The organism is Paraburkholderia sp. SIMBA_030 (genome assembly GCF_046535245.1).
Lineage (GTDB): Bacteria > Pseudomonadota > Gammaproteobacteria > Burkholderiales > Burkholderiaceae > Paraburkholderia.
Genome location: NZ_JAWRXB010000006.1, coordinates 230687 through 287096 on the forward strand (window position 1 = coordinate 230687; position 56410 = coordinate 287096).

The 56410-nt window shown below is 61.7% G+C and carries 54 protein-coding genes and 5 pseudogenes (2 of these 59 cut by a window edge); 32 read left to right on the plus strand and 27 right to left on the minus strand.

Annotated features, from left to right (window positions below):
* The 3 genes in view from urtE to SB772_RS12535 are tightly spaced (at most 60 nt apart) and all read left to right on the plus strand, a layout consistent with a single transcriptional unit that may run on beyond the window.
* Positions 1–58: the 3' end of an urea ABC transporter ATP-binding subunit UrtE gene (urtE, locus tag SB772_RS12525; protein ID WP_410833563.1), read on the plus strand. The gene continues 647 nt to the left of window position 1, outside the view; only the last 58 of its 705 coding nucleotides appear in the window; its start codon lies beyond the left edge, outside the window; its stop codon occupies positions 56–58.
* A 60-nt stretch (positions 59–118) separates the two neighbouring features.
* Positions 119–1114, plus strand: coding sequence for an acetamidase/formamidase family protein (locus tag SB772_RS12530; protein ID WP_410833713.1), 996 nt, complete (start codon positions 119–121; stop codon positions 1112–1114).
* Positions 1115–1126: 12 nt separating this feature from the next.
* Positions 1127–1897 (plus strand): SDR family NAD(P)-dependent oxidoreductase, encoded by a 771-nt coding sequence (locus SB772_RS12535; protein ID WP_410833564.1) that lies wholly within the window; start codon positions 1127–1129, stop codon positions 1895–1897.
* Positions 1898–1979: 82 nt separating this feature from the next.
* Here SB772_RS12535 and SB772_RS12540 read toward each other — a convergent pair whose 3' ends face one another.
* From SB772_RS12540 to SB772_RS12590, 11 genes and pseudogenes are all read right to left on the minus strand, one after another.
* Entirely contained in the window at positions 1980–2741 is a 762-nt protein-coding gene (locus SB772_RS12540; protein WP_410833565.1) for an SDR family oxidoreductase, read from the minus strand.
* 145 nt (positions 2742–2886) lie between these two features.
* The gene (locus tag SB772_RS12545) at positions 2887–3150 is read right to left on the minus strand and encodes an FmdB family zinc ribbon protein (protein ID WP_410833566.1); all 264 of its coding nucleotides are present in this window, start codon (positions 3148–3150) and stop codon (positions 2887–2889) included.
* 147 nt (positions 3151–3297) lie between these two features.
* Positions 3298–4230, minus strand: coding sequence for an acetamidase/formamidase family protein (locus SB772_RS12550; RefSeq protein ID WP_410833567.1), 933 nt, complete (start codon positions 4228–4230; stop codon positions 3298–3300).
* 71 nt (positions 4231–4301) lie between these two features.
* Positions 4302–5132 carry an ABC transporter permease gene (locus SB772_RS12555; RefSeq protein ID WP_410833568.1) on the minus strand — a complete coding sequence of 277 codons (831 nt, stop codon included), beginning with the start codon at positions 5130–5132 and terminating at the stop codon, positions 4302–4304.
* A gap of 12 nt (positions 5133–5144) precedes the next feature.
* Positions 5145–5978, minus strand: coding sequence for an ABC transporter ATP-binding protein (locus SB772_RS12560; protein ID WP_410833569.1), 834 nt, complete (start codon positions 5976–5978; stop codon positions 5145–5147).
* Positions 5975–7045 (minus strand): ABC transporter substrate-binding protein, encoded by a 1071-nt coding sequence (locus tag SB772_RS12565; protein WP_410833570.1) that lies wholly within the window; start codon positions 7043–7045, stop codon positions 5975–5977. Before SB772_RS12565 ends, SB772_RS12560 begins: the two co-directional genes overlap by 4 nt.
* Positions 7046–7559: 514 nt before the next feature.
* Positions 7560–9056: an efflux transporter outer membrane subunit gene (locus SB772_RS12570; RefSeq protein ID WP_410833571.1), complete on the minus strand. Its 1497-nt coding sequence runs from the start codon at positions 9054–9056 to the stop codon at positions 7560–7562.
* A 17-nt stretch (positions 9057–9073) separates the two neighbouring features.
* Complete coding sequence (locus SB772_RS12575) at positions 9074–12178, minus strand: efflux RND transporter permease subunit (protein ID WP_410833572.1); 3105 nt, start codon at positions 12176–12178, stop codon at positions 9074–9076.
* Between the two features lie 16 nt (positions 12179–12194).
* Positions 12195–13469 (minus strand): efflux RND transporter periplasmic adaptor subunit, encoded by a 1275-nt coding sequence (locus SB772_RS12580; protein WP_410833573.1) that lies wholly within the window; start codon positions 13467–13469, stop codon positions 12195–12197.
* A 116-nt stretch (positions 13470–13585) separates the two neighbouring features.
* On the minus strand, positions 13586–14992 hold the full coding sequence (locus tag SB772_RS12585; protein ID WP_410833574.1) for a heavy metal sensor histidine kinase: 1407 nt from the start codon (positions 14990–14992) through the stop codon (positions 13586–13588).
* 32 nt (positions 14993–15024) lie between these two features.
* Positions 15025–15123, minus strand: a pseudogene (locus SB772_RS12590) (DNA-binding response regulator); the annotation flags it as partial.
* 383 nt (positions 15124–15506) lie between these two features.
* On the opposite strand from SB772_RS12590, the gene SB772_RS12595 reads away from it, so the two are divergent.
* Complete coding sequence (locus SB772_RS12595; protein ID WP_410833575.1) at positions 15507–15818, plus strand: DUF4148 domain-containing protein; 312 nt, start codon at positions 15507–15509, stop codon at positions 15816–15818.
* A gap of 117 nt (positions 15819–15935) precedes the next feature.
* On the opposite strand, the gene SB772_RS12600 is transcribed toward SB772_RS12595, so the two are convergent.
* Positions 15936–17006 (minus strand): LacI family DNA-binding transcriptional regulator, encoded by a 1071-nt coding sequence (locus tag SB772_RS12600; protein ID WP_410833576.1) that lies wholly within the window; start codon positions 17004–17006, stop codon positions 15936–15938.
* Between the two features lie 237 nt (positions 17007–17243).
* On the opposite strand from SB772_RS12600, the gene SB772_RS12605 reads away from it, so the two are divergent.
* The 10 genes from SB772_RS12605 to iolG all read left to right on the plus strand — a co-directional run bounded on the left by SB772_RS12605 (position 17244) and on the right by iolG (position 26872).
* The gene (locus tag SB772_RS12605; RefSeq protein WP_410833577.1) at positions 17244–18308 is read left to right on the plus strand and encodes a fatty acid desaturase; all 1065 of its coding nucleotides are present in this window, start codon (positions 17244–17246) and stop codon (positions 18306–18308) included.
* A 29-nt stretch (positions 18309–18337) separates the two neighbouring features.
* Positions 18338–18667 (plus strand): non-heme iron oxygenase ferredoxin subunit, encoded by a 330-nt coding sequence (locus SB772_RS12610; protein ID WP_410833578.1) that lies wholly within the window; start codon positions 18338–18340, stop codon positions 18665–18667.
* 2 nt (positions 18668–18669) lie between these two features.
* Complete coding sequence (locus SB772_RS12615; protein ID WP_410833579.1) at positions 18670–19908, plus strand: NAD(P)/FAD-dependent oxidoreductase; 1239 nt, start codon at positions 18670–18672, stop codon at positions 19906–19908.
* Positions 19909–19939: 31 nt separating this feature from the next.
* Positions 19940–20950 (plus strand): xylose isomerase, encoded by a 1011-nt coding sequence (locus SB772_RS12620; RefSeq protein ID WP_410833580.1) that lies wholly within the window; start codon positions 19940–19942, stop codon positions 20948–20950.
* Positions 20951–20993: 43 nt separating this feature from the next.
* Positions 20994–21851, plus strand: coding sequence for a TIM barrel protein (locus SB772_RS12625; protein ID WP_410833581.1), 858 nt, complete (start codon positions 20994–20996; stop codon positions 21849–21851).
* A gap of 127 nt (positions 21852–21978) precedes the next feature.
* The gene (locus SB772_RS12630) at positions 21979–22908 is read left to right on the plus strand and encodes a sugar ABC transporter substrate-binding protein (RefSeq protein ID WP_410833582.1); all 930 of its coding nucleotides are present in this window, start codon (positions 21979–21981) and stop codon (positions 22906–22908) included.
* 61 nt (positions 22909–22969) lie between these two features.
* The gene (locus tag SB772_RS12635) at positions 22970–24565 is read left to right on the plus strand and encodes a sugar ABC transporter ATP-binding protein (protein WP_410833583.1); all 1596 of its coding nucleotides are present in this window, start codon (positions 22970–22972) and stop codon (positions 24563–24565) included.
* 39 nt (positions 24566–24604) lie between these two features.
* On the plus strand, positions 24605–25624 hold the full coding sequence (locus SB772_RS12640) for an ABC transporter permease (RefSeq protein WP_410833584.1): 1020 nt from the start codon (positions 24605–24607) through the stop codon (positions 25622–25624).
* Positions 25625–25665: 41 nt separating this feature from the next.
* Entirely contained in the window at positions 25666–25872 is a 207-nt protein-coding gene (locus SB772_RS12645) for a hypothetical protein (RefSeq protein ID WP_410833725.1), read from the plus strand.
* Positions 25865–26872, plus strand: a complete 1008-nt coding sequence (iolG, locus tag SB772_RS12650; RefSeq protein ID WP_410833585.1) for an inositol 2-dehydrogenase — start codon at positions 25865–25867, stop codon at positions 26870–26872. The genes SB772_RS12645 and iolG overlap by 8 nt, the downstream gene beginning before the upstream one ends.
* 64 nt (positions 26873–26936) lie before the next feature.
* Here iolG and SB772_RS12655 read toward each other — a convergent pair.
* The 5 genes and pseudogenes from SB772_RS12655 to SB772_RS12675 all read right to left on the minus strand — a co-directional run bounded on the left by SB772_RS12655 (position 26937) and on the right by SB772_RS12675 (position 31555).
* A pseudogene (locus SB772_RS12655) lies at positions 26937–28852 on the minus strand (SMP-30/gluconolactonase/LRE family protein).
* A gap of 246 nt (positions 28853–29098) precedes the next feature.
* Positions 29099–29512 carry a DoxX family protein gene (locus tag SB772_RS12660; protein WP_410833714.1) on the minus strand — a complete coding sequence of 138 codons (414 nt, stop codon included), beginning with the start codon at positions 29510–29512 and terminating at the stop codon, positions 29099–29101.
* A 54-nt stretch (positions 29513–29566) separates the two neighbouring features.
* Complete coding sequence (locus SB772_RS12665) at positions 29567–30373, minus strand: putative DNA-binding domain-containing protein (protein WP_410833586.1); 807 nt, start codon at positions 30371–30373, stop codon at positions 29567–29569.
* The gene (locus SB772_RS12670) at positions 30345–31235 is read right to left on the minus strand and encodes a DUF692 domain-containing protein (RefSeq protein WP_410833587.1); all 891 of its coding nucleotides are present in this window, start codon (positions 31233–31235) and stop codon (positions 30345–30347) included. The genes SB772_RS12665 and SB772_RS12670 overlap by 29 nt, the downstream gene beginning before the upstream one ends.
* Before the next feature lie 14 nt (positions 31236–31249).
* Positions 31250–31555: a DUF2282 domain-containing protein gene (locus tag SB772_RS12675; protein WP_410833715.1), complete on the minus strand. Its 306-nt coding sequence runs from the start codon at positions 31553–31555 to the stop codon at positions 31250–31252.
* Between the two features lie 160 nt (positions 31556–31715).
* Here SB772_RS12675 and SB772_RS12680 point away from each other — a divergent pair, with 160 nt between their 5' ends.
* The 3 genes from SB772_RS12680 (at position 31716) to SB772_RS12690 (ending at position 35363) form a co-directional block, all read left to right on the plus strand.
* Positions 31716–32375: a sigma-70 family RNA polymerase sigma factor gene (locus SB772_RS12680; RefSeq protein WP_410833588.1), complete on the plus strand. Its 660-nt coding sequence runs from the start codon at positions 31716–31718 to the stop codon at positions 32373–32375.
* Positions 32372–33028: an NrsF family protein gene (locus SB772_RS12685; protein WP_410833589.1), complete on the plus strand. Its 657-nt coding sequence runs from the start codon at positions 32372–32374 to the stop codon at positions 33026–33028. The genes SB772_RS12680 and SB772_RS12685 overlap by 4 nt, the downstream gene beginning before the upstream one ends.
* A 229-nt stretch (positions 33029–33257) precedes the next feature.
* Positions 33258–35363, plus strand: a complete 2106-nt coding sequence (locus SB772_RS12690; protein ID WP_410833716.1) for a TonB-dependent siderophore receptor — start codon at positions 33258–33260, stop codon at positions 35361–35363.
* Between the two features lie 120 nt (positions 35364–35483).
* Here SB772_RS12690 and SB772_RS12695 read toward each other — a convergent pair whose 3' ends face one another.
* The gene (locus SB772_RS12695; RefSeq protein WP_410833590.1) at positions 35484–36524 is read right to left on the minus strand and encodes a LacI family DNA-binding transcriptional regulator; all 1041 of its coding nucleotides are present in this window, start codon (positions 36522–36524) and stop codon (positions 35484–35486) included.
* A gap of 193 nt (positions 36525–36717) precedes the next feature.
* On the opposite strand from SB772_RS12695, the gene SB772_RS12700 reads away from it, so the two are divergent.
* From SB772_RS12700 to SB772_RS12720, 5 genes are all read left to right on the plus strand, one after another.
* A complete protein-coding gene (locus tag SB772_RS12700) occupies positions 36718–37890 on the plus strand; it encodes an ABC transporter ATP-binding protein (protein WP_410833591.1) in 1173 nt (390 codons plus the stop codon).
* Positions 37891–37901: 11 nt separating this feature from the next.
* Complete coding sequence (locus tag SB772_RS12705) at positions 37902–39887, plus strand: beta-galactosidase (protein ID WP_410833592.1); 1986 nt, start codon at positions 37902–37904, stop codon at positions 39885–39887.
* Between the two features lie 74 nt (positions 39888–39961).
* Positions 39962–41209 carry an ABC transporter substrate-binding protein gene (locus SB772_RS12710; RefSeq protein WP_410833593.1) on the plus strand — a complete coding sequence of 416 codons (1248 nt, stop codon included), beginning with the start codon at positions 39962–39964 and terminating at the stop codon, positions 41207–41209.
* 65 nt (positions 41210–41274) lie between these two features.
* A complete protein-coding gene (locus tag SB772_RS12715; RefSeq protein ID WP_410833594.1) occupies positions 41275–42243 on the plus strand; it encodes a carbohydrate ABC transporter permease in 969 nt (322 codons plus the stop codon).
* A 10-nt stretch (positions 42244–42253) separates the two neighbouring features.
* Positions 42254–43105: a carbohydrate ABC transporter permease gene (locus tag SB772_RS12720; protein ID WP_410833595.1), complete on the plus strand. Its 852-nt coding sequence runs from the start codon at positions 42254–42256 to the stop codon at positions 43103–43105.
* A gap of 63 nt (positions 43106–43168) precedes the next feature.
* Here SB772_RS12720 and fusA read toward each other — a convergent pair whose 3' ends face one another.
* Positions 43169–45220 carry an elongation factor G gene (gene fusA, locus SB772_RS12725; protein WP_410833596.1) on the minus strand — a complete coding sequence of 684 codons (2052 nt, stop codon included), beginning with the start codon at positions 45218–45220 and terminating at the stop codon, positions 43169–43171.
* Between the two features lie 207 nt (positions 45221–45427).
* Between fusA and SB772_RS12730 the strand changes: the two genes are divergently transcribed.
* Together SB772_RS12730 and SB772_RS12735 are read left to right on the plus strand one after the other, a co-directional pair.
* Positions 45428–45913, plus strand: coding sequence for an aminoacyl-tRNA deacylase (locus tag SB772_RS12730; protein WP_410833597.1), 486 nt, complete (start codon positions 45428–45430; stop codon positions 45911–45913).
* A gap of 82 nt (positions 45914–45995) precedes the next feature.
* Positions 45996–46733 carry a BON domain-containing protein gene (locus tag SB772_RS12735; RefSeq protein ID WP_410833598.1) on the plus strand — a complete coding sequence of 246 codons (738 nt, stop codon included), beginning with the start codon at positions 45996–45998 and terminating at the stop codon, positions 46731–46733.
* A gap of 48 nt (positions 46734–46781) precedes the next feature.
* On the opposite strand, the gene SB772_RS12740 is transcribed toward SB772_RS12735, so the two are convergent.
* Positions 46782–47156 carry a DUF2784 domain-containing protein gene (locus SB772_RS12740; protein ID WP_410833599.1) on the minus strand — a complete coding sequence of 125 codons (375 nt, stop codon included), beginning with the start codon at positions 47154–47156 and terminating at the stop codon, positions 46782–46784.
* A 176-nt stretch (positions 47157–47332) separates the two neighbouring features.
* Here SB772_RS12740 and SB772_RS12745 point away from each other — a divergent pair, with 176 nt between their 5' ends.
* The 3 genes and pseudogenes from SB772_RS12745 to SB772_RS12755 all read left to right on the plus strand — a co-directional run.
* Complete coding sequence (locus SB772_RS12745) at positions 47333–47557, plus strand: CDGSH iron-sulfur domain-containing protein (RefSeq protein ID WP_410833600.1); 225 nt, start codon at positions 47333–47335, stop codon at positions 47555–47557.
* A 238-nt stretch (positions 47558–47795) separates the two neighbouring features.
* A complete protein-coding gene (locus tag SB772_RS12750) occupies positions 47796–48155 on the plus strand; it encodes a hypothetical protein (protein ID WP_410833601.1) in 360 nt (119 codons plus the stop codon).
* Between the two features lie 211 nt (positions 48156–48366).
* Positions 48367–48465, plus strand: a pseudogene (locus tag SB772_RS12755) (2-keto-3-deoxy-L-rhamnonate aldolase); the annotation flags it as partial.
* Positions 48466–48599: 134 nt separating this feature from the next.
* Here the strand turns inward: SB772_RS12755 and SB772_RS12760 are convergent.
* A complete protein-coding gene (locus SB772_RS12760; RefSeq protein ID WP_410833602.1) occupies positions 48600–49376 on the minus strand; it encodes an SDR family NAD(P)-dependent oxidoreductase in 777 nt (258 codons plus the stop codon).
* Positions 49377–49579: 203 nt separating this feature from the next.
* Here SB772_RS12760 and SB772_RS12765 point away from each other — a divergent pair, with 203 nt between their 5' ends.
* Complete coding sequence (locus SB772_RS12765) at positions 49580–50158, plus strand: TetR/AcrR family transcriptional regulator (protein WP_410833603.1); 579 nt, start codon at positions 49580–49582, stop codon at positions 50156–50158.
* 29 nt (positions 50159–50187) lie between these two features.
* On the opposite strand, the gene SB772_RS12770 is transcribed toward SB772_RS12765, so the two are convergent.
* From SB772_RS12770 to SB772_RS12780, 3 genes and pseudogenes are all read right to left on the minus strand, one after another.
* A complete protein-coding gene (locus SB772_RS12770) occupies positions 50188–50811 on the minus strand; it encodes an ATP-binding cassette domain-containing protein (protein WP_410833604.1) in 624 nt (207 codons plus the stop codon).
* Between the two features lie 95 nt (positions 50812–50906).
* Positions 50907–51023, minus strand: a pseudogene (locus SB772_RS12775) (metal-dependent hydrolase); the annotation flags it as partial.
* Positions 51004–51927 (minus strand): annotated as a pseudogene (locus SB772_RS12780) (alpha/beta fold hydrolase); the annotation flags it as partial. The pseudogenes SB772_RS12780 and SB772_RS12775, both read right to left, overlap by 20 nt.
* A gap of 312 nt (positions 51928–52239) precedes the next feature.
* On the opposite strand from SB772_RS12780, the gene SB772_RS12785 reads away from it, so the two are divergent.
* Positions 52240–52593: a DUF1428 domain-containing protein gene (locus tag SB772_RS12785; protein ID WP_410833605.1), complete on the plus strand. Its 354-nt coding sequence runs from the start codon at positions 52240–52242 to the stop codon at positions 52591–52593.
* A 104-nt stretch (positions 52594–52697) separates the two neighbouring features.
* Here SB772_RS12785 and SB772_RS12790 read toward each other — a convergent pair whose 3' ends face one another.
* Positions 52698–52865 carry a hypothetical protein gene (locus SB772_RS12790; protein ID WP_410833606.1) on the minus strand — a complete coding sequence of 56 codons (168 nt, stop codon included), beginning with the start codon at positions 52863–52865 and terminating at the stop codon, positions 52698–52700.
* Positions 52866–53036: 171 nt separating this feature from the next.
* Between SB772_RS12790 and SB772_RS12795 the strand changes: the two genes are divergently transcribed.
* The gene (locus SB772_RS12795; protein ID WP_410833607.1) at positions 53037–53354 is read left to right on the plus strand and encodes a hypothetical protein; all 318 of its coding nucleotides are present in this window, start codon (positions 53037–53039) and stop codon (positions 53352–53354) included.
* Positions 53355–53492: 138 nt separating this feature from the next.
* Here the strand turns inward: SB772_RS12795 and SB772_RS12800 are convergent, their stop codons facing one another.
* Both SB772_RS12800 and SB772_RS12805 read right to left on the minus strand, forming a co-directional pair.
* The gene (locus tag SB772_RS12800; RefSeq protein WP_410833608.1) at positions 53493–54413 is read right to left on the minus strand and encodes an ATP adenylyltransferase family protein; all 921 of its coding nucleotides are present in this window, start codon (positions 54411–54413) and stop codon (positions 53493–53495) included.
* 121 nt (positions 54414–54534) lie between these two features.
* Positions 54535–55020 carry an adenosine-specific kinase gene (locus SB772_RS12805; RefSeq protein WP_410833609.1) on the minus strand — a complete coding sequence of 162 codons (486 nt, stop codon included), beginning with the start codon at positions 55018–55020 and terminating at the stop codon, positions 54535–54537.
* Between the two features lie 352 nt (positions 55021–55372).
* Between SB772_RS12805 and SB772_RS12810 the strand changes: the two genes are divergently transcribed.
* Entirely contained in the window at positions 55373–55537 is a 165-nt protein-coding gene (locus SB772_RS12810) for an FmdB family zinc ribbon protein (RefSeq protein WP_410833610.1), read from the plus strand.
* Between the two features lie 283 nt (positions 55538–55820).
* Positions 55821–56410, plus strand: partial view of an alpha,alpha-trehalose-phosphate synthase (UDP-forming) gene (otsA, locus tag SB772_RS12815; RefSeq protein ID WP_410833611.1) — the start only. Its footprint extends 838 nt past the window's final position; 590 of the gene's 1428 nt are visible here — the first part of the coding sequence; it begins with the start codon at positions 55821–55823; the stop codon falls past the right edge of the window.

The window sequence follows — 56410 nt, forward strand, 5'->3', positions numbered from 1 at the left end:
GGCGGGGCCCGGGGACCAGATGGAAGCCAATAACGTCAGAGCGCTAATTTCAGTGTGACGCGGCGTCGGCATTGCACCCATTCACTTCGACAACCCACAATTGAGCAGGAACACCATGATGCACTGGCTCGAACAATCGATCATGCACACGCGCGGCGTCGCACGCGGCCAGGTCCGCGAAACGCATGAACTCAGCGAATCCCGGCAGGGTACATTTCACTACACTATCGGACCGTACTCGACGCCGGTGATGAACATCGACCCGGGCGACCGGGTTGTGGTTCAGACACGCGATGCATTTGACGGCAAGATCCTCACGGAACAGGATCTGCCGAGTCAGAAGCTGCGGGTGCCGTTCCTGAATCCGCAAAGCGGCCCGATCATGATCGAAGGCGCGGAGAAGGGCGACGTGGTAGCGGTGTACATCGAATCGATGTTGCCGCGCGGCGACAATCCGCGCGGCACCTGTTGCCTGATTCCGCGCTTCGGCGCGCTGACCGGCACGGAATACACCGCAACGCTCAATGAGCCGCTGCCCGAGATCACCCGCAAGATCGACGTGGACGAAGAAGGCGTCTACTGGAGCAAGCGCGTCACGCTGCCGTACAAGCCGCATATCGGCACATTGAGCCTGTCGCCGGAAATCGACTCGATCAATTCGCTCACGCCGGACAACCACGGCGGAAATATGGATGTGCCCGACATGGGCCCGGGCAGCATCACCTATTTGCCGGTACGCTCGGCCGGTGCGCGGCTCTTTATCGGCGACGCGCACGCCTGCCAGGGCGATGGCGAAGTGTGCGGCACCGCCGTCGAATTCTCCAGCACGACCACGATCCACGTCGATCTGATCAAGGGCTGGCACATCGAATGGCCGCGCCTCGAAACCGATGATCTGCTGATGGCGATCGGCAGCGCGCGCCCGCTTGAAGACGCGACGCGCATCGCGTACCGGGAACTGGTGCTGTGGATGGAAAAGGAATACGGCTTCGACCGTTGGGACGCCTACATGATGCTCAGCCAGTGCGGCAAGGTGCGGCTGGGCAATTTCGTCGACCCGAAGTATTCGGTCGGCGCGGCTATCAGCAAAAAATATCTCACACCGGCTGCCTGAGGAGACACCACCATGGATCTGAAACTCAAAGGTTTGAAGGCACTCGTAACCGGCGGAACCAAGGGTATCGGCCGCGCCATTGCGCAAACGCTGGCAGCCGAAGGCGCGGACGTCGCGCTCTGCGCGCGTGACGGCGCCGCGGTCGAACAGACGGTGGCCGGCATCGTGGAGGTCACCGGCGGTGCGGTCAAGGTATGCGGCGCCTCGGTCGACGTTTCGAACGGCCCCGCGTTGCAGGCCTGGACACGCGACGCCGCCGCGCAACTGGGCGGCATCGACATCGTGGTCGCCAATGTGAGCGCGCTGTCGATCGGCAACGATCTCGAATCATGGCGCAAGGAATTCGACACCGACCTGATGGGCACGGTCAACCTGGTCGACGCCGCGCTGCCGTTTCTGGAAGCGAGCAAGGCCGCCTCGATTATCGCGATATCGAGCGTATCCGGCCGTGAAATCGACTTTGCCGCCGGCCCTTACGGGACCTTCAAGGCAGCGCTGATCCACTATATGCAAGGCCTCGCGTACCATCTCGCGCCGAAGGGCATCCGCGCGAATGCCGTGTCGCCGGGCAACGTCTATTTCGAAGGCGGCGTGTGGGATCACATCGAACACAACGATCCGAAGCTGTTCGCGCAAGCACTGGCGTTGAATCCCAGCGGACGCATGGCGCGCCCGCAGGAGATCGCGAACGCGGTCGCGTTCGTAGCGAGTCCGGCGGCGAGCTTCGTGAGCGGGGCGAATCTTGTAGTGGATGGTGCGCTCACGCGCGGGGTGCAGCTCTAAGTGCCGCAAAGCCGCGTCACTTTCGATGCTGCAGAGGTTGTGACACAGACCGCGCCACACGCCCGCGGTCGTTGTCTCGTCGCTACCCGCGCCCGACAAACGGCATCTTGCTAGCCATAATGGTCATGAACTGCACGTTCGCATCGAGTGGCAAATCGGCCATATAAAGGACCGCACCGGCGACGTGCTCGACATCCATCAGCGGTTCGACGGCAATTTCACCGTTCGCCTGTGGCACGCCCTTTGCCATGCGTGCGGCCAGGTCGGTGAGAGCGTTGCCGATGTCGATCTGTCCGCAGGCGATATCGTACTTGCGTCCATCGAGTGATGTCGATTTGGTCAGGCCGGTGATCGCGTGCTTAGTGGCCGTATAGGCGATACTGTTCGGACGTGGCGCGTGCGCGGAGATCGAGCCGTTGTTGATGATACGTCCGCCGCGCGGCAGTTGCGTTTTCATCAACGCGACGGCAGCGCGCGTGCAGAGGAAGGCACCCGTCAGATTCGTGTCCACGACGGCGCGCCAGTCGTCCAGACTGAGTTCGTCGATATCGACGGCCGGTGCGCCACGGCCGGCATTGTTGAAGAGAAGATCGAGGCGGTTGTAGCGTTGTCGTATCGCGTCGAAGAGGGCGGCGACGCTAGCGGCGTCGGTGACGTCGGTGGGAACAGCAAGCGCCTCGCGGCCGAGTTGCTGCGCCTCGTCGGCCAGTGCCTCGAGGGGTGCTTTGCTTCGTCCAGCGAGCACCACACGGTAGCCGTGCTGAAACAGCTTGCGAGCGGTGGCGCGTCCGATACCGCTACCCGCACCAGTGATCAATGCGATCTTGCCGGGTTCTGAACTCATGAGACAAACCTCCATGTATCAATACGATGCCCATACGATCAACACGCGCAATACGGTAATCGCGAGTTCCATCGTAATAGTGAAAAGCTGGTTGAGAAAATCTATTTCATCTGGACTTCTTATGCAGCGCCGGCGGCGAATCCATTCAGCCCACCGGTGATTCGGCGCTTGACTGTACGCTCGACCCGCAGCCGCACCCCGCGCTATGCTGATGCGTGTAAACCGCACGTTCGTTGACCTGGCGTTCGGCACTCGCCGTCGACGACATGAATGCCAGCGCAGGCATGGCCAGCATGCGCTGCGCGATAGCGCTACACGTGGGGCAAGCACAGGCCGCGTCGCGTTCAGCGACAGGACGCATGACGGAGAACGTGCCACAGGTTTCACAACGATAGGGATAAATCGGCATCGCCTTTCTTTCCTCTTTCTTCGAAATCGATAGTTTTACAACAGACTGTCGCGTGCCGGTTCCTCGGGCCGTAACCGGTCAGGAAATCGGCGGTGCTCACAGCACAATCGCCTGTGCCGGGCCGCCCGTGCCCGGGCGGCCGTTTCCTCAATGCTTGGGCAAGTACTTTTTGTCGACCTTGCAGATATAGGTGTATTTCGGATTCACCATCTGGGTACAGCGCGCTTCCGCGATCTGGCCGAGCAGCATGTATGCTTCGGCACCTGGGATGCCGTAACCCTCTTCCAGCCAATAGACCATTTCCTCGAACGCGATGCGCAGCGCATCGTCGAGCGGCCGCGCGCAGCCGACGGTACAGATGTGCGTCGGCGTCTCGATGCGTGGCCAGGTCATGCGGCTCGGCGCGCGGACGAGGTCGACCTTGAGCTTCAGGTGGCCACGAATTTCGATCGCCCCCATGCCGTTGCACTCGGCGTCGCCCTGCAACGCGTGCACGTCGCCGAAATACAGGTACGCGCCTTCATGGAACACCGGAAACATGATGCGATTGCCGTTCGTGACTTCCTGGATGTCCAGGTTGCCGCCGTGGGTACCGTTGTCGACGGTGAGCGTGCCGCCCGCCACCGGGGCCACGCCGATCACGCCGATCATCGGCTTGGCTTCCAGCTTGAGCGAGTCGCTCCAGTGAACAATGCCATTTTTGACGACGACGTTGCGATTCTGGATGCCGAATTCCTTCTTACGGACCCAATCCGGAAAAATGCCGATGCCCGGCCATAGCGCGGTATAACCGAGGCCGTGCACGCCGACTTCGAGGACGTCGATCACGACCATGTCGCCAGGCTTCGCGCCGCGCAGGCGCACAGGCCCGGTGGCTGGATTGACGAACGGGAGCTTCACTTTCGACTCGTCCAGCTTTTCGTCGAGCTGCGTAATCAGGTGGCCGCCGATGTTCAATTCGGTCTCGACCTCGAAGGTCTCGCCAGGCGAGACTTCGGCGATGAAACCATCGGTAGCCGTCAGTGCGTACTTCAGGTCGTCCTTGCGGATGATCTGGTGTTGGGTGGATAGCGTGCTCATGGGATGCTGCCTGCTCCTTCGGGGGTTGCTAAGATGCCGCCCGCCGGCAACGTCGCGGCGGATGGCTTAGGTCAATCGAACTTGTGCCAGGGCATGAGGAAGCGCTCGAGCCGACCGACGAGAAACGACAGGAAGAGCGCGAGCGCGATGGTCACCACCACGCCGGCGAATACTTTGGGAATGATGTAAAGGCTGCCCGCCTTAAAGATCGCATGGCCGAGCCCGTCGTCCGACGACATGAATTCGCCCACGATGGCACCAATCAACGCAAAGCCGACCGTGAGCCTGAAGCCCGCGAAGATGTCGCGCAGTGAGGCGGGGATCACCAGCTTGTGGAAAGTCTGCCGCTTGCTCGCGCCTAGCGTGCGCATCTGATTGATCTGATCGTCATCGACGCTGGTCGCCCCCTTGTACGCGGTGACCAGCGCCACTACCACCACGGACAGCGTCGACATCGCGAGTTTCGATGCGAGCCCGGTACCGAACCAGATGATGACGATAGGTGCGAGTGCGACGATCGGAATCGAGCCCAGCGCAACGATGAACGGCTGCATGACCTTGGAGACGAAGCGCGAATACCATAGCGACAAGCCCAGCACGGTGCCGATGACATTGCCGAACAGAAAGCCGAGCAGCGTTTCCATGCCGGTCACGCCTGCGTCGTGCATGAGACTGCCATCCTGCTGCATTTTTACCAGGTAACCCCAGATCTGGCTGGGCGAACCGAACAGGAAGGCAAGCGCCTGACTCGACGTCGCAACTTGCCACAGTGCGAGCAGTGCCGCGAGTAGCGCGAATTGGCAGGCGGCCACGACGAGCTTGCCACGGCAGCGGCGCAGCAGCCTGCGCCATTTGAGGGATGCCGGGGCATACGGGGGTGCCGGGGAACGGGTTTCTTGCACGCGGATTCCTTTTCAACGTTCGCCCATGCGCACGTCGAGCTGAGACCAGATCTCGCGTACGTGGGCGGTGAAGCCCGCAGCGTCGCGGGCGGCCATCATGTCGTTGCGATCGCATTCCAGGCGGATCTCGTGGATCGCCTTGATGCTCGACGGACGGTGGGTGAGGACGATCACACGGTCCGACAATGAGACCGCCTCCTCGACGTCGTGTGTGATCAGCAGGACGGAGCGACCTTGGCCCCGGACCAGCCGGGCCATATCGCTTTCCAGCACCAGTTTCGTCTGGAAATCGAGCGCGGCGAACGGCTCGTCGAGCAGCATCACTTCGGGGTCGGTCACCAGCGTGCGCGCGAGCGCAACGCGCGCACGCATGCCGCCCGATAAAGCCGACGGGTAATAGTCGTAGTACGGTGCGAGTCCGACCTTGCCGAGCATCGCATGCGCCTTTTTCTCGCGATGCGCGCGCGACATCCCGGTCAGTTCGAGGCCAAGCGTGACGTTGGCCAACACGTTGCGCCATGGCATCAGCATGTCCTTCTGCAACATGTAGCCGATGCCCTTGGGAACGTCCTCCAGCGCCTCGCCGTGCCACAGCACCGCGCCGCGTGTCGGCTGCGTAAGACCACTCATCAGGTTCAGCAGCGTGGTCTTGCCACAACCAGATGGGCCCACCAGGCTGACAATTTCCCCGGCGCGCAGGCTGAAGGAAATGTCACCGATGACCTGATTCAACTCGCCGTCATCTTCGCCATACGATTTGCCGACCCCGCGCGCAGCCAGCGGGGCGAGCGGGTGGGCCGTCCCTCCCGCCTGCGCCGGAGGCGCTTTGGCGCCCGCTACCTTCATTTGGACCCCGCCACCGTTACGCCTGCGCCTGCCACGGCGGTCTTGACCGCCTTGTTGGAAAAGGTGTTGTCGATCACGTCGTTATAGGACAGCGTCCCTTGTACGTTGCCCAGGTACTTCTGCATCGATATCAGCTTGTCCCACTGCTGCCGATCGACCGGCAGCGTTTGCGCCGGGATCTTGTACTGCAACTCCATGTCGATTGCCTTGTTCACCACGTCGGGCGGCAGGTCCGGGAACTCCGCGCGGGCAACCTCCTTCGCGTAGTCGGGCTTGGCATACGTAAGACGTGCGGCTTCTTCCAATGCGTTCACGAGCGACTGCACGACCTCGGGATGCGCCTTGGCATACTCGGGCAGCACCATGATCCCCGTATTGCAGAACGGACCCATATAGCTCGAGAAGTCGAATACCACTTTCGCCCCTTGCGCCATCGCAGCGGCCACCATCGGCTGCTGCGCGAACGCGATGTCGGCGCGACCCGCGAGCATGGCGCCGATTTCCGTGCCTGGGGTGACTTCGACGATCTTCGCGTCCGTACCGACTTTCAGGCCATTGTCCTGCAGCAGTTTCTTCGTGACGCTGTACTCGGTATTCGGATCGGGCGACGTGACCAGGGTCAGGCCTTTGAAGGCCTTTGGATCGGTGATGCGCGCCACGGTCTTCGATACGCCAAAGTAATGTGCACGCTGCACCAGCGTTCCGACGACCATGCCCGGTCCGCCGCGCTCGCGAGACATCTCCACCATGGTCGGATCGCCGACGGCGAACTGCGCGGTCTTGCCGAGCACCGCGGCGAAAGCTTGCGTGTCCCCACCGGCCGCGCTCAGGTGCACCGTTAGCCCGTACTTCTCGAACAGCTTCGCGTGCTGTGCAACGTAAAGGTCGATGTAACCGAGGTTATGTACGGCCTCGGAAAATTCGATGGGTTGCAGCGGCGCCGCTGCAGCGGGATGAGCGAACCCGAACGCGCAGGCGCTGAGCGTGGCGAGCAAAACACGTCCAGGCCGAGGCACAGCACCGGTGGCAGAGCCCGAACCGACTTCTGAAAACGTACGTCTTTTCATTGCTTCAACTCCGACAATAATGAGATCGGAAAATAAAAAAAGGTCCGGCATCAGACGCACTGATGTCGGACCTTTTTGGCCGGTGTTGTCCAAGACGCCTTTGTCTCGGACAACGGGACTGCTGTTTGATGCTCGCCGCGCACGGCGAACCTCAGCGTGGCTTATTAAGCAACCGCTGTGCCAGTTTGCGCGACGCCGCACATGCGGAGTTCTTCGATCCTTGCGAACCCTCAATGGAAGTGGGATCGCTCACATTTCACGCAACGCAAAAAAGGCCACGTGAACGACCTGTGTAAGCGCCGGGCACGCACCACTTCGCATACTCCTTCGCGTGGCAGCACGCCAATGGTGCAACGTTGCACACGCAACTAGCATTCGATAATTTTGCGATCGCTCATCCGATAGATGCCCTCAACTTATCGAGTGCGCCGACCGAAGAGACGGCGCGTCAGGATGCCGAACTCGCGCAGCGATACGCAGGGCCGGCTCTACGGCAGGCATTTCACGATCTGTTTTATCGCGGTTGGTTTGGCGCGAATGTCGAGACGAGTGAATCGGACCGATTCCACCAGCCGCCGCCCACGGCCTGGAACAAGGCTGCCGTATCCGCCAGTCTGGCGGCCCTTGCCTGTATCGACGCAATGCGTGCCATTTGCCAGGTCTGCTCCGCGGTCAGCATCGACAGATAAGACGCTTCGCCTGAGCGCAGCTTTTCACGTTCGATCGCCACGCTGCGCGAGGCAGCCTGCTCCGCATTGACGGCGGCCTGCAACGTCTTCGCGTCCGCCTGCACGCTCTGCAATACGTCGGCGACGTTCTGAAATGCGTTGATCACCGTCGAGCGGTATTGGGCGCTGGCCTGATCGAATGCCGCCTGCGCCGCACGCTGGCGATGAAGCAGGGCTCCACCCTGGAAGATCGGCTGGGCGGCCTTCCCGACGATGGCGAAGAACTGGTTGTACGGCGTAAATGCGTTCGCGACGGCACTGGGCGACGTGCCCAAGGCCGCTGTCAACGATATTTGCGGCAAGCGATTGGCGATCGCGACACCCACCTGCGCGCTAGCCGCATGCAACGCCGCAGCCGCGGCAAGAATGTCGGGCCGGCGTTCCACGAGGGTCGATGGCAGACTGACGGGAAGATCCTCGGGCAGGTGCAAGGAGGACAGGTCGAAATCAGCCGCGACATCCTCGTTCGGAAAGCCGCCCATGAGCGCGATCAACGCGTCGCGCTGCAGCGCCAGTTGTTTCTCGAGCGGCGGTATCGCGGCCTGTACCTGCGCAAGCACCGCTTGCTGTTGCAGGACGTCCGCCTCGGCAATTTCACCGAGCGTGCTTTCGCGCCGGAGGATGTCGAGGAGTTCGACATGGGCTTTGATCACCTCCTGCTGCGCAGCGATCTGCCCGCGCAGCGAAGCAACGTTGAACGCTGCAAGCGCGAGATTGCTGCTCAAGGTCAGATAAGCCGCTTCGAGTTCGAAACGCTGATTGTCGGCTTGCGCGGCTGTCGATTCGATCATGCGGCGATTCAAGCCAAATGCGTCAAGCGAATACGAAACGGTCAGCTCGCCTGTGTAGAGCGAGTAAATGCGCTGGTTGTTCGCGGCGACAGGGGCAAGGCTCGCGGTGGCCGTTTCGTTTCTGCTGCCTGACGCGTCGACGCCGATGCTCGGAAAGAGCGTCCCCCTCTGGCTCAGCATGTTCTCACGGGCCACGGCAAGCGCGGACTGTGCGGCAGCGATGGTTGGGCTCGCCTTGAACGCGCGGTCGATCATCGCGTTAAGCGCCGGCGACTGGAACAGCGTCCACCATTGGCCCGGAATATCGCCGCCAACAGCGAATTGCTGCGCCCCTCCCACTGCGCCGGGGGCGGCTGCGGTCTTCGACGGCAGCGGAGCCTGCGTGTAACCCCCGCCGCTCGGGGCGGCCGGCTGCTTGAAGTCTGGACCTACCGCGCAGGCCGCAAGCAGCAGCGGCATCAACAGCGTGGATGAACGTTTGAGAGCGATCACGTTATAGCTTCCTTCCATCATTCTGCGAATTCCGTTTCGCGCTCGGGGACGTGCGCAAGACGCGCCGTGCTTTTGCGGCGATCGAACCAGGGATAAACGGCTGGCAAAACCAGCAGTGTCAGTAAGGTCGCCGACACGAGGCCGCCAATCACGACTGTCGCAAGTGGACGCTGAACTTCTGCCCCGGAGCTCATCGAGAAGGCCATGGGCAGGAAGCCGAGGCTGGCTACGGTGGCCGTCATGAGGACGGGCCGCAGTCGGGTCGCGGCAGCGTGTTTCGCAGCCTCGACGGCACTCAGACCGCGAGCTCGCATCTCAACGATGCTGCTGACGAGCACGACGCCGTTGAGCACGGCAATACCGAAGAGCGCGATAAAGCCGACCGCAGCGGAAATACTGAACGGCAGCCCTCGTATCCAGAGGGCGAAAATGCCGCCGATCGCTGCAAACGGCACGTTGCAGAAGATGAGCGCCGCAAGGCCGGCATTGCCGAACATCAGGTAGAGCAGCGCAAAGATCACGACAAGCGAGATGGGCACCACGACATAAAGGCGCGCCATCGCGTCCTGCAGGTTCTTGAAGCTGCCACCCCATGACACGGTGTACCCAGGCGGGAACTTGACTTGCGTCTCGACCGCATGTTGTGCAGCGCGGACGAAGCTGGCGAGGTCGCGTCCGCGCACGTTGGCCTGAACGAGGATGACGCGCCTGCCTTCCTCGCGCTCGATGGTCGACGGTCCCGGCTCCATGCGAACGTCTGCCACCTCCGACAGCGGCACGGCACGGCCATCGCCATTGCTGATGCGTAGCGCACCGATTCGCGCCACGTCGTCGCGATCCTGCGACTGCATGCGAACCCGGATGCTGAACTGGCCTTCACCGTCGACAATCGTCCCGACATTGCGGCCGCCCAGCGACTGGACGAGATCGAGCACCTGGCTCGCATTCAGCCCGTACCGGGCCACCGCGTCGCGCTTGACGATGACACGCAGATAAGGCTGGCCAATCGTCTGCTGCGCCTCGACGTCTGCCGCACCCGGCACCCGCGAGATCACGGCCGCGACCCGCTCGGCGGTATCGTGCAGCGTTTGCAGATCGTTGCCATGAATCTGCACGGCAACATCGGCCTGGACGCCCGCGATCATGTCGTCCATGCGCATCTGGATCGGTTGCGCCCAATCGAGCGTCAGGCCTGGGACGGCACGGTCCAGCGCCGCGGAGTACTCGGTGACGAGCCCGTCCTGGGTTTGCGCCGTCTTCCACTCGGACTGTGGCTTCAGCATGATGAAGGTGTCGCTTTGCTCCACGCCCATCGGGTCGGTCGGAATCTCCGAGCTGCCGCCGAGCGTGACCGCGGACTGCACTTCAGGAAATCGCATCAGGGTGCGTTCGATCATGGTTTGCGCCTGGACCGCGGACGGCACGGATATGCCGGGCAGCTTCGTCGTCGTGACGGTCAGCGCCCCTTCGTCCAGACGCGGCAAAAATTCAGCGCCCAGCCTCGTGGCGGCGAAGGCCGCGACCGCGAGCAACACGACGGCGAGCCCCATCGTCAGCGCAGGCTGTTGCGCGCCACGCGCGAGAATCGGCTCATAGTGCAGGCGTACCCAGTGAAGGATGCGGCTCTCACGCTCTGCGACCTTGCCGCGCAGCAACAGGCTAGCGAGCACTGGCATGACCGTCAGCGTGAGGACGAGCGACGCGAGTAGCGCGAAGATAACGGTCATCGCCATCGGCCGGAACATTTTGCCTTCGATACCCTGAAGGCTCAGTATCGGAAGGTAGACGGCCGTGATGATGAGGACCGCGAACGTCACCGGCCGGGACACTTCTTTCGCTGCCTCCAGCACGAGCGGGCGCAACGGCTGATTGGGCGCTTCGGAACGCCGCCGCACGACGTTTTCGATCATCACCACCGCGCCGTCGACAAGCAGGCCGAAATCGATCGCGCCGAGACTCATCAGATTGCCCGACATTCCCGAAGCGTACATGGCGATGACGGCGACGAGCATCGACAGCGGAATCGCCATTGCGACGATCAGCCCTGCACGCGCATTCCCGAGCAGCAAAAGCAGCACCGCGATGACGAGCACGGCACCTTCGACCATGTTGTGAGCGACCGTATGCAGCACCCGGTCCATCAGGTCCGCACGGTTGTAGTAGGGCGCAACCTCCACGCCGGGCGGCAGCGTCCGGTTGATCTCCTTGATTGCGTCCTGCACGCGCTGTGCGACGACCCGCGTGTTTTGCCCGATGCCCATCAGCACGACGCCGACGACGGCTTCGCCTTTGCCGTCACGCGTGACCGCGCCGAGTCGAGGCATGGGCGCTTCGCCGACATGCGCCACGTCGCGCACGTAAAGCGGTGTGCCGCCCGCAGTGGTGCGCAACACGATGTTGCCGATGTCGGTCGTGTTACGCAGCAACCCCTCGCCGCGGATGATCGATTCTCCGCCGTTGTGCTCGATTGTCGCGCCGCCGGTTGCGCCGTTGTTCATCTGCACGGCATTGAAGATGTCGCCGATCGACAGGCCGTAACGCGTGAGCGCATTGTCGTCGACCTGAACTTCGTACGTCTTCAGAAAACCGCCGTTCACATTCACGTCGACCACGCCTTCCACCTGGCGCAGCTTCGGTGCAATCTGCCAGTCGAGCAGTGTGCGCAACGTCATCAGCGACTGTCCGTGGCCACGCACCTGAAACTGATAGATCTCGCTAAGGCCATCCGATAGCGGCCCCATCTGCGGCGCGCTGGTGCCGGGTGGAAGCTGTATCGTCTGCAACCGCTCACCGATCAGATTTCGGTCGAGGTACAGGTTCGTATCGTCGGCGAATCGCACGTAAATCACGGAGAGACCGTAACGCGAGATCGAGCGCAGGCTCTGCATGCCCGGCAAGCCCTGCAGCGCGAGCTCGACAGGCGCGGTAATCGAGCGCTCGACATCGACTGGCGCGAGCCCGGGCGCCTGGGTCGTCACCAGCACCTGCTGCGGCGAGATGTCCGGCTCCGCGTCGAAAGGCAACCGTTGCATGCTGTATAGCCCGGCTACAATCAGGACGGCAACAAGAATTAACACGGCGGCGCGATTTCGCAGTGCCGCCTCGACAAGTTTGGTAATCATGGCATGCGCTCGCGGATTAGCCTTCGTCGGGAATGGTGCCCTTCATGAGCGCGGCCTTCAGCCAGTAGCTGCCGTCGGCGACGACGGACGTGCCGGCCGACAGGCCACTGAGAATCTGTGTCATGCCGTCGGCGGCATAGCCTGTGCGAACGGCGCGCCACGTAAAACGGCCGTTGCCGGAAGGGATGAATACGGCGGTCTGTCCATTCACATCCTGGAGCGCCGTGTCGGGCACGAGCATCGTGTCCCGACCGAGCGACGCCTGGATATCGACCGTGCCGAACATATTTGCGCGGAGTGCGCCATCGCCGTTAGGCACCTCGCAGCGCACTGCTACCGTGCCGGTGTTGGTATCGACCTGGTCGGCAACATCGATGACGCGGCCGGCGAACTGTCGATTGCTATACGCATCGATGTGGACAAGCACCGACTGACCGGGGCGGACTTCTATGGCGTCGCGCTCAGGGACGTTGACTTGCACCCACATTGTCGAAAGATCGGCCAGCGTCACAATCGGCGACGACGTGTCGACGATGTTGCCTGCGGCCGTGCCCACGCTGCTGATGACACCGTCGAACGGCGCGACAAGCGCACCCAGCGAATCGCCCGGGCTCTGTCGGGCTAGCGTGGCCGTTCCATTGCTTCGACTCGCCGAGGCACCGATCGGCATCAGGCGCTGTTGCATGCCCTGCCACTTCTGCAGGTCTGCTTGCCGCGACTTCAGCATGGCCTGTGCATTGACCGCACCGGCGCGGCGGCGGTCGAGCTCGCTCTGCGCGATACCCCCTCCGGTGACGAGCTCGGTGCCGCGCTGCAGTGCTGCATTGGCCGCATCGGCTGCAGCCTTCGCGTCCGCCACCGCGGCGGACGCACTTGCGACCTGACTACGCACGTCGCTCAAGTCGAACTCGTCCAGCGTGGCGAGCCGTTGCCCCGCGCGTACATGGTCGCCCGCGGCGACATCGACAGCAACGATCCTTGCCTTTGAAGGAGAGCCTAGCTGCGCGAGCCGCTTCGCGTTGAATGCGACAACGCCGGTAGCGGCAATCGTATGCACACCGGGCCGAAGCTCCGTTTTCGCGAACTGCAATTTGACGTTCGCGAGCGCCTCGGGCGACAGGTCCACGGTATTGGGCAGCGGTGGCGCCCGATCGACTGCCGTAGCTGGCAGCGCCGACTCGGTAGCCGCGGGGGAAGGTCGCGAGTGAAGGGAAAACAAGGCGCCACAAAGAACGAGAATGCCCGCTCCCCCGACAGACCACTGCAGACGCTTGCGATAGCGAATGTTCACGAAAGCTCTCGATGGTTGAACAAACGTTGGGACTCTGAGGTATGGCGACGGCTTCCCTCAGTGCTGGAGAGCGTATTGTCGTGTTGCGCGTCTGATTACGATGTGGCGGGGAGATGTCATTTCGGACATCTTGGGAAAACGGAAGGGAAGTAAAGCGTGAAGGTCGTCAAGCCGGTGCGGCTCACGACGTCGACTCGGCCACGATGCAACTCCATGATCGATCGTACGATGGCGAGGCCCAGCCCCATGTTCTTCGCCGACCCTTGCCGCGCAGAATTGATACGATAAAAACGGTCGAAGATCTTGCCAATATGCTCCGGCGGGATGGTTTGGCCGTTGTTCGTGACTTCAACGGCGACGTACTCGCCAGAGCGGTAGGCGCGCAGCGCAATCTCCGATGCGGCGTCGGCATGCGCAAGCGCGTTCGATACCAGGTTGCTGATGGCGCGTCGAAGCATCGACGGATCGGCGCGAACCTGGATTGGGCCGTCGATGGAGAAATGGACGCCCTTGTTTTCGGCCACGCCTTCAAAGTACGAGGTGAGCCTTGCGAACTCTTCATGGCAATCGAGTACGTCCAGCCGAAGCGGTTCCTTTGAGTGGTCCGCTCGCGAGAGGAACAGCATGGTCTCGATCATCCGTTGAAGGCGCTGGCATTCTTCGATGTTCGAGTCGATAAGCGCTTCGTATTCCTCGGTGGATCGCTGACGCGAAAGCGTGATTTCCGATGCGCTGATCATGTTGGCGAGCGGCGTGCGCATATCGTGCGCCAGATCGGACGAGAACTGCGAGAGTCGCGCAAATGCACGTTGAAGCCTGTCGAGCATCCGGTTCACCGGACCCGCGATGTCATGGAGTTCGACGGGACCAACCCGTATATCCAGGCGCTCGCCAAGATTGTGGGCTTCGATGCGCGAAATTCTTTGGCCGATGATTTTGACCGGCGACAATCCCCGCTTTGCGATGGCGTAGCCAAGTAGACCCATCAGCGCGGAACCGCCGAGGAGTACGAGCCATACATCGCCTTGATACTCGCGAAGGACGGCGTAGCGCGTCGCCGCCTCATGTGCGAGCAGCACGCGTATCGATTCACCTGAACGCAACGTTTCGTCGCCGAATACGCAGCGCGAAGGCCCGATGGACGGGGGAGAGCACGAATAGGGCTGTTGTTCTGCCGGATTGCCCGACCCAATCGACCGCAAGCGCTGGTCCCGCCGGCCCGAGTCGGCCAATACCCTTCCTTGACCATCCAGTATGGCGAACGAGATTGCGGGATGCGTGAGTAATTCCTCTCGAAACAGGTCGCTATTGCTGCCAATCGCCTCCGCCGAGCCGTATCTGCGAGCTGTTGCCAGAAACTCGTCGAGCTTGACCGAAATCTCGCTGTCGTCGCGCTGCCTGAGTTGGCCGGAGAGCGAATGATAGAGGAGGCCGCCGGCCATCGAGAGCACCACGATGGCGACGATTGTAAAAGCGAGACTCAGACGCCTGAGCAGCGAATACGCTCCGTCCGCGGCAGTCATGGTCGCTCTTCCATCACATAGCCCATGCCATTGCCATCGGTAGATACATCGACGATGATGCTTGCCTCCATTAGGCCTTTGCGAAGGTACGAGGCCATCTTCGGTTCGTCCTCGACGATCAGGATACGCATGATGAAAACCCTTTCGCGCAGCAAGTCGTGCATCCAATGCAGATAGCTGCGGCAAGGATTACCAGGTCAAATGCCAATACTGGCAACTCTCTCGGCATTGCCTCGGCAGTGCTCTTCGAAACGGCAGATAGATAATTATAGAAAGACATCCTTGCGTCAAAAATGGACGGGAAATGACAAAAAAGTCATGAATCGGGACACCTATCCGGTCACGTCTGGTACGCAAAGCCAAACATGACGTCGATGTAATGCGAGCGTCAGGACACGTCCACCTTCGTTATGCAAAATAACTGTTGCTTACTCCCGTTGCGGCGAGGAAGGAGATCAGCGGTTTCGATCACCGATCGAAGCCCACCAAATCCACATTTATGAGGTAATCCACGATGAAGTCGTATTTTTATGCTGCCCTGATTACTGGGCTGCTCGCACTCCCGGCCGTCTCCTTCGCTCAGGACGCGAGTGCGCCAGTCACGCGTACGGACGTACAGGCGGACCTGATCAGGTTGGAACAGGCCGGCTACCGGCCGAGCAAACTGAATTATCCGGCTGATATCCAGACGGCAGAGGCCCACCTCAACGCGCAGGGCGTCACGGCATCGGGCAACACTGATGTGGGTGGTGTGTCGAACGGCTCTTCGCAGGTGAGTGCGCCCACGACGAGCATGGGCGCCCACTCGATCTACTCCCATCACTGATACTGATCATCAGTGCGCGCGGTGACCATCGGCTGCTAACGCCTGTCTTTTTTGGGTGGCCTATGTCAATCGGTTTGATTAGATTCGCCACAAGTTCTGATCCTGCCGTCGACGTCGTCAATCCGGAAGCGAAGGAAGATATGCCGTGCGCCGCACATTAGCCGGGCAGAAAATCCGGAATTCCACCGGTCCCGGCGGGGGCGCATCCTCGACCACCCCGCACGCATGCAGCACATGCTGCAGTGCGGATATCACCTGTCCGTCCGGGTCCTGGTCAATCGCGATGTCCATCGTTTGTTCCTCGATGCATTTGCGATGCAAGTCCAGCATTTCATGGCTCACCCAAACGACCTGCCCGGTAGCACCGAACTTGCGTAACGCGGCCTCGATTCCGGGTGAGCCATACCCGCTGTTGTAGATGCCCACCAGATCGTTCCGCTTCAGTGCGCTGAGCACGGCGCGATAACACCTGTCCGGGTCATCCTGGGTTTCCACTTCCACGCTATCGCAGACGAGTTCAGGGAACGATTCCGCAAGCTGTGCCCTGCAACCGCCGATCCGCTCGATATGTGCGCGATAGTCCTTGCGGCTGCACAGCAGCAGCACCCGTCCAGACCGTCTGGCAAGCCGGCCGACGAAGTAGCCCGCAGTGCGTCCGGCACACAGGTTGTCGATGCCCGCGTAGTGCAGGCGCGCCACGTCGCGAACGTCGGTGACCATCGTGACGACCGGTTCGCCGCGTTCGATCACCGTGCGCAATGCATCGCGCACGCGCGGCGTGTCGTGAGTCGTCACGATCAAACCCGATCGCTTGTAGCGCGGATGAAGGATGGCGTCGGTAATCACGTCGTCATCGGCTTCGGGAAGGACCGATCGGTGCATGACGACCCGTTTGTCCAGCATTTGCATCGAGCGTTGCAGGGCGAGATTCAGACGGCCAAAGAAAGGCGTGCTGTTTTGCGGCAGGAGCACGTCCACATGCATCAGTCCGTGCCGCGTATCCGGCAGGATGCGCGGCACGGCGAGCTGCCGGGCCGCCGCGACGACGCGCGCGCGGGTCGCAGCCGACACGCTGCCGCGTTCATTGAGTACCCGGTCGACGGTGGCCGGACTCACGCCCGCCGCTTCCGCGATTTCGATAAAGCGCGCCGTGCGCTTGCGCCGTGACGGCGGGGTGGCGTCGGTCATGTCGTTGTCTCCGGTTCACTTGTCTGTTTTGTTCTGTATTGTTTGTGCCGCGCTCGCGTCGATGGCGCGGTGCAGCATTGTTCCGTGCTCTTTTAACGCTAGGGGATTGACGAAAAAACGTCAATCTTTTCGTTGAGAGGAGGTCGGCGGTCTCTTATCTTGCAGTCATCGCTTTGCCGCGCTCGTGACCTTCGGGACAGCCGGGAGAAGCCGATCTGAAAAAGAAAGGAGACGCAGGTGTCGAACTCACCTCTGAACATGCCATGCACGGGCAGCCTCGCAAACACCGGTGTCACCGGGCGTGACGCATCCGCCGCACCTATCGAAGAGAGCTGGTACCGCCCCGACATCCCACGCCAGACACTCAAGCAACTGATGACGCGCAGCGACGCTGAAGGCCTGAAGAATTTCGGCCTGTGGATCGCATTGCTGCTCGCCTCAGGGGTGGCGGCGTTTTATGCATGGGGCACGTGGTGGGCGATTCCGGCGTTTTTCGTCTACGGCACGATCTACTGTTCGAGCGACGCACGTTGGCATGAGCTTGCGCACGGCACGCCGTTCAAGACGCCTTGGATGAACCAGGCCTTCTACCAGCTTTGTTCGTTCATGACGATCCGCGAGGCGACGCTCTGGCGCTGGAGTCACGCGCGGCATCACACGCATACGATCATGGTGGGACGCGATCCCGAGATTCAGGTATGCCGCCCGCCGCAACTCGTCACCATCCTGCTGGATTTCTTCTACCTGATCGGCGGCACCAGCGAGATCGTTAAGACCGTGCGTCATGCATGCGGGTCGATCAGCCCGGAAGTCGCCGACTTTGTACCGGCGATGGAGCGCCGGAAGATGATCTGGATCAGCCGCTTCTACGTCGTCATCATGGCAGCGGTAATCGGCTGGTGCTTTGCGATCCAAAGCGTTCTGCCGTTGATGTTCGTCTGGACGCCGCGCTTTTACTGTGGCTGGTTCCACCAGACGCTCGGCCTCACGCAACACGCCGGCATGGCCATGAACGTTGCCGATCATCGGCTCAACACGCGCACGGTCCACATCAATCCGGTGTTCGCGTTCCTCTATATGAATATGCAGTACCACATTGAACATCACCTGCTGCCGATGGTGCCGTATCACGCGCTGCCGAAACTGCACGAAGCGATCAAGGCGGAGACGCCGCCTGCGTACCCGGGCCTCTGGTCGGTCTACAGGGAGATGATTCCGACCTTGATCCGCCAGAGACGCGATCGCTCTCACTTTATTCGTCGCCATGTCCCGCGTCGCGAGCCGATGCGCTCGGCAACCTGAAAAAACGTCGGGAACAGGGAGTATCTGACATGTTGGATCAACGTGAATGGGTCGTCGCCTGCCAGACCGGCGACATCGATGAAGAAGACGTCGTGCGTTTCGATCGTGGCGACGCAACTTTCGCCGTCTATCGCGTCGACGGCAAGTTCTACGCGTCCGACGGCTGGTGTACGCACGAGAAAGCCCATCTTGCGGACGGCTTCGTATTGGGTAACGCGATTGAATGTCCGCGGCATCAGGGGCGCTTCGATATTGCAAGTGGCAAGCCGCTTTGCGCGCCGGTCTGTCAACAGCTGAAAACGCATCCGGTACGTATCGAAGGCGATGCGGTCCTGATCGGCGTGCCGACGGCGGAGTGATCATGGCAAGCGACGCACACATGGTTATCGTCGGAGCTGGCCTGGCTGGCGCCCGCGCCAGCGCCGAACTGCGCGAGGCGGGCTTTAACGGCCCGATTACGCTCATCGCCGGTGAACCGCATGCACCCTACGACCGGCCGCCCCTCTCCAAGGCGGTGCTGCTCAAGGAAAAATCACCCGACGATTGTGCGTTATTCGGCGACACCTTCTTTGCCGATCATGCGATCGACCTGAAGCTTGCAGCCTGTGCGGTGGAAATCGATCGCGCGGCCCGCGCAGTTGTCCTCGATAACGGTGAGCGCATCGGCTATAGCCGGCTGCTGATCGCGACCGGCGCGTCGCCCAGAATGTTGAGCGTGCCCGGGTCGGAATTGCCTGGCGTGGTCACGCTGCGCACTGTCGACGATGCCCGCCATCTCGCCGCGCGGCTCCATCGCGGACAACACGTTGCGATCATCGGTGGCGGCTTTATCGGACTCGAAGTGGCAGCAGGTGCTATCGCTGCCGGATGCAGTGTCACGGTCATCGAAGCCGGCGAGCGTCTGCTGATGCGCGCTGTGCCGCGAGAAATCGCTGCACGTATCGAAGCGCGGCACCGGGACGCCGGTGTGCGGTTCCGCTTTGGTGCGCAATTGGCTGCCATCGCCGGGGCGAGTGCCGCTGAAGAGGTCCGTCTCGCCGACGGAGAAATCATCCGCTGCGACACGGTTGTGGTCGGCATCGGCGCTGCGCCCCGTACGGCGTTAGTGCAGGCAGCGGGACTCGACGTCGCGGACGGTATCGTGGTCGACGACCATCTGTGCACCAGCGATTCTGTCATCTTCGCCGCGGGCGATGCCTGCTTGTTCCCGCACCCGTTGTATGGCTGCCGCGTGCGCCTCGAATGCTGGAAGAACGCCGAGGATCAAGGCCGCATTGCCGCGCGCAACATGCTCGGCGAAGACCTTCGTTACCGCGAAGTGCCATGGTTCTGGTCCGATCAGTATGAGTTGTCGATTCAGATCGCGGGGCTTCCCGCATTCGGCCGTGAGACCGTCGTGCGTGAAACGGTCGATGCGTTGTTGCTGTTTCATCTGTCGGCGGACGGATCGCTGATCGCGGCAAGCGGCGTCGGCCGGGCGGTCGGCCGCGATATCCGGATTGCGCAGATGCTGATCGGCCGCCAGGCCCGAGTCTCCGCCGAGGAGCTCGCGGATCCGTCAGTGAAGCTCAAGTCGCTGCTTGTCGCCGAAGCGGCCTGAGCAGAACTCATCGCTCCAATACGAAGAAACCATGAATCCCACTCTTCACATCGGCGTCAATATCGACGGCGTGCGTCATCGCGATGACATGCCGCCCGTCGGCGCCGCAACGCAATTCCGGATGATCGCCGATGCCGGCGTGTTCGACTATGTCGAGATGAATCCGCCCGAAGGCGTTGCACTCGCGCGCTACGTCGAGTTGAGCGAGCGCTACGCGTTGCCGGTTCGCGTGATCGGTGGCATCTTTTGCGCGGGCCGCGATGAAGCGCATCTGCGGCACGTGATCGAGTGGGCGCGGCGCTTCGGCTCGAAGGTGCTGAATTGCCAGCTCTACGCGAATCATGCCGACGGACATCGTCTCACCGATGCCGAGGTCGCGCGGTTCTACGGGCAGGCATGCGAATGGGCCACCCCAGCTGGCTGCCTGCCGAGCCTCGAAGTGCACGTCGACATGTGGAACGAAGATTTCACCCGCGTCGAACGGGTGGGCGAACTGTTGGCGCGCGACGGCATTGCACTGCGCCTCACGCTCGATCATTCGCATCTGATCTTCAAGATCGGCAATGAGGAAGAACTCGATGCATCGCGGATTCGTGCGCGGGTCGAGACGGGCGAGATCGTGCTCGATCCCGAGTCACCCGATGCGATCTTCAAACAGTGGATCGCGCGCGGCTGGGTTCATCACGCCCACGCCCGCAGTGTCATACCGAACAACCCGCGCAATTCCCGCATGCGTCGCCCCGACGGCAGACCAGGCCGCGGCATTCAATACCCGTTCGTGCGTCCCGCGGCGGATCAATGGGACGGTAGTTGGGATGAGGCGGCGCTCCTGCCGTGGAAGAACGCGGTACGGCATCTGCTCGACGCACGCGTACAGGGCAGCGTTTCCACGCCGCAGCACATCAGTTGCGAGTTCATCCCGTTTGCCGACTACGGCGGCGGTGCCGGGTATTCGATCTTCGAGAACAACGTTGCCTGCGCCGCATGGCTGCGCGACACGTGGCTGGAGCAGAGCGCCGCACAAAACGCCATAACGGCATGAACCTGAAAGACATCCCATTCGTTCGCTATAACTGGAGACACAAATGACATTGACGAGTGATGACGCGCTGCAATTTTCCCTGAATCGCATGAGCGCACCGCGGCTGGCGTTCGCCGACTATGCCGCGCTTTGCCAGCGCCTCGCGGTCGATGCGATCGAGATCCGCGACGATCTCGAAGGTGTCGAGATCAACGACGGCACGCCCGCCGGCGACATCAAGACGCTTAGCGCGGCGGCGGGGCTGACGATCCTGTCGATCAATGCGCTGCAACGCTTTGAACGCTTCGATGCGACTCGCGCGAAGGACGCACTGGCATTGTCGCGCTATGCCGCTGACTGCGGAGCGCGCGCGATTGTCCTGTGCCCGACCAACAGCCGCCAGGATCAGCGCACGCCAGGCGAGCGTCACACCGATCTGGTCAATGCGCTAAGGCAACTGAAGCCGATCCTCGACGACCACGGACTGCTCGGTCTGATCGAACCGCTCGGCTTCGAGGAATGCGCGGTGCGCCGTAAATCCGATGCGGTCAAGGCAATTTACGACGCGGCAGGCGAGCGCCATTTCCGGCTGGTACACGACACGTTTCATCACCACCTGTCGGGCGAAGACATTTTCTTTCCGGACCTCACGGGCTTGATCCACGTTTCGGGCGTCGAGGATAGCGACCTGCCAGTCGGCCAGATGCGCGACGGGCATCGTGTGCTGGTCGGCGCGGACGATCAGCTCGGCAACATCCGTCAGCTGAACGCGCTGTTTGCGCGCGGCTATCGCGGCCATGTGTCGTTCGAGCCGTTCGCCGAGGAAATTGCTGGCGCTGACGACATCGAAAGCCGCTTGCGCGACAGCATCGCCTATATCCGCGCGAGCGTCGAGTCGGCGCAGGTGCGCAAGGCCGCGTAGCGAGCGTTCTCACGACACGCATAGAAAGAGATGGAAAACGTGAACGCCGCATGAAAGTTTGCCGCGCGGACCTTGGCATCAGACCGATAGGCCGCGCTGGTTCAATCAACTGATAGGAGACATGTCAATGAAATTTCTTACCCGATCCCTGTTCGCGCTGTCGTTCGCGGCAGTGCTGCCAATTTCCGCTATGGCAAGCACGACGATAGGCGTCTCGATGGCGCACTTCGACGATAACTTCCTGACCACGGTGCGCGACGCAATGGCGACCGAAGGTAAAGCGCACAAAGACATCAACCTTGACTTCGAGGATGCGCAAGGCGACGTGGGGCGGCAGGTCAGCCAGGTTGAGAGCTTCGTGTCGCAGCGGGTGGCGGCGATCATCGTCAATCCCGCCGACGCGGCGGCAACCAAACGGATGACCGACACCGCACGCAAGGCCGGTATCCCGATCGTCTACGTCAATCGCAAGCCGGATGAGCCGATGGGCAACGGCGCCTGGTTCGTCGGCTCGGACAGTCTCGTGGCCGGGCACCTGCAAATGGATTACCTCGCGAAGCAACTCAAGGGCAAAGGCAATATCGCCATCATGCTCGGTGAGCTGTCGACCGATGCAACGCGGGACCGTACGCGTGGCGTGAAGGATATCGTCGCGAAGAATCCGGGCATCAAGATCGCCGAGGAACAAACCGCGAACTTCGACCGCAGCCAGGGCATCAACCTGATGAGCCAGTGGCTGAGCTCCGGCAAAAAGTTCGATGCGATCGCGGCGAACAACGACGAGATGGCGCTCGGCGCGTTGATTGCGATGAAACAGGCTGGCGTCTCGCCGAAGAGCGTGCTGGTCGGCGGAGTGGATGCGACCAAGGAGGCCTTGAACGCGATGGCCAAGGGCGATCTCGCTGTCACGGTGTTCCAGGACGCGCGAGGGCAGGGCAAGACTGCGGTCGATACCGCCATCAAGCTGGCCGGCGGCGACAAGAGCGTGCCAAAAGAAGACTGGATTCCTTATCAACTCGTCACACCGGACAACTACAAGAGCTTTCTGAACAAATAGCCCGCATGACCTCGGGGCGCTGCCGCGCGCGCCCCGTTTCATCCACTGAGGGAGTGCCACTATGTCAGATCTCACCATGGCAGCGCAGGCCGCCTGGCCGGAACGCGTCGCCGCGTCGGCGGCGCACGAGCCGATCTTCGCCGCCCGCAAGATTCGCAAAGCCTTTCCCGGCGTGATCGCGCTCGACGACGTGTCGATCGACATCCACGCCGGCCGGGTGCATGCGCTGATGGGCGAAAACGGCGCCGGCAAGTCGACGATGATGAAAATCATCGCGGGCGTCTATTTCCCCGATGAGGGCTCGCTGCATTTCAAAGGCAAACCGATTGCGCCGAAGTCACCGCGTGACGCGCTCGACCGCGGCATCGCGATGATTCACCAGGAGCTGAATCTGCTGCCCTACATGACGGTGGCAGAGAACATCTGGATCGGACGCGAACCAAGCAATCTTCTGGGTCTGATCGACCATCGCGCGCTGAACCGGCAAACGGACGAACTGTTCGCGCAACTCGGCATCGAGATCGATCCGCAGGTGCAACTGGGCAGCCTGAGTATCGCGAACCGCCAGATGGTGGAAATCGCCAAGGCTGTGTCGTTCGATTCCGATCTGCTGATCATGGACGAACCGACCTCCGCGATCACCGACAAGGAAGTCGAACATCTGTTCCGGATCATTAGCGAGCTGAAGGTGCAAGGCAAGGCGATCATCTACATCACGCACAAGATGGATGAGGTGTTTCAGATCGCGGACGATATTTCGATCTTCCGGGACGGCCACCATATTGTGACGCGCACGGCGAAAGAGTTCGACAAGCAATCGCTGATTGCAGCGATGGTGGGCCGTGAACTCACGCAGGTCTTTCCCAAGATGGAGGTCGCGATCGGCGAAGTGGCGCTCGCCGTACGCAGCCTCGGCCGCCGCGGCGCGTTCTCGAATGTCAGCTTCGACCTGCGCTACGGCGAGATTCTCGGCGTGGCGGGGTTGATGGGTTCCGGGCGCACCGAGGTGATGGAGTCGGTCTTCGGTATGTGTCCGTCCGACGAAGGCGAGTTGTTTTTCGATGGCAAACGCCGGGCGATTCGTTCTCCGCAACAGGCGATCGCCGCGGGTGTCGCGTTTCTCACTGAGGACCGCAAGGGAACGGGGCTGTTCCTTCAGCTTTCCGTCGGCGAAAACATGGAGATTTCGGCGTTGCGCCGCAATTGCGCGCTGGGCTTCGTTCGGCAAAAGCGCGTGAACGTCTCGTGCGCCGATATGTGCCGTCAACTGAAGGTCAAGACGCCCGGCCTGCACGAAGTCATCGAGAATCTGAGCGGTGGCAATCAGCAGAAAGTGTTGCTCGCGCGCTGGCTCCTGAACAAACCCAGGATCCTGATCCTCGATGAGCCGACCCGCGGCGTCGACGTCGGCGCGAAGGCGGAGATTCACACGCTGATCACGCAGCTCGCAAGGGAGGGTGTCGCGATCATCATGATTTCGTCTGAACTGCCTGAAGTGATGGGTATGAGCGACCGGATCGTGGTGATGTACGAGGGCACCGTCGGCGGTGTTTTGCCTCGTGCGAACGCGACGCAGGAAAGCATCATGGCGCTCGCCTCCGGCGAGCAGCCTGAAATAGCGGCAACGGCAACAACCATCTTGCTTGGACCGGAGTAAGCGCTAAAGCGCTAACTCCAATCGACAGCGGAGACAACTATGCGTAACTCAGCGACCCTCACTCCGGATATCCAGCGTCCTGCTCCACGCAACTGGCGCGCGCCGCAGGAGACCAGCATCCTGCTCGTGCTGCTCGGCATCGCGCTAGTCTTCGAAGCGCTCGGCTGGATCGAGCGCGGGCAGTCGTTTCTCTATAACCCGCAGGGCCTGCTGATCATGGTGCTGCGCGTGTCCGAAATCGGGCTGATTGCTGTCGGCGTCACGATGATCATCATTGCGGGCGGCATCGACCTGTCTTCCGGATCCGTGGTTGCGTTGTCGGCGATGATTGCGGGCAGTCTCGCGCAGACGTCGGGTTTCGGGCGCACGGTGTTTCCGGGACTCGTCGATCTGCCGGTGCTCGTGCCGGTTGCGGCGGGCGTGCTGACGGGTGGCATTTGCGGCCTGATCAACGGCTCGTTGATCGTGCGCACGGGAGTGCCGCCTTTCATCGTCACGCTTGGCATGATGGTGTCGGCGCGTGGCCTCGCACGCTACTACACGCACGGCCAGCCCATCAGCATGTTCACCGACGCGTACTCGGCGATCGGCAGCGGCGCGAAACCGGTGGCGATCTTTCTGCTGGCCGCACTCGTCTTCCACGTCGTGCTGCGCTACACGCGGTTCGGTAAATGCCTGTACGCGATCGGCGGCAATGTGCAGGCTGCGCGCGTGTCGGGCATCGGCGTCGGGCGCAATCTGGTGGCCGTCTACACGATCGCGGGTCTGTTGACGGGGCTTGCCGGCGTGGTCGTCTCGGCGCGCGCACAGACGAGCCAGTCCGGCATGGGCATGTCATACGAACTCGACGCCATTGCGGCGGCGGTGATCGGCGGCACGAGCCTGGCCGGCGGTGTCGGCCGAATCACCGGAGCGGTGATCGGCGCATTGATCCTAGGCGTGATTTCGAGCGGTTTTACCTTTCTCGGGATCGATTCGTACATCCAGGAAATCGTCAAGGGACTGATCATCGTCGCTGCCGTGATCGCCGACCAATACCGCAAGCGGCGCGCCCGCTAAGCAAAGCTAACTATCCGCCATCTATCTCGGTGCAATCGCATATGACCCAATCCACCTCTTTCGCGGCGGACCGGCCGCTGGACATCGTCTGCCTGGGCCGCCTCGCTGTCGACCTCTATGCGCAGCAAATCGGTGCCCGGCTCGAAGACGTCACGAGCTTGTTGATGCCGCTGCTATTTACCGTTCCCGCCCACGGGCAAGAGCTTCATTTCGACGAAACCCATAAAACGGGAGAATACGATGATTGACATTGCTTTGTTCGGAGCCGGCCGCATCGGCAAGATTCATGCAGCAAACCTTGTACGTCAGACGGGCGTGCGGCTCAAGTATGTGATCGACATGCATGCGCCTTCGGCACAGGCGCTCGCGCAGATACACGGTGCGAAAGTGACGGACGTCGACGGTGCGCTGGGCGACCCTTCGATCGGCGCCGTTGTCATCGCGTCGAGCACTAATACCCATGCGGATCTGATTATCCAGGCGGCGAACGCAGGGAAAACGGTGTTTTGCGAAAAGCCGGTGGACCTGACGGTCGAACGTTCGCGTGAGAGTGCGGCAGCGTTTGCGCGCAATGGCGTGACCTGCATGATCGGGTTTCAACGCCGTTTCGATCCGACCTTCGCGGCGCTCAAGGCGCGTATCGAGCGCGGCGAGATCGGCGATCCGGAGATGCTGATTATCACGAGCCGCGATCCGGGTGCGCCACCCGTTGAATACATCAGGCGTTCGGGCGGCATTTTCAAGGACATGCTGATCCACGATCTGGATGTGTTCCGCTGGATTCTGGGCGACGAGGCGCAATCGCTTCACGCGACCGGCAGTTGCCTGACCGATCCGGCTGTTCAGGACGCGGGCGATATCGATTCGACCGCGTTGACGATCCGCACCAAACGTGGCCTTCTCTGCAAGATCAACACGTCGCGGCGAGCTGCCTATGGCTACGATCAGCGCTTCGAAGTGCTCGGCAGCAAGGGCATGCTGCAGGCCGGTAATGTGCGGCCGACCGAAGTGACCGGCTGGTCGGCGAGTGCTGTGTCGATCGACGTGCCGGAGCCGTTCTTTCTCGAGCGTTATCGGCAGGCCTACGCTGCGGAGATGGCGCATTTCGTCGAGGCGCTGACCACGGGCACACCGGTGCGTACGACGATCGATGATGGCGTGAAGGCGCTCGAGTTGGCTCAACTCGCTACGCTTTCGTGGCAAAAGAAAGGCGAGACACTTCAGGTCGAGTCTGGGAGAGGAGCGTAGCGCCCTTCTGACGCGGCAATTGTCGTCGCAGGCAATGCATCGGCCGTCTTTCAGGCATACGCAATCACGGCGTCCAGCGATAAACAACGATGCTGGAGCCGTTGTAGTTGTCTTTGGTGATCACGTATTCGCCGGTCGATCTGAGGTACGTTCTGAGGCCGTACATCGAATCCACGTCGCTACCCACGTCCATCGTGCCCGTACTCGTGTTGCTCAGCGTGGTGTCGAGGTTGCCCGTGGTGAGATTGAAGGCGTCGATGTTGGGCGTGGTGTGCACGTATCCGACGAAGAGATAGTTGCCGGCCGCCGTGATCGACTTGGGATTGGCGCTGGTGAGGTTGATCACCGGGGCGGGCCTGGTGGTGTTGCCCGCGCTCCAGCCGTGATACACCTCGATCCTCGATTGCATCGCCGTCCAGTCCCAGCTTCCGGCGATGCCCTGGGCGAGGATCATGGTGTCGCTATCCGCCAGGTAGATGATGCGCGTCAATGGCCGGATGCTCAGCGGAATGGAGATGGCGATGCCGGGTCCCCATGTCGGCTTGCCGTAGCCGTCGAAGCCGGTCAGCGGGTAGTGGTAGATGTGGTTGGTCCTGTCCAGACCGGCCCATACGTCTCCCCTGCTGTCAATGCAAAATCCGCCCGTGACCGGTCGGGTCGTATTGAACGCCGTACCCGGAATCGACGCGTCCGGTATGGCGATGTAGCCATTCGCCGCGTTGAAATGGAAGAAGTAGAAGATACCGGGGTTCTGGCCGGACGCCACGAGAATCCGGTTGCCGCCGACGGTGACGAGTTGGCCGAAGTGCTCGTCGCGCTGGGTATCGTTCATGTTGAGGCGTGGATCCGACGGGTAGTCGAACGGATTGACGGTGTTCGCGACGAAGGTGCCGCCGGCGGTGCCGGTATAGAGGTTGGTGCCGCTATAGAAGTAGGCGCCGTCGGTAGCCGGGTCGGGGGCGGCGACCGCCTCGAAGTTGAGAGACTGAAGCTTCCACTGCAGGTTGCCGGCACTGTCATACGCGTGAATGTCGGTGCCGCCGTCGCGGCCCAGATCCCAACCTCCGCCCCACGGGTTGTTGAGCACATAGAGGTTGCCTGCCGTGTCTTTGCCGATACCGACGACGCGGGTGAAGCGCTTGTCGCCAACCTGGCCTTTGGTTCCAGCGGCGGTGTCGAGATAGCCGCCCTGAATGCCGAAGGTGCCTGTCAGTGTCAGCGTGCCCGAGACGTTGTAGAACTTGATGTTCATGTCGGGCCCCTGGTCGCCGACCATGAGCAGCCCGGTCGATGCATCGAAATAAGCGCGGACGGTCGCGAGGCCGTGGACATCTGAATGGTGTTCAACGGAGTGCCGGCCGGACTGAATTCGACGATCGCGCCTGCGCTTTTCTGGGCTACCCAGATATTTCCCGCGCTATCAACGGCGAGGGCGCCGGGGCTCGAGACGTTGATGTCCTGCTGCCAGACGCCGTCGGTGGTGTAGACCCGGACGCGATTGCCAAAAAAATCGCTCGCGTAGAGGAGCGAGCCGGCCGTTGCGAGTCCGGTGATGACATCGGCCCGCTTGATCGCGGTCCACGTGCTAACAGGGATGAGGAGATCGCGCTTCTGAGTGGTCCGGTTATAGCGCCCCACCGAACCGCTGCCATAAACGGTGCTGTACTGCAACGCGGCAAAGATCGAAGTGGCATTGCCCGTAATGGCGCTACCCTGAAACTCGTTGTGAATTCCGATTGAACCGATGCTCTTGCCGTTCTGGTATGTCGCGACGCCGCCCTCGTATTCGTCCCACATGGAAGCCGTATAGATGACGCCTTCAGGCGCGATCCACATCGAGCGCGCGGTGTTACCCACGTGAGCGGCAAGCGTGCCGAATGTGTTCGCCAGCCAGTCAGTGGTGTATTGCGCCTGGCAGACTGGCGCAATCATTGCGATTACTGCGCCGAGGAATGCAGCAACGATTTGTTTTTTGAACATGAGTGATGCGCTCCTGACGATGGTTCCTCGAAACTGTACATCGCAGGGTGTGAAACATTGGTGATTGCGACAATCAAATCGTTGCTCGAATCTAAATATGATGCTGGGGTAATGCATGACGCATAGCCGATTTAGCCAATGCGCATTGCATCCCAAGATGTTTTCGCCGCCATCCGATTTTTAGATTTTCGCCCGTGCATATGGCGGCGGCTTTTGAGCGTGTAGAGGACGCACGTCATGCTCAACTTACGTTGCCCATCTTCGGCGGATCAGGTAGTCCACTGACCATGTCCCGCCTCCACGGCACAGCAACACCAGCAACATCGCCGCCCACTGGATATGCGTCGGCCACGCCTGAGGGTAGACAAATATTTCGATGACCGTCGTCATGCCGAGGAGTACGAGCGCGGCAGGCCGCGTCGCGAGTCCGAGTATCAGCAGCACCGGTGTGCTGAGCTCAATCGAAACGGCCATGTAGGCGGCCAGTTCGGGGGGAAGCAGCGGCAGATTGTATTCGTTGCGAAACAGATCAAGCGCTGCGTCCCAGTTTGCGAGCTTGACCATCGCGGAGTTCCAGAAGACCGTGGCAAGCGCGACGCGCAACGGGATGGCCAGCAGCGCATAGGGTACGCGTTCGAGCCATGCGCCAAGACGGCGCATGCGGCCTCGATCGGCCGATCCCGGCTCGGTGGACTGTTTTGCGGCTGTCATGATCTATTCCTGTGGAGATTGTGCGAAGCTGCTTGCGTTGCAAGCGAGATCCCTGAAGTAGCCGTGAGCCAGGTACGCAGCCAGCAATGCATAAGTTTGCTCACCACGCGCTTCTGTCAAGGCTGCATGCAACGGCTGCCCGGAAAACAGGGCATCCAGCATGCGCCATTCGTTCTCACTCAGCCTGACTACCTCCGGACCGCTCTCAGTCCGCCACACTCGCAGGCACACCGGAGCGTCAGCGAGATCGATCTTCGCCATCGCGCGGTCATCGCCACCGAGCACTGCGCGCCAGATTGCGTCGGCGGGACATTCACATCGCATAAGCCGGACTTCAGGGCGAGGTACAAGACGCGTTTGCGCCAATTGTGATTCGCTCAGCGCGGTAAGACGCGCGAGTTCGAGCGGTGGTGTCTCGGGAGCGTGCAGGACCAGGTTGACCTGCCACTCAAGGCGGGCGACGTCCGCGAGATAAGGCACGGAAACCGCATGCGGCAATTGTGCGAGAAACGCGGGAAAGTCCGAGCCATATTCATCGAGCCACGCGCTGCGGGGCGGAGCCTGGGCGGCGAAAAGCCTGCTGGCTCCTTCGAAGCATTCCTCTCCAACCAGTCGATGCACCGCCGGAAACACGAGGCGAAGCGCTGTTGTCATGACGCTGACGGATGTATTGCGGTAAATGCCTAGCCGCATGCCGCTGTTCAGGCGGTCGCCGGCCACCCACGACGTTGCGTCGCCATCCACGCCGTCGAGCATGCTGCGCTGTATTGAACGCTGCAGTTCAAGCAGCGTGGGACTGTGCTGATTCATGGCTTATCCGTTCGAGTACGGTCCGTGCCTTCATGGCCTCGTCCATCAGTATGTCGAGCGGCGGAATACCGGTGTCCCATTCGATCAGCGTGGGAACGGGTCCGAATCGCTCCAGCGCGAGGCGATACAGCGCCCACACTTCCGGGCAAACGCGCGAACCGTGGTCGTCGATGCGTATGGTTTGCCCGTCGCCGGCATCGCGAACACTATGTCCGGCAAGATGGATTTCGCCGATCGCGCCCGGCGGCAGCGCGTGCAGGTACCCGGTCGCATCCCATCCATGATTGCTCGCGCTGACGTAGATGTTGTTGACGTCGCATAGAATGCCGCAACCTGTACGCTGTGCGACCTGCGCGAGGAATTCCCACTCCGGAATCGTCGAATGGATGAAGCGGAGATAGGTCGATGGGTTCTCCACCAGAATGCGCCGTCCGAGATACGTCTGCACCTGGTCGACATGGCGGCAGACCACGCTTAACGCTTCTTCAGTCATGGGGAGCGGCAGCAGGTCGGCGAGGTAGTTGCCGCCGCTGACGCTCCACGCCAGATGTTCGGACACGAGGCCGGGTTCGACCCGGTCCACCACGTTTCTCACCCTGGCAAGGTGCGCCGCGTCGAGTCCTTCCGCGCTCCCGAGAGAGAGCCCGACGCCGTGCAACGAGACCGGATAGTCGCGGCGAATCGCATCCAGACAGTTCGGCGCGCGACCGCCTCCCATGTAGTTTTCGGTGTGAACCTCGAACCAGCGGACATCAGGCCGCGTATCGATCACCGCTTGATGATGAGCGAAGCGCAGCCCGATACCCGCACTCACGGGAATGGGGCGACATCCGTTGCGCGCCGTGGCGTCAGCGAATTTCATAGCTCACCGGCCGCTCAGCTCGCCTGGAGCTTCCCGCCCTGAATCTTCAGGCAGTCACCGGCAGGCAACAGGACAAACGACTTCGGATCGCGCGCCTGCGTTGCCTGGCCCGCGCAGGAATGCGCACCTTGTGCACAGTCGTTCTTCGCGACCGCGTTGACGCCATAGCATTTCTCCAGCTTTTCCTTTTCCATGCGCGCCATGTTGTCCTTGACCACCGGTGGCATGGCGCTCATGTCCTTCATCGTTTGTGCCTGCACCGGCGCGACCTGAATGGCGAGCGCGAGACCAACGGCGGCAGACAGGCTCGACACTCTCATCAACGGGCTGTTCAATTGCTTGCTCACTTTGCTTTCTCCTGGAGATTGCGGTTGCCCACTTGCAACCTGCACGAAGATTCGCCGGCGAAACGCAAAAAGTTACGCGGATCGAAAAATTTATTGTTGCGAAAACTTCCGCGTAAAAGTGCAGAATTCGTTTATGCGCTCCAGAACTCACCGACCCGGCCCACCGCTGACGCTTGTCGAAAACCGTCAGGGCGGCGACGCGTCCGATCCGCCGGGTGGCACGTCCGCAAGCCGCACAGATGGCAGCCTCGACTGGACCATGCTGATGATCCGGTCACAGGCCGGCGACCGGGAAGCCTACCGGTTGCTACTCGAAGCGATCACGCCGTACTTGAGGACCTTGGCCGCGAGAAAGATCGACAACAGGAATGATGTCGAAGACACGGTTCAGGACATTCTTCTCACCATCCACACCGTGCGGCATACGTATGACCCGGCGCGTCCGTTCGGCCCCTGGCTCGTGGCCATCGCGGCGCGCCGCATCGTCGACAGTTTGCGGCGTCAGGGCCGTCTTGGTGCGCACGAGACGCCGTTCGATCCCGACCATGAAACTTTCGCGATGCCTGAAGCGAATCTGGTAGAGCGCGCATCCGACGCTCGCGCACTGCATGAAGCCGTTGAAGCGTTGCCACCGGGACAACGCGATGCGATCCGTATGCTCAAGCTGGAGGAACTGTCCTTGAAGGAAGCATCGACCGCGACCGGGGCGTCGATCGCCTCGCTGAAGGTCGCCACGCATCGTGCGATGAAAAATTTGCGCAAGCTGATTGAAAAACGAGGGATCAAGTCATGAGGACAACTTCCAGTCTGATCGACTCCCTTGTCGCGGACGTGAAGCCGGTGCGCCGCCTTGGGCCGCCATCGGTCCGGGCCGTTTGCTGGCTGCTGTTCGCGATGTCGATGCTCGTCCTCGTTGCGCTCGGACATGGCGTTCGACCGGATCTGATGCTCAAGCTGCATCAGCCCGCATTTGTCATCGGCGTTGCCGCCGCGTTGATCACCGGTGCGCTTGCGGCGCTGGCCTCGTTTATTGTCAGTGTGCCCGGCCGGTCATCGCGCTGGCTGTTGCTGCCTGTGCCCGCGCTTGCCGTGTGGCTTTCCACGATCGGCTATGGGTGCCTGACAAACTGGGTCAGCATCGGGCCGGACGGCATGTCTCCCGGAGAGACTGCGCGATGTTTCGCGACACTGGCGCTGACCGGCATTCCGCTCTCTCTGACGATGCTCATCATGTTGCGCCACGTCGCACGCCTCGCTCCCACGCCGATTGCCATGATGGCCAGTCTCGCCGTTGCGGCGATGACAGCGGTCGCGCTATCGCTGTTTCATCCCATCGATGCCACGGTCATGATCCTGCTGTGGAATTTCGGCGTGGCGGTCCTGTTTCTAACGATTAGCGGTTTGGGCGGGCGGCGGCTGTTTGGCTGGGTGGCACTGAAGGGATAGCAGGGCGCGACCCACACGGCCGGTCTATCGCGGCGTTTCTTTCCCCTTGAAATCCGCAATCTTTTAAGTTACAAATGCGAATGATTCGTATTTGTTATTGAAAGATAAGACGGCAGGGTGTTTCGCCACGTGCGAAACGCCGATTAACGGGGAAGTCATGCAGCGTGGTGAATTGAACAGAATCAAACGTCGATTCCGGACATCGAAGGCGTTTCGGTCGTTGGCAACAGTGGGGTTCATCGGGGTTGGGTGTCCTGTCGCGACGTACGGGCAGGCTGGCGACACCAGCACAACGGAGGCGGTTCAGGCAGAAGCCGGGTCGGGCGCGCGACAACTGGCACCCGTTCGCGTCACCGCAAGCAAGGATCACAGCGGCTATGCGCCCGCCACGGTCGAGACCGGCCCGTATCGCGGCCTCGATGCGCTCGATGTGCCGGCCACCGTGAACGTCGTGACGCGCGAAGTGATGGATGAACAGGGCGATACAGGACTCTACGACGCGCTGCGCAACGTGGCGGGTGTGACCCGGCAACAACTCAACGGCCTGGCGTACGATCAACTGGCAATCCGGGGCATCGCGCTCGACAATCGTTCGAGCTATTACCTGAACGGTGTCCTGCCGATCGACAACAACATCTGGATGCCGATGGAGGACAAGGAGCGCGTCGAAGTGCTCAAGGGCGCATCCGCCCTGTACTACGGCTTCGCCGTGCCGGCCGGAATCGTCAACATGGTCATGAAGCGCGCCGGCAGCGAGCCGGTGACCCGTGTTTCGCTGCTAGGCGATACCAACGGCTCGATTGGCGCGCATGTCGATATCGCGCGCCGTTTTGGACCCGACAATCAGTTCGGCATCCGCGTCAACGCGACGGACGAGCACGTGGAAACACCGATCGACGGCGATCGTGGCTATCGCAAGTTCGCGAGCGTGGCGCTCGACTGGAAAGCGAGCCGCAAACTGTCGTTCAAATATGACCTGGAGCATATCGAGCAACGTGTGGTCGAGCAGGCGGGCATAGTGCCGCTCACCGCGAAAAACGGTGTCGTCAGCCTGCCTGGACTGCCTGATGCCACCCGCCTGCTTTCGCCGAACGACAAACCGACCAACGCCAGCGCGACGAGCCAGATCCTGCGCGCCGACTATCTGTTCTCCGATACCTGGAGCGCGAGCTTCACCGTCGGCCAGTCGATTACGCGCCGCGACCGCTGGCTGTGGATCTTCCAGAAGTACAACGTCGACACCGGTGCGGGCACGCTGCAGGGCAGCAAGCAAAACGGCCAGATGTACGAGAACAGGAACGTGCGCTTCGAAGTGAACGGGCTCTTCAGGACGGGTTCGATCGGCCATGACGTGACCTTTGGCGCGGTCGACAACTGGCTGTTTCAACCGGACTTCACGACCTACTACTACACGGCGCAGCAGAATCTCTACAACCCGGTCAGCATCACCTCACTGACTGCCGCGGGCTCGAAGGCTTTCTATGCGCAGCATGTCAACAATCGCGGCGTCTACGTGTTCGATCGAGTCGAACTGACGCCGAATTGGCAGTTCGTCGCAGGCTTGCGACGCTCGGAATATCGAAGCACGCAAGCGGGTACGGCGACCTATGACGTGAGCAAAACCACACCGTCGGCCAGTCTGGTCTTCAAGGTGACGCCGCTGACCAGTGTGTACGCGAGTTATATCGAAGGGCTCGAATCGAGTGGCGCTGCGCCCGCGACGGCAGCGAACGCTTATCAGGTGCTGCCGGCCGCTGTCAGCCGCCAGCAGGAAATCGGCATCCGGCATCGCTTCGGCAATCACACCCTGGCGTCGGTGGCGTTGTTCAACCTGCGTCAGCCGTCGGCCGGGACTAATGCTGACAACGTGTATGCGCTCAATGGCAATTCCCGCTATCGAGGGCTCGAGTTTTCGCTCCAGGGCGATCTGAGCGACAACGTGTCCGTGGTCGCGACCGGCATGCTGCTCGATGCGCGTATTGTCGATTCGTCGGATCCGTCGCTGGTCGGTAAAACGCCGGAAAACACGCCGCATGTCACGGGCAGCCTGTTCGCGACCTACCGTGTGCCGCAGCTTGCCGGATTGTCGTTCAACGGCGGGATTTACTACGTCGGGCCGCGTCCGGTGAACGACGCCAATCAGGCAACGATTGGCGGCTACGCGCTGTTGTCGGCTGGCGCGCGCTATTCGACGCGTCTGTTCGGCAAGCGGGCCACGTTTCAGGCCAACCTCGAGAACGCGGCCAACCGGCACTACTGGAGCGCGGCCGGTTCGAGCCAGCTTGCCGTCGGGCTGGAGCGCACGCTGGCGTTGACTTCGACGGTCGAGTTCTGATCGACTCCATCACGCCGGCGCGGCGGGTGGCCTTGTTTTTGGGTAACCGCAGCTTCGAAAAGCTGAGTGCCGACGGCTCTGCCTTGTTTGACGCAGAGATCGACTGGGCGGTGTCGGATTCTAGGTTGGGCGAGCGCGCCTCGGCGCCGCTGTCGACGCACGCACAATGAGTTTTGGACTAGACGCGATTCGCACCGACGGGCCAGTGGCGCGCATGCTCTCGCCGCGCGGTGCCGCTTCTATCAACTCGCGCAACAGCGATACCGCGAGTTCCGCGACTTCGACGGTCGGCACGGCGATCGTGGTCAACGCGGGCCGCGAATCGCGCGCCAGCTGAATGTCGGTGATGCCGATTACGGATAAATCGCCGGGCACGTCAAGGCCGAGATCGGCGGCGGCGTGCATCGCGCCGAGCGCCGGCAGGTCGTTGGTCGCGAAGATCGCGGTGAGCTTCGGATGGGTTTCCAGCAACGCGCGCGCCGCGGCGTAGCCGCCTTGTATCGTATCGGCTGCATGCTTGACCGGGGCTTTCGGCGCGCCGGCTGCACGCAGCGCATCGACAAAGCCGTCGTAGCGGGCCGCGTGAATGCCCGAGGCCTTGCTGCCGACGATCGCGCCGATCCGGCGATGGCCGAACTCGAGCAGGTGCGCGCCGGCCAGCTCGCCGGCCAGATGAAAATCGACCGCGACGCAGGGCAGCCCGGGCGGCTCGTTCGGCCGTTCCCACATGCATAACACCACGGGCGTGCCGCGTGACTCGGTGGCGTGGAGATCCGCAAAGTCGAGGTTCGCATTCGTCACGAGCACGCCCTCGGAAAGCGTCCCGGCGATCTGATCCAGATATGCCCGGCCGGTCAGCGGATCTTCGTTCGTATTGCAGATGATCACGAAGTGGCCGCTGCTGCGCGCCGCGCGTTCGACGGCGAGCGCGAACTCCGGATAGAACGGATTGGCGATGCTCGACACCATCAGCGCGAGCGTCGGCGCGCGACCTTCGGCGAGAGCGCGGGCGGCCAGATGCGGGCGATAGCCGAGTGCGTCGACAGCGTCGAGTACCCGCTGCCGGGTGGTCGCACCGACCCGGCCGCGATTGCGCAGCACGTTGGACACCGTGGCGGGGGTGACGCCGGCTTGAAGCGCGACTTCGCTGAGTGTGGGCATGGAATCTTCAATATATGGGACGACTGTTCGACATTTGCATCGCAGCCAAAGGCGCGGCACCATTTGCCGCATAGACAAAACGATATCGGAGATAGGCAAGGCTAGGCGATCGCGTGCGATCGACTTTTTTTCAGCCTGCTGATTAAGCGCTTAATCTCCGACTTCGAGCCGATTAAATCACGGAGTCGATGCGATGGCGAGTATTTCGTTGAGAGGCGTGCAGAAGGCATACGGCGACGGCGCGCCGGTGATCCGCGATGTCGATCTGGAGATCGGCGAGAACGAGTTCTGCGTGTTTCTCGGTCCGTCCGGTTGCGGCAAGTCGACCTTGCTGCGGATGATCGCCGGTCTTGAAGACGTGACCGACGGCGACCTGTCGATCGGCGGCCTGCTGGTCAACGACGTACCGGCGGCGCAGCGCGGCGTGGCGATGGTGTTCCAGAGCTACGCGCTGTTTCCGCATATGACCGTGTTCGAGAACATGGCATTCGGCCTGAAGCTCGCTAAAACCCCAAAGGACGAAATCGACCGCAAGGTGCGCGAAGCCGCGCGCATTCTGCAACTGGAGGCGCTGCTCGAGCGCCGGCCGAAAGCATTGTCCGGCGGTCAACGGCAGCGCGTCGCGATCGGCCGGGCTATCGTGCGCGAGCCGGGCGTGTTTCTATTCGACGAGCCGCTCTCGAATCTCGATGCGACGCTGCGCGGCCAGACCCGCATCGAGATCGCGCGGCTGCACAAGCAGTTCGCCAAAGCCAGCGTCGTCTACGTGACGCACGACCAGGTCGAGGCGATGACGCTCGCCGACAAGATCGTGCTGCTGCACGCGGGCAAGGACACCGAACGCTACGGCAGCATCGCGCAGGTCGGCGCGCCGCTCGAGTTGTACCACCGGCCGACGAGCCGCTTCGTGGCGGGTTTCATCGGCTCGCCGCGGATGAATTTTCTGCCGGGACGCGTAGCGTCGGTCGATCCGCATGGCGTGACCGTCACGCTCGAACACACGGCCGAAAACGTGCGCGTGCCGGTGAGCGGCGACGGACTGCAGCCGTCGCAACCCGTCACGCTCGGCGTGCGTCCCGAACACCTCGACGTCATTGAGTTGGCAGTGCCTCGGAACACCGCCCCGGCGATGCCCGACGACGCCATTCTGGCGCGTACCGTTTCCCTCGTCGAACATCTTGGCGAGCACAGCTACATCCACCTCGATCAGCCTGGCGGCGCCACGCTGATCGCCAAAGCGCCCGGCGACACGCGCCTGATGCCGGGTGACCGCGCCGGCTTGCGCGTTCCCAGCCACGCTTGCCATTTGTTTACCGAAGACGGCTTTGCTGCCGCTTCGCTCGAATTCGTCGAACACTACGCATAGAGGACATTCGGATGCGCCTAGGAGTCTGTTACTACCCGGAACACTGGCCGGAATCGATGTGGGAAGACGACGCGCGCCGGATGAAAGCGCTCGGCATCGAACAGGTGCGGATTGCCGAATTCGCGTGGAGCCGGATCGAGCCGGCGCCTGGCGAATACGATTGGGGCTGGCTCGATCGCACGATCGACGTGCTCGGCGCGGCCGGGCTGCAGGTGGTCATGTGCACGCCGACCGCGACGCCGCCCAAGTGGCTGATCGACCGTCATCCGGACATCCTGCCGATCGGGGCGGACGGACGTCCTCGCGCCTTCGGCTCACGCCGTCATTACGATTTTTCCTCGCCATCGTATTTCGCCGCGTCGCAGCGGATCTGCACGGCGGTTGCCGGGCGATATGGCCAGCATCCGGCGGTTGCGTACTGGCAGACCGATAACGAATTCGGTTGCCATCACACGGTAGTCAGCTATTCGCCGGCAGCAGTAGGGCGCTTTCGCGAATGGCTGAAGGCGCGGTATCGAACGGTCGATGCATTGAACAGCGCGTGGGGCACGGTGTTCTGGAGCATGGAGTACCGCAGCTTCGACGAGATCGATGCGCCGGTGGCGACCGTCACCGAAGCCCATCCGTCGCACCGGCTCGATTACCGGCGCTTTGCGTCCGACGAACTCGCGCGCTACAACCGGATGCAGGTCGAGATCATCCGCGCGCATTCGCCCGGACGGCCGGTCGCGCACAACTTCATGCAGCTCTTTACCGAGTTCGATCACTACAAGGTCGCTGCCGATCTCGATGTCGCGAGCTGGGACAGCTATCCGCTCGGCGCGCTCGAAGAACAATGGTTTGCGCCGGACGTCAAAGCGCGCTGGCTGCGCACCGGGCATCCCGACTTCGCTTCGTTCAATCACGACGTCTACCGCGGCATGTCGAAGCTGCCGTTCTGGGTGATGGAGCAGCAACCGGGTCCGGTGAACTGGGCGCAGTGGAATCCGGCGCCGCTGCCGGGCATGGTACGGCTGTGGAGTTGGGAGGCCTTCGCGCACGGCGCGGGCTGCGTGTCGTATTTCCGCTGGCGTCAGGCGCCGTTTGCGCAGGAGCAGATGCACGCCGGTTTGAACACGCCCGATAACCGGCTCGACGTCGGGGGCAACGAGGCCGCGCAGGTTGCCGACGAGATTCGCACGGTGCTCGCAGCGGACGCCGGCGCCAATGCTGCGATTCGCGCGAAAGTCGCGCTCGTCTACGACTACGAAGCGAAGTGGCTCTTCGGGATTCATCCGCAGGGCGCGGATTTTCACTATCCGCGTTTCGCGTTCGAGTATTACTCGGCGCTGCGCGCGCTCGGGCTGGATGTGGACGTGATTCCGGCCGATGCGCCGCTCGATGGCTACCGTGTCGTCGTGGTGCCGCCGCTGCCGGTCGTGCCGGCCGATTTTGCCGCGCGGCTGGCAAGCTCGGGCGCACAGGTGGTGCTCGGCCCGCGCACCGGCTCGAAGACGGAAGATCTGCAGATTCCGGCGAACCTGCCGCCAGGTGCGCTTGCTTCGGTGCTGCCGCTGCGCGTGTGGCGCGTCGAATCGATGCGGCCGAACGTGACCGAAGCGGTGCGTCTTGCAGACAGCAAGGACGCTACCGTGGACGACGGCTGCGCGCGCCACTGGCGCGATTTCGTCGACAGCGACTCAGCGGCTCCACTCGACGTGCGCGCCCGATTCGCGGATGGCCATCCAGCGTATGTGCGAAGCGGCGCGTTCCATTACTTCGCGAGTCTGTTCGACGATGCGCTCACGGTTCGTTTGTTCGCGCAGATCGCACGTGAGGCAGGTGTCGAGACGATGCCGCTCGGCGACAGCGTGCGGATCAGCCGGCGCGGTGCGCTGACCTACCTGTTCAATTACGGCGCGCAGGTTCACTCGATTGCCGGTGTGGCCGACGACGCTTTCGTGATCGGTTCACGCGATATTGGCCCGCAGGGCGTGGCGGTGTATCGATCGACCTGATGAGTTAGCTGGCCGAATGATTCCACGCAGTAACGACAACGATGCAAAATCAAGGCATAAAGGAGACACGCAGCATGACACTGAAACCACGCAAGCTTCTGCTCGCATTCGCGCTGGCCGCGGCCGCCGCGGGAACCTCCGTCGTCAGTACCGCGCAGGCCGGCACGCTCGCAGTCAACATCGCGTTCAAGGGCGCCAGCCAGCGCGCGGTCTGGCAGTCGACGATCGACGAGTTCAAGAAAGCGCATCCTGACGTGAAGGTGTCGTTCGTCGACGAGGAGGCCTACAAGGTTCAATTGCCTGGATGGCTGTCGACGGTCGCTCCCGATATCGTCAACTGGCACGACGGCGAGCGCATGGCGTATTACGCGCAACGCGGCCTGTTCGAGGATCTGAGCGGCGATTGGGCGAAGAACGGCTGGAACGATACGTACGCGTCGACCAAGGAAGCGTCGTCCTACAAAGGCAAGCAGTATGCCGCGCCGACCGTGTATTACTCGTGGGGCATGTTCTATCGCAAGGACCTGTTCCAGAAGACGGGTATTGCCGGCGAGCCGAAGACGTGGGACCAGTTTCTGGATGCCTGCAAGAAGTTGAAGGCGGCCGGCATTACGCCGATCGCCGTCGCGGGACGCGATGCGTGGACGCTGGCGGGCTGGTTCGATTATCTGGATCTGCGCCTGAACGGCAACGCATTCCATCAGAAGTTGATGGCAGGCGAAGTGCCGTACACCGATCCGCGGGTCAAGAAGGTGTATGCGACCTGGAAGCAGCTGCTCGACGCCGGCTATTTCATCGACAATTCGCTCTCCTACGATCTGGACGCGGTGCAGCCGTTCCTGTTCCAGGGCAAGGCCGCGATGATGCTGATGGGCACCTTCATTACCGGCGGCTTCCCGCCGAACGTGAAAGCGGAAATGAGCTACTTCCAGTTCCCGATCATCGACGCGAAGGTGCCGACCGCCGAAGACGGTCCGGTGGAATCGCTGCATATTCCGTCGAAGGCGAAGAACAAGGCGGATGCCCATACCTTCCTTGCGTTCGTCGAGACGCCTGAAATCGGCGCGAAACTGGCGGCAGGTCTCGGCTCGCTGTCGGCGAACAGCAAGTCGCCGGAACCCGAAGATCCGATTTCGAAAATCGGCTTCCAGATTCTCTCGAACACGAAGGGCGGTATTGCACAGTTCTACGATCGCGACATGACCAAGGAAATGGCCGATGAAGGGATGAAGGGGATGCAGCAATTCGTCGCCGATCCTTCCAAGCTCGACGACGTGCTCGCGCAACTCGAGCAAACGCGCAAGCGAATCTACAAGAAGTAAGCGGCGGCGGCCCTCGGGCTGCCTGCCTTGGCCACCCACCGCCACGTTCGATCGGGAGAGTCATCGTGTCGCACTCCGTTACCCGTCATTCGGTTCCCGGTTCTGCCGGTTCAGGCATACCGGCATCGGGCGATACATTGCGCGGCGGGTCGCGTTCGCCGGCGCGCCGGCGCCGTCCATCGCCGACTGCGCGCCGGCAGCGGCGTGCTGCGTTCCTGTTTCTCGCGCCGGCCTGCCTGATGGTGGCCATCTATGTGGTGTGGCCGATCCTGTCGACCATCCGCTTGAGCCTGTTCAACTGGGACGGGATGACCGAGCCGGCCTTTGTCGGCCTCGCGAACTACGTCGAGTTGTTCCATTCGCAGACGTTCTACACAGCGCTGAAAAACAACCTCATCTGGCTGCTGCTATTCCTGCTCGCTCCGCCGATGGGACTCGCCGTGGCGCTGTATCTGAACCAGGCCGTGACCGGCATCCGCATCGTCAAATCGCTGTTTTTCGCACCGTTCGTGCTCTCGGGCGTGGTGGTCGGCCTGATCTTCTCCTGGTTCTACGACCCGACCTTCGGCCTGCTCGCGCTGATTCTCGGTCACGGCGTGCCGGTACTGGGCGACGCCCGCTATGCGACCTTCGGGATCGTTTTCGCGGCGCTGTGGCCGCAAACCGCCTATTGCATGATTCTTTACCTGACCGGCCTGACGTCGCTGAACGCGGAACAGATCGAGGCCGCGCGGATGGAGGGCGCGCGCGGCTGGTCGCTGCTGTGGCACGTGATTCTGCCGCAATTGCGGCCGACCACGTTCATGGCGATCGTCGTCACCGTGATCGGCGCCTTGCGCAGCTTCGATCTGATCTCGGTGATGACCGGCGGCGGACCGTTCGAGAGTTCGACCGTGCTCGCGTATTACATGTACGACCAGGCGATCAAGTATTACCGCATCGGCTATTCCGCGGCGGTGGCGGTAGTGTTGTTCGGCATCATGCTGCTGTACATCGTTTATCACTTGCGGCGGATGCTGCGCGCCGAGCAATAAGGAGCCGACCATGTTTCCTATCGCCATCGACAAATGGAAGCCGGCCTCGCGCCGCGTGTACAAACTGACCTTGCCGCTCGCGCTGCTGATCTGGCTGCTGCCGATGATCGCGGTGCTCGTCACGTCGGTGCGCTCGACCGAAGAACTCAGCGAGGGGAATTACTGGGGCTGGCCGAAGCACTTCTCGATGTTCGAAAACTATCGGGAGGCGTTGACGACCTCGCCGATGTTGCATTACTTCTCGAACAGCGTGCTGATCACGGTGCCTGCGGTGGTGGTGTCGATCGCGCTGGCGGCGATGGCTGGATTCGCGCTGGCGACCTATCGGTTTCGCGGCAATTCGACATTGTTCGCGACGTTTGTCGCGGGCAATTTCGTGCCGGTGCAGGTGTTGATGATTCCGGTGCGGGATCTATCGTTGCAGCTTGGCCTGTTCAACACCGTGGGCGCGCTGATTCTGTTTCATCTCTCGTTTCAGACCGGCTTCTGCACGCTGTTCCTGCGTAATTTCATCAAGGCGTTGCCCTTCGAGCTTGTCGAAGCGGCCCGAGTGGAAGGCGCAACCGAATGGCAGGTCTTTTACCGGATCGTGCTTCCACTGATTCGGCCGGCGCTTGCCGCGCTGGGGATTCTTGTGTTCACGTTCGTCTGGAACGACTACTTCTGGGCGCTGTGTTTGACACAAGGCGACGATGCGGCGCCGATTACCGTCGGAGTCGCCGCGTTGAAAGGGCAGTGGACCACGGCGTGGAATCTTGTGTCGGCCGGGTCGATTCTTGCCGCACTGCCCTCTGTGGCGATGTTCTTCGCGATGCAGAAGCATTTTGTGACGGGGCTGACGTTCGGTGCGACCAAAGGCTGAGGAAGACAATGTTCAGTTGGCCTCGGCCTTTGCCCGTTCCTGACGACGCGACCGGCAAGCCGCTCATGGCGCCGCGCCGTCGCCCAGTTTTTTGTGCTGCGCCGCCATCCGCTCCTGCTGGGCGGGCGGCACCGGATCGTAGTGGCTGAGCCGGATGCTGTAGTTGCCGTGCCCGCCGGCGATGGCGTTCAGACGCGACTGATAGTCGTTGAGTTCGGACAACGGCACCTGGCCCGCGACGACCACGGCGTTGCCGGCGGCCGTGCGTGTGCCATGGACCTGCCCGCGCTTGGCGGACAGGTCGCCGATGATGTCGCCCATCGCGGCTTCCGGCGTCATCACCTCGATGTCCACGATGGGCTCGAGCAGGATGGGCTGGGCTTTCAGCACGGCGTCGATGAAGGCCTTGCGCCCGGCCGAAACGAATGCCACTTCCTTGGAGTCGACTGAATGGCTCTTGCCGTCGAACACGGTGACTCGCACGTCCTGCATCGGGAAGCCGGCAAGCGGTCCGCTGTCGATCACCTGCTGAATGCCTTTTTCCACGGCGGGCATGAACTGGCCGGGGATGGCGCCGCCCTTGACGGCGTCGACGAACTCGAAACCGGTGCCTCGCGGCAGCGGCTCCACACGCAGCATCACTTCGCCGAATTGCCCGGCGCCGCCGGTTTGCTTCTTGTGACGATGATGCCCCTCGGCTTTGGCGCCGATGGTTTCGCGATAGGCGATCTTCGGCGGCCGCGTTACGACCTCGAGCTTGTATTGCTCGGATAGTCGCTCCAGCATGAGGCGCAGGTGCAATTCGCCCAGACCTCGCACCACCGTCTCGTTGGTGCCGATCGGGTGCTCGATGAGCAGGCACGGGTCTTCCGCAGCCAGTTTTTGCAGAATCTCCCAGAGGCGCTGCTCGTTACCCCGGCGCGCAGGTTCGATCGCCAAACCGTAGATGGGCGTGGGGAACTCGAGCGCGGCCAGGTGGATGTCGCCGTCCTCGGGGGCGTCGTGCAGCACGGCATCGAAGCCGATCGCGTCGACCTTGGCCGTGGCGCAGATATCGCCTGGGCCGGCTTGCGGGACGTCCACGTGCTCTTTGCCCTGCAGCATCATCAGATGGGCGACCCTGAACGGCTGGCGCCCGTCACCGATGTAGAGCTGGCTGTCGCGCCTGATCGTGCCCTGATGGATGCGAAACACCGCCATCTTGCCGATGTAAGGGTCCATGACGATCTTGAAGGCGTGGGCCAATACATGCTTGTCGGCGTCCGGTTCGGCGCGCACGACCTGCTGGCGGCCGCCGGCATCGCGGTAGAAGAGCGGCGGGTTGCCTTCCATCGGATTGGGCAGGAGCCGGACGAACACGTCGAGCAATGCCGCGACGCCGGCGCCGTTGGCCGCCGACGTGAAGCAGATCGGCACCAGATGGCCTTCGCGCAGCGCCCGCTCGAAGGGTTCGTGCAACTGCTCCGGGCTGATGGCCTCGCCCTGCTCCAGGTAAAGCTCCATCAAGGCGGGATCGATCTCGACCACTTGATCGACCAGCGCATCGTGCGCGGCAGCAACGGACAGAAAATCGGCCTCGCCGGCGGGATTGAAAAAACAATCCACCACCTGGCGGCCGCCTTGCGCCGGCAGGTTGATGGGCAGGCATTCCTTGCCGAAGGCCTGCTGGATTTGCGTCAGAAGCCCGGGAAGATCGACCTTTTCGCCATCGATACCGTTCACGACGATCATTCGGCAGAGCTTGCGTTGCGCCGCCCACGCCATCATGCGCCGGGTCGTCATTTCGATGCCGGTCTGCGCATTGATGACGATGGCGGCAGTTTCCACCGCGGGCAGGGCGCTGATCGACAGTCCGGAAAAGTCCGGATAACCGGGCGTATCCAGCAGATAAATGCGTGTATCCCGATAGTGGAGATGGGCGACGGCGGAGTTCAGCGAGTGGTGATATTTGCGCTCGAGCGGCTCGAAATCGCAGACCGTGGTGCCGCGCTCCACGCTGCCGGGCGCGTGTAACGCGCCGCCCTCGTGCAGCAGGGCTTCGACAAGCGAAGTCTTGCCGCATCCGGCATGCCCGACCAGGGCGACGGTACGGATGGCGTCGGGGCTGTAGCGCATGGCCGCCCTCGTCCAGTAGTGGATGTGGGGCCATTATTGGCGAAAACGGACCCGTGTGCCATAAGGGGCATCGCCTCATGGGCCGTCACGCCCGCGCGGTCGCGGCGCGGCCGTCCGCATGTTTTTCACGTGTGAGCGAAAGCGAACTATCCTTAAGGAGTCTCGCGCAATAATTCCCCGTTTCTTTCCTTCAAGAGGAGGTGCGTCATGTCGATGTCTGCCACTCTCCAGGACTGCCTGCGCAGCAAGGGCTCGCAGTACGAAATCGTGCATCATCCGCACAGCCATTCCAGCATCGAAACCGCAGCGGCCGCGCATATTCCCGGCGACCGCCTCGCCAAGACCGTGCTTCTCGAAGACGAGCACGGCTACGTGGCGGCGGTGCTGCCATCGACCTACGCCGTGCGGCTGTCCGAGCTTTGGGCACAGACCGGACGCCACCTGCTGCTGGCGAAAGAGGCCGATTTGCGGGAATTGTTCAAGGATTGCGACGTGGGCGCGCTTCCGCCGGTGTGCACGGCCTACGGCATGTACACCTATCTCGACGAAAGCCTCACCCATCAGCCGGACGTCTATTTCGAGTCCGGCGATCATGAAGCGCTGATTCACATGGGCACGAAACAATTTCTGGATCTGATGGACCGGGCCGAGCGGACACGCTTCGCCCGTCGAATGCAGGGTATGCCGTCCTGACCGGCGCTCGCCCGGTTCGGCAAGGCTTGCGCAGTGCGGCATAAAGCGCGCTGCGCCACCCAACCTTTGCGCGAGGCAGATCATGCAACGCAGCGATACGGTCTTGAAGCAGGTGATGGCGGCCTTCGAACGCGAATCACACCTGAAGCTCCAGCATCATCCCATTCATATGACTTTCGACGACGGCGCCTTAACCGTGGCAGGCGAGGTGCCGGATATCGCATCCAAGAAACGACTTCTTCAGTTGACCCAGATACACAGCGAAGGGACGCCTCTGGTCGACCGGCTGCGTGTCGCCGCCAACCCGCCGGTCGGTGACGGTGAACTGCGCACACGTATCGGCGAACGGCTGGCGCACGCAGTGGAGTTCCGCAACTGCGTGATCTGCGCGCGCGTCAAAGGTCAGCTCGAAGTGCTGCGCGGCACCATGGACCCGGCGGGCAACGACGGCAGCGGTGTCGTCGAAGTGACGGTCGAGGACGGTGTGGTGACCTTGACGGGGCAAGTGGTCAGCCTGTCTCACAGGCGCCTCGCGAGTGTGACTGCCTGGTGGGTCGGCGGCTGCCGCGACGTGGTGAACCTGCTGGAGTTGGTGCCCGCCGAAGTGGACGGCGACGACGAGATTTCCGAGGCCTTGCACCTGGTGCTCGAAACCGATCAGTGTGTGCGCGCCGAGCAGATCACCATCAGCGTGGAAAACCACAGGATCACGCTGGGAGGCTGGGTGGCGACCGAAGCTGAAAGACGGCAGGCGGAACAGGACGCCTGGTGTCTGGATGCTGTCGATGGCGTCGTCAATCGCATTCAGGTGCGGGCGTGATCCCTTTGCTTGATGTGCTTGTGATGCGCGTGAGGTGCTTTCCGTGTATTACGTGCGTTGCCGGGGCGGGAGCCTGCGCCAGGTCAGCAGTACCAACAGAGCGAACACCACGTATGAGAGCGTGAACACCCAGACCGGCACATCGTAATAGAGCAGGCGGCTCACCCAGCGCTGGATGAAGCCTTGCGCCCCCACTGAGCCAGTGCGCAGCCAGTCTTCCAGCACCGTCAAGGGGCAGGCGATACCCAGCAGCGACAAGGCCGACACCAGGCCGATCGCGAACAGATGCGCGAGCCGGAACAGCCGGTTGCGTACCCATTCCCAATCGAGGCCCGAGCCGACCCAGATCGCCGCGAGTCCACCGACGATAAAAAGCGCGATCAGCGCGTGCATCACGAGTACTACGTCGGCGAGCCAGATCATGATGTCCTCACACCATCTGCGGCGAATGTCGACGGGCTTTGTGCGATGCCGCGACCCGCGTCGCACTTCGGCGCGGTATCGGAGATAGACTGAAATTCGACCTGTATTCAGGTTGCCGCATCAAGTGTCCCGAACATGTGCGGGACCATGCGTTTTCACGATGATCGGAGGTGCACATGACAACTGCAATTGTCACTCCCCGGAATGACGGCCCGTACTACATCAAAGGCGACTTCAAGATTACCACCCAGGGCGGCAAAAATATCGAGGTGGATAAGGATGAGGTCTGGCTATGTCGATGCGGCCATTCGCTCAACAAACCATTCTGCGACGGTTCACACAAGAGGGTCGAGTTCAGGAGCGATCTTGACGAACAGCCGCAGGAAGGAGAAACGCCCTGACGTATCAGTTGCTGTGGGCACGTTCGGCGCGGGCGTCCTTCGCTCGTACGAGCGTGCGTGGTTTCACGCTGCCAGAGCGTGCGCAGGCACATAGAAAAAGCGGACGAAGGGGGTACTCATGTCTCGGAGATCGATAACCGGAAGGCGCGTTCTTGTTGTGCTCGTGCTCTGCATAGGCGTTACGTTTCTGGCAATTGGCGCAACGCTGCTGTACGAGTTGTCGGTGATAAGCCGTGCCGTGAGTGATTTCCGCCTGGACGAGGCCACGGAAAACGCACGAATTTCCCGTGGCGAAAAGTCGGCGATCGAAGATCGTCTTAACCCGCCATACCTGAAGCGATACGGCCTGGACCTGAACGCGTACATGGACAAGCAGGGCTATTTTTCGCCGACAGGCTCTGACTGGCAACAATGGGGGCTTCGGACAAAGGCGGCGGCCACTGTGATGTGGCTGGGTCACGATCCGCCGGGAACATGGTGGACTTTCGATCAGATAAGGTGTGTCGACCGTTTTTACGAAGCGCACAGAGACAACGAGCCGATTGTCGATGTCGCTGACGCTTGCCTCGGCCAGCCTCATTGGTGTCCGTCGACGTGACGGACTTCACGTTGCTCAAGCCTGCTCCCGATGCGATCGGCATCATGCGATGCGCTCGTGCATGCGGCCGGCTTCATGCGCACGGCACCGCCGGCCACCCAGACCGCTATCAGGCGCTGTCGCGCTCGATCAGCGTGAAGCCGACTTCGACGATACGTTGCGCTTCGACGCCGCTTTCTATTTTTTCAACCAGCATGGACGTCGCCAGTTACTGGGCTGCACCTTCGTTGCCACGGGCGTCGACATCCTGATGTTCGCCAACTCGGCGCGCAAGCTGGCCCAGGAATTTGCCGGACCGCAGAGCGAATAGACGACTCGCATCAACACCTGGAAGTGGAGCCGTCGTTAGGCGAGCATTGTGGAGCCAACGTTATCCGGACTTTCGCAGGCATGCGGCTTATCTCCAGGGCTGGATCGCCGCATGCACACGTTCGCCCCGGTTTTTCACCCATTGCGGAACACAGGTGCTCCCCACGGCGCACCGATCGTGCCGCCGTCGACGACGATTTCCGCCGCAGTGGTTCCCGAAGCGTCATCGGACGCGAGGAAAAGTACGGCCCTGGCAACTTCTTCAGGTGTAGCGAGGCGAGCCAGTGGAATGCGCGGCGCGAACGCTTCTTCGGTCCCTTCGAGCGTTGCGCCGGCCCGTGCGCCGCGCGTCCAGATCGGCGTGCGCGTGCCGCCTGGGATCACGGTGTTGACGCGAATGCCACGCTGCACGAGTTCGGATGCAAACACCTTCGCCATACCGGTGACGCCCGCCTTCGTAGCGGAATAAGCGGCCGACCCCGGCGAGCCTAACTCGCGCATCACGGAGCCGTTCAATACGATCGCGCCGCCGGCGCTCATCAACGGAAGGGCCGATTGAACCGTGAGAAAAACAGCGGTGAGATTGGTGCGAAGAATTGCCTCGAACGCAGCGGCGGTCGTGCTGCCGAGCGGCGTCGGACCGGAGATTCCGGCGTTGGCGAAAACGATATCGAGCGACCCGAATGCTTGCTGGATCTGTTTGAACATCGACTCGATCGCGGTTTCATCGTCGAGATCAGCCACGATGCCTAGCGTGTTTTCGCCGAGTTCCGATACCGCCGCATCCAGTTTTGCGCGATCGCGGCCGGTGATCGCAACACGGGCGCCTTCGGCGATCAAAAGCTTCGCTGCAGTAAACCCAATGCCGCTGTTGCCGCCAGTTACGAGAGCCGTCTTTCCAGTAAAACGCATGTCCTTCTCCTGTGTGTTACGGCGCGAGATCGCGTCGAAAGCCGCGCCTGCTGACGGCGCTGAAGCCCGTTACGCAGCGCAAGGTAGGCGCCGCATCCGAACCAGCATGAGCATCGTCAACACCTCATTCTGTATGTTGATCGTCATGCAGAAATTCAGTATTATGGCCGTCATGCAGATTGTCAAGCGTGGTGAGGCAAGGAATGGGTTATTCGCAGGCACAAAAGGCTGAGAGCAGGCAAAGGGTTCTGGAGAGCGCGTCACGGCAGATTCGTGAACACGGCATCGAGGCGCTTGGCGTCGCCGACTGCATGCGCAGCGCGGGGCTCACGCACGGCGCGTTCTACGGTCATTTTTCGTCGCGTGATGCGTTGATTCTGGAAGCGCTCGAGCACGCGGTCAGTCAGAGCGAGAAGCGCATTGTGTCTGTCTCAGCCGGTTCGGGAAAGCATGGGAAAACGCCTCTGCAGTCCATCGCCGAGGCTTTCATCAATGAGCGTCACGTGAAGAATCCCGGCAAAGGATGTGCGTTGTGCGCACTCGCCGGAGAGGCGCGCCATGCGAATCCGGATGTCAGGGAACAGCTCACGAAGTACGTGCGCAAACTGGCATCGCAGATAGCGCAAGCCACATCCACTGATGGCGAACAGCCGGCGTTGGGCATCGTCGCGACCATCGTGGGGGCCATTACGCTTGCGCGCGCAGTGGACGATGACAAGCTGGCGAAATCGATTCTTTCCGCATCGCTCGCGCTGGTCATGACCCAGGACGGCGGCGCGTAGTAGGCTCGCGGGAGCCTCGCAGCAGCTTGTTAGACGCCCATGCCAAGATCGGCGAAACCGATCATGGCCGCATTGCAGGCTTGCGTCAGCGCCGTGTCGTAGCTCGTGAAAAAGACCGTGCGGTCTTCGGCCAACCTGTTGAACCAATTGATCAGTACCGTGCGCGCAGCGGCATCGAGCCCGCCGGCCGGTTCATCCGCGATGACGACGGTGGGTTTGCCCAGTGCGATCGCCGTCAGGAACATCTTCTTGCGGGTGCCGAACGACATCTGCTCGAAGCGTTTCTCGAGATGCGGCGTGAGCCCGAAGCGGTGCGCGAGATCGAGCGTGCGACTGTCGACCACCGTCTTTCTGGCCGATGCCACATGGGCGAGAAACGCGCGACCGGTTTGAAGCGGATACGCCATGCAGTCGTCGGGGATATACGCGAGCGTCGATTTTGCCTCGAGCGGTGCGGTACGCAGCGAATGCCCATCGAGCCATACCTCGCCTTCATCGGCCTCGATCGTACCGGCGAGGATGCCGAGCAAGGTGGACTTGCCGCTGCCGGTTTCATCGTCGAGCGCCACGCATCCTGCGCCGGTGCTGTAACGCAGTCCCTGAAAAATGATGCGCTCGCCGTAGCGTTTGCAAAGATTCTCGAATCGAAGCATGAAGTGCAGTGTGTGTCAGACGAAGATCGGCCGCGAAGGCGCCTTGAATCATGCCAGACAGTTCCGGTTTCGGCGAGCGTCTCGCCGTAGTCGTATCAATTCGCATCGCGCACCCAGTTGCCGCCATGCGCTGCGGCCTGCGCGGCGGGCGAGGTTGCAAGGTAGGCGAGCGCCTGCTCGGTGGAGCCTTCATGATGCGGCGTGCATACGGGCGCGTTGCAGGGCGTCCGGTTCGACGCCGCCTTCGGTGTGGTTGACGAGTTCACGCACCATCTGGGCCATCTGTTCCGGATGGGTGACCGGCACCCAGTGACGCGCGACAAGTTCACGGCGCCAGCAGGTCGGCACCCATCGCGATAGGTCTTCGGACAGTGCCGGGCTGACGTATTTGTCCAGCGTCGGCACGATCACCTGGACCGGCGCATGCGCGTAGCGCTTGCGCGGCGTGAACAGGCAGCGGATGAAGTTGGCGCGGTACAGCGCTACGCCGCGTATGCCGTCCTGCGTTTGCGTCGGGCGAGGCGCGATCCGTGTCTTCTCCACACGACGCAACACTTGCGGCCATGCGCGGCCGAGCCACAAGCGCCAGATCAAGCTGGGGAGCACCGGCAAGTGGAACAGCAGCACATACCATGAGCGCGCCAGCTGACCGAGCACCTTGCCGATCGACCGCGGCGTGGGACGTAGCAGCCGCGCCCGCATCCAGTAAGCGACATGATCGAGGCAAGGGCCGGAGCACGACGTGTACGACGCAATGCGTCCGCGCAAGCGTTCTTCGGTGACGAATTCCCAGCCCTGGATCGAGCCCCAGTCGTGCGCGACCAGATGGACGGCGCGATCCGGACTCACGGCGTCGATGACAGCAATAAAGTCGTCAGTGAGTTTTTCCAGGCGATAAGCCCTCGTGCCCGTTGGCGCAGTGGATTGCCCCGCGCCGCGAACGTCGTAGGCAACCAGATGGAAATCGTCGGCCAGTAAACCGGCCAGCGGGTCCCAGACTTCGCTGTTGTCGGGGTAGCCGTGCACCAGTACCACAGTGGGCTGGGTGGGGGCGCCCCATGCCTTGACGGCAAGGGTCACGTCGCCCGAGCGCACCGTGAAGCCAGTGTGCTGCATGGCTAGTGGCGTTGCGGCTAGCGCGGGCGCTACGGGTTCGGTCGAAAGCTGCATGCGCGCCTCCGTCATCATGACATTTTTTATTGTTACATTGAATGATGTAGCGATAGGATGCTACATCATGCGGTTGGCCCGTCCACTGGGTTCTTTTCCTGGTGACCGGGTGGTGACCGGGTGGAAGGACAACAAGACCTTTGTCGATTTCGTGGCGCGTCGTTCGTCGTACTCATAGGGGCGCGGTACGGCGGCGTGGGTTCGAATATCGTCGCTTTCCGTCCCCCATTCGATTTTCAATCCGAAAGGAGCGCGCTCATGACTTACGTTGATGGATTTGTCGTGCCGGTAGCCAGGATCGATCGCGAAAAATATATAAAACAGGCCGAAATGGCCGCGGGCGTTTTCAAGGAGAACGGCGCGTTGCAGGTGGTCGAGTGCTGGGGCGACGACGTCCCGGAGGGCAAGCTGACGTCGTTTCCGATGGCCGTCAAACGCAAGGAGGACGAAACGGTGGTGTTCTCCTGGGTTGTCTGGCCGTCGCGTCAGGTGCGGGATAAAGGCATGAAAGCGGTAATGGCCGATCCGCGGCTGCAGCCTGACGTCAATCCGATGCCTTTCGACGGCAAGCGGCTGATCTACGGCGGCTTCGAAGTTATCGTGAACGTATGACGGCCAAAGGGGCGGCGCCGGCCGGAAATGGACACAATCCATTTCCGTGTGGTGCTTCCGCGCCGGCGCGCACGCCGGCGCTTGCGCAAATCGCTTCGCGCCAGTCAGTGTTTATGACGCAGCCAGTCCTTGATCGGATGCGTGTCCAGCCAACGGGCAGTCGGCTGGTCCGGCTGGTTCTTGTGTTCCCGCCTGTAGCGCGCCGCCGTAAATATCACGACGCATAGCAGCACCACGATTCCCACTACAAAACTGATCATTGACTCAGTCATGGCAACCTCCTTTGAGGTCAGAACCATGCTTACATTTTAGGTGAACGGAGAAATAGCGACGGCATTCCCATTCACCGGAATCTGCCTGGCGCCGCTGCGCGGAACAATAGTTGAGGCCCTTTGAGCGCAGCGGAGGTACACTCGAAATGAGTCTAACCTTGGAGCGATACCATGGCTGACGCTACCCCCCAAAGCACCTTTCGCGGTCTGCCCTTGACACCGGAGCAAGACGCAGAAGTCAGGCACTACATAAAGAAAAGAAAGCAGCATGGCGAGCCGTGGGATACACCGGAGCTGGAGGCCATGCTTCGGGACATGCTGGAACCCCCGAGCGACGACGATGGAGAACTCGACCCTAGCGTCGATGAAGCGACGGCGGCCACAGAACGTGCGACTGCTTTCATCGAAGAGACCATGGACCCCATCGAGGCAGGCGAGGAACGGCAAGCCGCCATCGAAGCGGAGGCTATGAGAGGACCCAGGCGTTGAAGCGCGGGCAGCGGACACTGCTGCCGCGACTGATCCGGCGCACAGTGGGCCTGCCTGGCACTATCGATGCAGGGATCGCGAGCGTCCTAGCCGATCTGCACTTTGCTTTCAGCTGGCACTTGTCGTTGCATATAAGCGCTATTGCGCCATGACCGCAGGGACCGCGGCTCGTTCCAGCACGGTCATCGGGCCGAGGCGCTTGATGACTTGCATCTGTGCTGCGTCGCGTACGAAGAACGATCCCGCAAATCCCAGCGCATTCACCGAAATTCCCTCGACACATTCAACAGACCTTGGCACGAGCAGCATCCATCGAGGGGCGACCAGCAGGTTGTACGGCGCCGACTGCTGCAGCTCGCCATTCACTTCGATCTCTCGCAGACCGGCCGCTTCGAGCAACGCGCGGTAGCAATCGAAAGCGGCGTGTGCTGCGTGCCGCGAGGCGGCAGGAGCCAGTTCCAGATGAGCGAACGCGTGCCGGAAAGCCAGGCCGGGTACGGTGCCGATTTGACCTTCCATGCACGCGGACGCAAGCGCGGATTCAATGGGGGTCGGCGGACCTGATGCGCCGAGCGGCAGCGGCACGATCTGCAGATGCTTGTGGGGCTGACTCGCGCCGGCGTCTGCGCCGCCATTGTAGAAACCCAGTCCGTCGAACTCGGCCATGCAGGCGATCAATGCAGCAAAGTCCGCGAGATCGAGCAGCGTGTCCTGCGATTTGAAGCAACGGGTGACGATCAGGAGATGATGGTCGATGACGTTGAATTTGTTGAGCAAGGCGACGTGAGTGTCCGAGAGATCGGCCACAAAGAGGTCGGGGTCGTAAGGAAGGAACGGATTGACTGCGCTGGATGCCCCGGTCTTGACTCTGGATGCGTGCCGGGCTTCCTCCTTGCGCGTGAGACTTGAGACCTGGCGGACAAGGAAGCGTATGCCACGATCTTCGATCAGCGCCTGGGTTGTCTCGATCGGTCGCAGTGCACCGCGACGCAGCGCATGCCCGGTCTGGCGCAGAATGGCCGGCCACAGGGTGCCGGGTTGGAGGCATAGGTGATTCATGGATCAACCGGATCGGCGCGCATGTCGGCTATGCGCATTTCGCAAACGGCATGTCGCAAACGCGCACCCCGCAAACGCGCACGTCGCCAACGCGCACCTCGCCAAATGAGCGCAACTGCGCCTACGCTTTGTAACCGATGGCACGCAACAGATTCTTGCGCCACTGAACATCCTCTTCGTTCTCCACGCCGAGCGGCGTGAACCCGTCGACCACGCCGAGGATAGCGCGCCCCTGGTCTGTCTCGGCAACCAGAATCTGTGCGGGATTCGCCGTCGCGCAGAAGATCCGGCATACCTCCGGCACCGTTTTTACCGCGTTCAGAACGTTGACCGGGTAGAAGCCTTCGCCGAGAAAGATCACGAAGCAGTGGCCTGCCGCGATCGCCATGGCGTTCTGGCACGCCAGCTCGATCAGGTCGGCGTCCGTACCGGACTGACGCACGAGGCGTTTGCCCGATGCTTCGCAAAAGGCCAAACCGAACTTGATACCTGGAACGGTGCCGACCAAGGCCTCGTGCAGATCCTCGACCGACTTGATGAAATGGCTTTGCCCCAGGATGAAGTTCGCCGCTTCGGGCTTGACGATTGTTACCGTAAGCAGTTGCATATCTGACCTCGCTCTGTGGCACCGGAAGTACTGGGGAGAGGCTGCTTTCGTCAGCGGATGCCGGTTCCCCGGGTTCGCCGGGTTCGCGCCGGACGGCGACGGCCTTGGTTCGTTAATCAAGCCTAGTACAAACGGTCATTAGCGGAAGCGCGGATGCGCGCGACAGCGCGGCGATATGAAATCGCGCCACCCGCAGGTGGCGCACGTGCTGCTTGCGCGCCGTCGTCGTATCCAGTGCGCAAGCGCTGAGATGAGGCGCATGGCTGCGTATTTCCTGCACTAGAATGGATTGTCACACTGCTGGCGAGTGGTATTCGGCCGGCACGGGTGGGATTCGTATTGGAGGAACACAATGCCGACGTACCAATATCGTTGCGAGAAATGTGGCGAGTTGTTCGAGCATGCCGAACACCTTGCTGAACACGCGGATGCCCATCCGCGTTGCCCGAAGTGCGGAAGCGAGACGTGTCAGCATGTACCGACACCGTTTGTCGCCATGACCACGAAAAAGAGCTGAGACCCTGTCTCGTTACCGTGACGGCGCTTCATTTCCGCAGATGAAGCGTGCAGGCGAAGCGCAGCCGCGAGCATGTGTTAACGACATAGTAAACTGGCTCATTCAGAATGTGACCCTTGTCCGGCATGGCCGGTCGCTCCGCAAGCGCCAGGCTTCAAGAACGAGCGCCCACCGCGCCGGCCTCGGCAAAAGCCGCGCACGTTCGTCGCGCGCCGGCGGGGACGTGATGTCCCCCTTTGCCGTGCCGGATATCGCAACGTGAACGCAACAGCACAAGGTCCTCATGAGTCGTCTCGTCGTCGTTTCAAATCGCACTGCCGATCCTCGCAAGCCTGCAGCGGGCGGACTCGCCGTAGCGGTACGGGAGAGTCTCCGACAAACCGGCGGGCTCTGGTTCGGCTGGAGCGGCAAGATCCAGGAAGCAGCGGATGCCGCGGGAGCCGGTCATGGTGGCGTTCATGTCCAAACGGCCGGCAACGTCACGCTTGCGACACTCGATCTGAGCCGGGAAGACTACGACACGTACTACCTGGGCTATGCCAACGATGTCTTGTGGCCGGTATTCCACTACCGGCTGGACCTGGCCAATTTCGACACGCGATTTGCAGCGGGCTATCGCAGGGTCAACCAGTTATTCGCGCGCAAGTTGCTGCCGCTGCTGAAGCCGGACGATCTCATCTGGGTTCACGATTACCAGCTGATCCCGCTCGCCGCGGAATTGCGCGCCATGGGATGTACCAACCGCATCGGCTTCTTTCTGCATATTCCGATGCCGCCGCCACTGATCATGGCAGCGATTCCGGAACACGAATGGCTGATGCGTTCGCTTTTTGCGTACGATCTGGTGGGCTTCCAGAGCGAAGCGGATCTGAC

Excerpts from the sequence above, each read along its gene's own strand:
- SB772_RS12565 (WP_410833570.1), bottom strand. The coding sequence starts at position 7,045 with ATGAAAAGACGTACGTTTTCAGAAGTCGGTTCGGGCTCTGCCACCGGT.
- SB772_RS12730 (WP_410833597.1), top strand. The coding sequence starts at position 45,428 with ATGTCGATGTCTGCCACTCTCCAGGACTGCCTGCGCAGCAAGGGCTCG.
- SB772_RS12540 (WP_410833565.1), bottom strand. The coding sequence starts at position 2,741 with ATGAGTTCAGAACCCGGCAAGATCGCATTGATCACTGGTGCGGGTAGC.
- SB772_RS12770 (WP_410833604.1), bottom strand. The coding sequence starts at position 50,811 with ATGCTTCGATTCGAGAATCTTTGCAAACGCTACGGCGAGCGCATCATT.
- SB772_RS12765 (WP_410833603.1), top strand. The coding sequence starts at position 49,580 with ATGGGTTATTCGCAGGCACAAAAGGCTGAGAGCAGGCAAAGGGTTCTG.
- SB772_RS12560 (WP_410833569.1), bottom strand. The coding sequence starts at position 5,978 with ATGAAGGTAGCGGGCGCCAAAGCGCCTCCGGCGCAGGCGGGAGGGACG.
- SB772_RS12685 (WP_410833589.1), top strand. The coding sequence starts at position 32,372 with ATGAGGACAACTTCCAGTCTGATCGACTCCCTTGTCGCGGACGTGAAG.
- SB772_RS12585 (WP_410833574.1), bottom strand. The coding sequence starts at position 14,992 with ATGACTGCCGCGGACGGAGCGTATTCGCTGCTCAGGCGTCTGAGTCTC.
- SB772_RS12785 (WP_410833605.1), top strand. The coding sequence starts at position 52,240 with ATGACTTACGTTGATGGATTTGTCGTGCCGGTAGCCAGGATCGATCGC.
- SB772_RS12745 (WP_410833600.1), top strand. The coding sequence starts at position 47,333 with ATGACAACTGCAATTGTCACTCCCCGGAATGACGGCCCGTACTACATC.
- SB772_RS12740 (WP_410833599.1), bottom strand. The coding sequence starts at position 47,156 with ATGATCTGGCTCGCCGACGTAGTACTCGTGATGCACGCGCTGATCGCG.
- SB772_RS12720 (WP_410833595.1), top strand. The coding sequence starts at position 42,254 with ATGTTTCCTATCGCCATCGACAAATGGAAGCCGGCCTCGCGCCGCGTG.
- SB772_RS12640 (WP_410833584.1), top strand. The coding sequence starts at position 24,605 with ATGCGTAACTCAGCGACCCTCACTCCGGATATCCAGCGTCCTGCTCCA.
- SB772_RS12660 (WP_410833714.1), bottom strand. The coding sequence starts at position 29,512 with ATGCGCCGTCTTGGCGCATGGCTCGAACGCGTACCCTATGCGCTGCTG.
- SB772_RS12760 (WP_410833602.1), bottom strand. The coding sequence starts at position 49,376 with ATGCGTTTTACTGGAAAGACGGCTCTCGTAACTGGCGGCAACAGCGGC.
- iolG (WP_410833585.1), top strand. The coding sequence starts at position 25,865 with ATGATTGACATTGCTTTGTTCGGAGCCGGCCGCATCGGCAAGATTCAT.
- SB772_RS12615 (WP_410833579.1), top strand. The coding sequence starts at position 18,670 with ATGGCAAGCGACGCACACATGGTTATCGTCGGAGCTGGCCTGGCTGGC.
- SB772_RS12705 (WP_410833592.1), top strand. The coding sequence starts at position 37,902 with ATGCGCCTAGGAGTCTGTTACTACCCGGAACACTGGCCGGAATCGATG.
- SB772_RS12680 (WP_410833588.1), top strand. The coding sequence starts at position 31,716 with ATGCGCTCCAGAACTCACCGACCCGGCCCACCGCTGACGCTTGTCGAA.
- SB772_RS12735 (WP_410833598.1), top strand. The coding sequence starts at position 45,996 with ATGCAACGCAGCGATACGGTCTTGAAGCAGGTGATGGCGGCCTTCGAA.
- SB772_RS12695 (WP_410833590.1), bottom strand. The coding sequence starts at position 36,524 with ATGCCCACACTCAGCGAAGTCGCGCTTCAAGCCGGCGTCACCCCCGCC.
- SB772_RS12795 (WP_410833607.1), top strand. The coding sequence starts at position 53,037 with ATGGCTGACGCTACCCCCCAAAGCACCTTTCGCGGTCTGCCCTTGACA.
- SB772_RS12810 (WP_410833610.1), top strand. The coding sequence starts at position 55,373 with ATGCCGACGTACCAATATCGTTGCGAGAAATGTGGCGAGTTGTTCGAG.
- SB772_RS12595 (WP_410833575.1), top strand. The coding sequence starts at position 15,507 with ATGAAGTCGTATTTTTATGCTGCCCTGATTACTGGGCTGCTCGCACTC.
- SB772_RS12530 (WP_410833713.1), top strand. The coding sequence starts at position 119 with ATGCACTGGCTCGAACAATCGATCATGCACACGCGCGGCGTCGCACGC.
- SB772_RS12620 (WP_410833580.1), top strand. The coding sequence starts at position 19,940 with ATGAATCCCACTCTTCACATCGGCGTCAATATCGACGGCGTGCGTCAT.
- SB772_RS12575 (WP_410833572.1), bottom strand. The coding sequence starts at position 12,178 with ATGATTACCAAACTTGTCGAGGCGGCACTGCGAAATCGCGCCGCCGTG.
- SB772_RS12600 (WP_410833576.1), bottom strand. The coding sequence starts at position 17,006 with ATGACCGACGCCACCCCGCCGTCACGGCGCAAGCGCACGGCGCGCTTT.
- SB772_RS12800 (WP_410833608.1), bottom strand. The coding sequence starts at position 54,413 with ATGAATCACCTATGCCTCCAACCCGGCACCCTGTGGCCGGCCATTCTG.
- SB772_RS12675 (WP_410833715.1), bottom strand. The coding sequence starts at position 31,555 with ATGAGAGTGTCGAGCCTGTCTGCCGCCGTTGGTCTCGCGCTCGCCATT.
- SB772_RS12805 (WP_410833609.1), bottom strand. The coding sequence starts at position 55,020 with ATGCAACTGCTTACGGTAACAATCGTCAAGCCCGAAGCGGCGAACTTC.
- SB772_RS12610 (WP_410833578.1), top strand. The coding sequence starts at position 18,338 with ATGTTGGATCAACGTGAATGGGTCGTCGCCTGCCAGACCGGCGACATC.
- SB772_RS12545 (WP_410833566.1), bottom strand. The coding sequence starts at position 3,150 with ATGCCGATTTATCCCTATCGTTGTGAAACCTGTGGCACGTTCTCCGTC.
- SB772_RS12550 (WP_410833567.1), bottom strand. The coding sequence starts at position 4,230 with ATGAGCACGCTATCCACCCAACACCAGATCATCCGCAAGGACGACCTG.
- SB772_RS12625 (WP_410833581.1), top strand. The coding sequence starts at position 20,994 with ATGACATTGACGAGTGATGACGCGCTGCAATTTTCCCTGAATCGCATG.
- SB772_RS12710 (WP_410833593.1), top strand. The coding sequence starts at position 39,962 with ATGACACTGAAACCACGCAAGCTTCTGCTCGCATTCGCGCTGGCCGCG.
- SB772_RS12700 (WP_410833591.1), top strand. The coding sequence starts at position 36,718 with ATGGCGAGTATTTCGTTGAGAGGCGTGCAGAAGGCATACGGCGACGGC.
- SB772_RS12635 (WP_410833583.1), top strand. The coding sequence starts at position 22,970 with ATGTCAGATCTCACCATGGCAGCGCAGGCCGCCTGGCCGGAACGCGTC.
- SB772_RS12645 (WP_410833725.1), top strand. The coding sequence starts at position 25,666 with ATGACCCAATCCACCTCTTTCGCGGCGGACCGGCCGCTGGACATCGTC.
- SB772_RS12790 (WP_410833606.1), bottom strand. The coding sequence starts at position 52,865 with ATGACTGAGTCAATGATCAGTTTTGTAGTGGGAATCGTGGTGCTGCTA.
- SB772_RS12535 (WP_410833564.1), top strand. The coding sequence starts at position 1,127 with ATGGATCTGAAACTCAAAGGTTTGAAGGCACTCGTAACCGGCGGAACC.
- SB772_RS12670 (WP_410833587.1), bottom strand. The coding sequence starts at position 31,235 with ATGAAATTCGCTGACGCCACGGCGCGCAACGGATGTCGCCCCATTCCC.
- SB772_RS12665 (WP_410833586.1), bottom strand. The coding sequence starts at position 30,373 with ATGAATCAGCACAGTCCCACGCTGCTTGAACTGCAGCGTTCAATACAG.
- SB772_RS12630 (WP_410833582.1), top strand. The coding sequence starts at position 21,979 with ATGAAATTTCTTACCCGATCCCTGTTCGCGCTGTCGTTCGCGGCAGTG.
- fusA (WP_410833596.1), bottom strand. The coding sequence starts at position 45,220 with ATGCGCTACAGCCCCGACGCCATCCGTACCGTCGCCCTGGTCGGGCAT.